The following is a 57,671-nucleotide window of genomic DNA, read 5'->3' as shown; positions in this document are numbered from 1 at the left end:
GTAGCGCTGCCGGCGCGAACGCGGACGGTACGGCCGCCCCGGCCGTCCTGCACGTCGACGACGAGGAAGGGCTCGTCGACCTCGCGGCGACGTTCCTCGAGCGCGAGGGGCTCTCGGTCACGACCGCGACCGACGCCGAGACCGGACTGGCACTCCTGTCCGAGGACTCGTTCGACGCCGTCGTCAGCGACTACGACATGCCCGGCACCGACGGTCTGGAGTTCCTCGCGGCCGTTCGCGAGGACTACCCGGATCTTCCCTTCATCCTCTTCACGGGCAAGGGCAGCGAGGAGATCGCCAGTGAGGCGATCTCCCGGGGTGTCACGGACTACCTCCAGAAGGAGACCGGCACTGACCAGTACGCCGTGCTCGCCAACCGCATCGAGGAGTCGGTCCGCCGCTATCGGGCGGAGAGCGAGCTCGCGGAGGCTCGGCGCCGGTACGAGACGCTGCTGGCGAACCTCCCCGGGATGGCCTACCGGTGTACGATCACCGAAGGCTGGCCGATGTCCTTCGTCAGCGAGGGCTGTCGCGACCTCACCGGCTACGATCCGGAGGCGCTCACCAGCGCAGAGGTCGACTGGGAGTCCCAGGTCATCGTCGCCGAAGACCGTGACGCCACGCGCCGCGCCGTCGAGACCGCGATCGAGAACGACGAACCCTTCGAAGTCACCTACCGAATCGTCCGCGCGGACGGCGAACGCCGGACGGTCTGGGAGCAGGGCCGAGCGATCGACGCCGTGGACGTTGCCGACGCCGACGACGCCGTGCTCGAGGGGTTCATCACCGACGTCACGGAACGCGAACGCAACGAACAGGCGCTTCGAACGGTCTCGGCCACCCAGCGAGCGGTCCTCCAGCGGGTCACCGACGGCGTCGTCCTGATCGACCCCGACGAGGGAACGATCATCGATACCAACGCCGCCGCGGCCGAGCTCACCGGCTACGACGAGTGCGACATGCAGTCGGTCGATCCCGCGACCCTGCTCGCTCCAGCCGACCGGGGCGTCGAGTCACTTCTCGAGGCCGACACCGTCGACCGCCAGCTTACACTGGCCGGTCCCGACGGTGCCCACGTCGATCTGGCCGTCAGCGGCTGCTCGCTGACCTTCGCGGGCCACCGGCGGCTCGTTCTCGTGCTCTCGCCGCCGGTGTGAGCGAGGAGCACGGCGAGTTAGAACCGTCGGGCGGGAAGGCTTCCGGGCGCGGTCGCGGTCCAGCTACTGCTCACGGGCCAGTTTGCACGACTCCGTCGTCGACTCTCACAGGCGGATCCTGGCTCTCTCGGACCACACCTTTAACGTCCAGACCGGCGCAATCGGTGGGTAGATGAACGCGCCGATCCCGGCGCTGGCCGAGCGGGCGGACCGCGCCGCCGCCCGGCTCGCCGACGCCGAGCACGTGCTGCTGGTCTCACACGCGGACGCGGACGGACTCACCAGCGCGGCGATCGGTGCGGCGGCGCTCGACCGGGCGGCGATCCCTCACGACGTCGTCTTCGAGGATCAGCTCGACGACGACGCGCTCGAACGGCTCGCGGCGGACGTCGCGGACGTCCTCCTGCTGACCGACTTCGGGAGCGGACAGCTCGACGGGATCTACGCCCACTGCGATCCCGAAGCGACGGTCGTCGCGGACCACCACCAGCCGCTGGCGCCCGACGCCGTGCCCGCGGACGCTCGCCAGGTGACGCCGCCGAACGACGAAGCGAACGCCGACTCCGGTCGTAGCTACGCCGACGCGCCCTACCACGTGAATCCGCTGCTGGTCGGACTCGATGGCGCCCGCGAGTGCTCCGGTGCGGGAGCGATCTACGCGATCGCGCGGGCGCTGGCCGAACAGCGTCCCGCCGAGGAGCTCGCCCCCGAGCAGGCTATCCAGCCCGGAAGCGACCCGGATCCACGGAACCGCGATCTCGCCGCGCTCGCCATCGTCGGTGCCGTCGGCGACCGCCAGCAAGAGGCGGGCGAACTCGTCGGCGCCAACGTCGCCATCGCGGCGGAGGGCGAGGCCGTCGGCGTCCTCGAAATCGAGACGGATCTCGCGGTCTACGGAACGCAGACGAAGCCGCTTCCACAGCTGCTCGCTCACGCGGAAGAGATCCGCGTCCCTGGCGTCGCGACGGACCAGCACGCCGCCGCACGATTCCTCGACGAACTCGATCTCGATCTCCGCGAGGACGGCGAGTGGCGCAGGTGGGCGGAGCTCGGTGGCGCCGAACGCCAAACGGTCACCAGTGCGCTCTGTCGGCGTGCGATCCAGCGCGGCGTCCCCGCCGATCGGATCGACGAGATGGTCGGGACGACGTACACCCTCGCTGGCGAGGCGACCGCGACGCAGCTCCGGGACGCCAGCGAGTTCGCGACGCTCCTCAACGCGACCGCTCGCTACGAGCAATCGGCCGTCGGTCTCGCCGTCTGCCTCGGCGATCGCGACGGCGCGCTCGCCGACGCGACGGACCTCCTCGCCGAGCACCGGCGAAACCTCTCGCGGGGCGTCCGCTGGGTGGAGGACCAGGGCGTCACGGTCGAATCGCACTGTCAGTGGTTCGACGCCGGAACCGATATCCCGGCGACCATCGTCGGCATCGTGGCTGGAATGGCCGTCGGTGCCGATGGCGTGGATCCGTCGATTCCGATCGTAGCCTTCGCGGACGACGACGGCGAGGTGAAGGTCTCCGCACGGGCGACCGGCGGCCTGGTCCGCCGGGGCGTCGACCTCTCGGTGGCGATGGCGGAGGCCGCAGACGCGGTCGGGGGCAGTGGTGGCGGCCACACCGTCGCAGCGGGAGCGACGATTCCGAAGGGGGAGGCGGCGACGTTCGTGGAGACCGTCGACGCGGTGCTCGGCGAGCAGCTGGAGGGCTGAGCAGGAATACGCCACTGGCTGTCGCAGCTGGTTTGTTCTACCCGTTCTGCCGGTTCCTCGAAGGGTATCCGGGCCAAAACCACTTTCCATGCCGATCGAGTATTTATTGCCGTAATGCCGAGCGTGAAAGCGCTCCTGGTCGGCGTCGATGTGGACGTTAGTGTCGATCTGGAGGGGGTGGGGGTCGTCGTCGATCACGTCGGGTCGACCGACGAGGTCCCCGAACGGCTGGCGGGCGCTTCCAACGCTCAATTTTCCGCTACCGACGCTGCCGACGTCGATGCAGCCGACACTGGCGCTGTCGACACCGACGACCGCCAGGACCCGGTTCACTGCGTCGTGGGGCACGTCGATGGCCCTGGGGATCCAGCCTTCGAACTCCCCGGGGTCGTCCACGAATTCGACGGATCCCTCCCGGTGGTGCTCTTCGGCGACGAGCCGCTTTCGGCCGTCGCGGCGGACGTCCTCGCTGCAGACGCCGAGACGTACGTCGAGGTTGGTGGTGCTGGTGGCAGTGGAGCCGATGACGGCGACTACTCCGCACTTGCAACTGCAATCGAGGACGCCGCCACGACCTACCGACAGCGGCTCGATCGGACGCGAACCCACACTGATCTACCCGATGCCGGTTTCGTCGTTCGCGAGGGTGTGATCGCCGCAGCGAGTCAGGACCTGGAGGCGGTCTTCGGCGTCGAGGAGGCAGTGGATCGTTCACCGGCCGAACTCGTCGCACCGGACGATCGGGAGGCGATCGGCGCAGCACTCGCGTCGGCCGACGCCACAACCCAGGAGCTTCGTATCGCACCGGCGATCGACGGCCGGCGAACCGTCGAACTACGGCTGCGTCGCTCGCCCGCCGACGGCGCCGTCGTTGGTCGGGCTCGGGACGTGACCGACGAGGCCAACGAGCGGTCGAGGCTCTCCGAGGCCGCCGAACAGCTCGATTCCTTGCTCCAGCACGTCCCGATGTCGATTTACTTCAAGGACCATCTCGGGCGCCACGAGCGCGTCAGCGACTTCATCACTCACAACGACCCCCGGAACTACATCATGAACGACGAGGGGAAGGTCCATCCCCACCCCGACGACGTCGTCGGAAAGACTGACTTCGACCTCTACTCCCCCGGTTTCGCGGAGAAGACTTACGCGGACGACATGGAGGTCGTCGAGGAGGAAGAACACGTCGTGTCGAGAATCGAGTCGGGGACCACCAGTCTGGGGGAAGACCACTTCACCTCGACGACGAAAGTTCCTCGTTACGACGAGAACGACGAGGTCATCGGGCTGGTCGGGGTAACGGTGGACGTCACCGAGCGAGTTACTCACAGGAAGGAACTCGAGCGCCAGAACGAGCGGCTCAACGAGTTCGCGGAGGTGCTGACACACGACCTCCGGAACCCACTCAACATCGCCAACGGCTACCTCGATCTGCTGGAAGAGGGGTACGATGAGCAGGCGATCGACGAGACGAGCGACGCGCTCGAACGGATGGAGTCCCTGATCGAGGAGATCAGAGCGTTCGTCCTCGAGGGCCGGCTCGTCGAAGAGCCCGAGGCCGTCGACCTCCGCGCCGCTGCCCAGGAGGCCTGGTCGACCGTCGAGACTGCCGAGGCGACGCTTGAAATCGACGGCGATCTGGAGCTCAGAGCCGACGCGTCCCGGCTGCGTCGACTCCTCGAGAATCTATTTCGGAACGCGCTCGAGCATGGCACCCCTGCGGACCCGACCGACGCAGGAGACCCGCTAGCGATCCGCGTCGTTGCCGGTCACAACGAGTTCGTCGTCGAGGACGATGGCGTCGGGATCCCCGAGGATCTCGTCGAGGACGTGTTCGAACGAGGCTACACCTCCGACGAGGACGGCACAGGCTTCGGACTCGCCATCGTCAAAAATATCGCGGAGGCACACGGATGGACCGTCGTTGCGGAGGCGAGCCAGCGGGGCGGGGCTCGATTCGTATTCTCTGACGTCGTACGTGCTCAGCGCGATCTCGGGCGGACGATCGCCTGAGCGTCGGTCGAAGGGTAGCGTGCAGCGGTTTTCTGGTTCGTCGCGTTTTCCACTCGCTCGCGCCGTCTATTTTCTCCAGCTCATTTGCCGCTCTCGATATTCGGCGGTTCGTGGCCCAGAACGGGACGATCGCTTCGCCGTCTGGTGATTCTTTGGCCGTTCTATGCTGGCTCTAGAGGGAACACGTGACGCTCATTGGACGACATAAACTCTCATTCGCGATATAAAATTCTGGCCTGTTCCCGCGGCTCGTCCCGTCGTTCAGTGACGCGACGACGCCGAGAGTGGGCGATAACGGGCTTCTAGGGGCGATTTCGGACGCCGCTGCCAGATCACCAGCAAAAGCAACTTCCCAACTGATGCGGAATCGTACGTGGGCTACCATGTCGTCGACCAGGCGGAGCTTCCCCGCCGAACCAGATCGTCCCTCGGAGATGCGCTACGTCGGCGAGGCAGCAGGTCTCGACCACCTCGGCCTGCGGACCTATCGGGTCGAACCTGGCGAGGATCCAGCTCTCGGGGCTACACTACCACGACGAACAGGAGGAGGTGTTCTACGTACTCACGGGCACGCTCGTCGTCGAGATACGAGCGGACTACGAGGTCCCACCGTGCCAGTTCTTCGTCGCGGAGCCGGGCAGTCCTCACCGGGCTCATGTTCCTGCCGACGCCGACCGTGCAGTGACCACGCTCGGGATGGTGCACCGCCACAGAGCAACGGGCATTCGGACGAACGGTCGGAGTAACGTCGATCGCTGGAGTCCGATCGGTGGATGTCCCTTGGACGTCGTCGTCGTCCTTCGTCTCTGGTCTTCGTAAGCCGCTGCTAACAATTTCGTCGCCAACACTCTTCGGCGGTATGCGTAGCCGGGATCGCTCAGCCCCGTACGTCGTGGTCGCTGGATGATCACCGTCCCGATCGGACTCGGAATCGGTCTTCTCGTCCTGGCGGTCGTCGACCTGTTCTGGACGACGCTCTGGGTGGACGGTGGCGTCGGTCCCGCGCTGGTGCGTCAGCCGAGTGGTATCCGGCGGGGGTGCCGACGGACCAGTGCGCCAGGTGGAGGATCCCGATGAGGCCAGATGGAGGCTTCCAATGAGCAACGTCACCTACGCGTTCGACGGTTGGGCACCGGTGATCCGTACGATCGTCGTCGGGGTGGCGATCTACGTCACGCTCGTCGTCTCGCTGCGGATCTCGGGGAGTCGAACGCTGGCGAAGATGAACGCGTTCGACTTCATCGTCACCATCGCGATCGGCTCCGTCTTCGGGAGCGCGCTCCTGACGACGGCGGTTTCGATCGTCCAGGCGGCAGCTGCGCTCGTCCTGTTGTTGACGATGCAGCTCCTCGTCGGACTGGGCCAGGAGCGGTGGTCCTGGTTCGAGTGGGCCGTCACGAACCCGCCGACGATGCTCTACTACCGCGGCGAGTACCACGAGAAACAGATGCGACGCCACCGCATGACGGAGGCCGATCTCAGGGCCGCGGTTCGGATGGAACAGTCCGGCTCCTTCGAGGACGTGGACGCGATCGTGCTGGAGACGGGTGGGGACGTATCGGTGATCACGACGCTCGGCGACGAGTCCGCGATGGGTGATCTACCGCCGGACGAACCGGATGAGGGCTTCGACCCGGCAGGCTAGCGGAGCGATGAGTTCGCTCCCGCCCCACGCTGTCGGCGGCTACCCGTCCGCAGCCGTCCGAACTGGAGCCGCCTCGTCCGCTGCCGTCTCGTCTGCAGTAGCCTCGTCCGCTGCCGCCTATTCGTAACCGCGCTACCCCAGCCGCCCGTCCGCATCCGCCTCGTTCGTCGACGTTGGCCCGCTTCGTTGCCTGCATCGGCGTTCGTGCGATCCCAACCGGTCCGAATCGATCCCCGAAGAGCAACCCTTAGGCCCCGGGCCGCCGACGACTCGGCCATGACAGACGCCCAGGCCCTCGCCGATCGCGTCACTGAGGGCGAGCTCCGGCTCCACGAACTCGAGGAGCATGCCGACGCCGACACCGCCGCGGCGGCCCGCCGGCTGGTGATCGAGGCCGAGACCGGCGCCGAACTCGACGTCGTCGGCGAGTACGCCTTCCCTGCTGCCGAGGCCGAGTCGAACGTCGAGAACATGCTCGGCGCCGCACAGCTGCCGATGGGCGTCGTCGGCCCACTCGCCGTGAACGGCGGCACCGCCGAAACAGGGGGATCGGACGACCACTACCTCCCGCTCGCGACGACGGAGGGCGCGTTGATCGCGTCGGTCAACCGCGGCGCCACCGTGATCACCGAATCGGGCGGCGCGGACGCCCGCGTCGTCGAGACCGGGATGACGCGCGCGCCCGTCTTCCGCGTCGCGGGGATCACCGAGGCCGAGCAGGTCGTCGAGTGGGTCGGCGAGCACGAGGACGCCCTCCGCGAGGCTGCCGAATCGACGACCAGCCACGGCGAACTGCTCACCGTGGATCCTTACGTCGTCGGTGACTCCGTCTTCTTGCGATTTTCCTACGACACGAAGGACGCGATGGGAATGAACATGGCCACGATCGCGACGCGGGAGGCTGCCGCCCTGGTTGAGGAGGAGACGCCGGCCGATCTCGTCGCGCTCTCGGGGAACCTCTGTTCGGACAAGAAGCCGGCGGCGATCAACGCGATCGAGGGTCGCGGCCGGACGGTCGTCGCGGACGTGACGGTCTCCGCGGACGTCGTCGAGGAGCGCCTCGGCACGACGCCGGCCGCGATCGAGGAGGCGAACACGCGAAAGAACCTGATCGGCTCCGCGAAAGCCGGTGCGCTCGGGTTCAACGCTCACGCGGCGAACGTCGTCGCCGCGGCCTTCCTCGCGACGGGCCAGGACGCCGCCCAGGTCGTCGAGGGCTCGAACGCGATCACGACGATCGAGGACCGCGGCGAGGAACTGTACGCGAGCGTTTCGATCGCGAGCCTCGAGGTCGGCACCGTCGGCGGCGGCACGACGCTCCCGACGCAGTCCGAAGCGCTCGACGTGCTCGGCTTCGGTGGCGGCGGCGACCCGCCGGGGAGCAATGCCGACGCGCTCGCGGAGGTCATCGCTGCCGGCGCGCTGGCCGGCGAGCTATCTTTGCTCGCGGCGCTGGCGTCGCGGCATCTCTCCTCGGCGCACGAAGAGCTCGGTCGGTAGGAACGTACCTACGGCTCCGATCGACCGACGCGCAGCCGACCGGATCGCATTGGCTGGTCCGATCAGACCGCGAGCGGCCGCTCGATCCCGACGTACCACTCACAGTCCGGGCAGTTGAGGAGTCCCTGAACGTTGATCGGGCGGCCGCCGCAGTCCGGACAGCGATCCTTCGATCCCTGATTGGCGGTGGGTTCTTCGACCGTGCGGTTCGTGGATGCACGCCATCCGCCGTCGCTGGCAGTGCTGCTCTCGGGTGTTTCTGCGACGGCGGTCGGACGGAGCGGTCCCGGAAGCGAGCCGGTTCGGAGCGCTGCGATGACTTCCGGGACGGTGTGGGTCGTCTCGTCGTCGGTGTGGGGAAACACGCCGACGAGCTGGTCGCCGTCGTAACAGGCGAGGCAGATCGACGGCGTGACGAGACGCTCGACGGTTCGATCCGAGGCGAGGGAGGTCGTCTCCCGCGTCTGGAACGCCGGCGCGAGGCTGACGCCGGCGGCGTCGGCCCAGCGCTCGAAGCGCTCGTACTGTTCGAGGACTTCCGGGTGTGGCGTGTCCTCGACGAGCGCGACGTCGCCAGGCCAGCTCCGCAGGAGGAGACTGTCGATACGGTTCTCGTGCTCGGCGGTACGGAGGGTCGCTACCTTCGCGTCGATCGGGTCGAGGATCAGTGCTGGACGGACGTGACAGGCGATCGTGAGATCTGGAGGGGTAGGCTCGGAAGGCATTGGGTCACCCGGCAATCGAGTCCGGGGCTGAGCGTTCGCGAGACCGGATCATAAACTCCCACGCCGTCGGTCGGTATCTGGAAAGCACTCGGAGAAGGCGGTCCGATGAATCGAGTGGCGACGTCAGTTCCGCGCGTCCTCGACGGCCTCGACCAGCGCCGCTGCGTTCTCGGTGATCTGCTCGTAGTTCCCCGCCTCGACGGCGTCGTGATCGAGGATCGATCCGCCCGCGCCGACGGCCATCGCACCTGCCTCGACGTACTCGCCCGCGTTGTCCGGGCCGACGCCGCCGGTGGGGATGATATTCAGGTGGCCGAGCGGGCCCTTGATCGCTGCAACGTGTCCGGGGCCACCGGTCTTCGCGGGGAAGACCTTCACGACGTCCGCGCCGGCCTCGTAGGCCCGTTGGGCCTCCGTCGGCGTGAACACGCCCGGTGCGACCGGCACGCCGTAGCGGTTGCACGTCTCGACGACCCCCTCGTCGAAGGTCGGACAGACGGCGAACTCCGCACCGGCGTCGATCGCGGCGTTCGCCGTTTCCGAGTCCAGCACCGTGCCGACGCCGACGAGCGCTTCGTCGCCGACGGTCTCGGTGAGCGTTTCGATCATGTCCATCGCGTCGCCGGAGTCGGCGGTGACCTCGAGGGCGGTGACGCCGCCCGCGACGACTGCTTCGGCGACGTCCTCGACGGTTTCGGGCTCGACGCCGCGCAGGACTGCGACGACGCCGGCCTCCTCGATACGCTGGAGCGTGTCGTTGACCATGCGCGCCACTGCGGTCGCGGGTGGCTTAAACGCGGCCATCGGGAGTCGTCCTGTTGGGGTTCGCGCAGACGATTCTCAGAAGATGTTCATGTCGGGCGACCCCTCGCCATCGTCCTCGCCGGTGAAGATCTCACCGAGCGCCGCGGCGAAGGAGTCCAGTCCTCGCGTCTGGTACCAGACGCGCCCGGGCCCGGAGAAGTCGAGCACGATCCCCTCGCCGCTGAGGAGCGTGGACTTGAGGCCGCCGACTCGGCGGGCGTCGAAGTCGACCGAGCCCTCCCACGCGACGAGGTGCTCGTTGTCGATCGTGTACGTCTCGCCGGCCTCCAGTTCGACGGACTCGAGCGCGCCGAACGCTTCGATGAGCACCATTCCCGACCCCTTGAGCGCGAGCGGCGTCAGCCCTGCACCGCCGAGCATCGACTTGAGCCCGCCGAACTCCGAGTCGATGTCGATGCTTGGGTCCGAGGCGAGGAACGCGCCGTCGACCGCGTAGAGCGTCTCGCCGGTGAGGTCGAACTGCTCGACGTCGCCGGGGGCGGGCGGGGAGAGCGTAACCGTGCCGGAGGCGCCTTCCGCGGTGAACTCGTTGACGAAGGCGGACTCGCCGCCGAGCATCGACTTCGCCGAGGAGAGCAGCCCGTCCCGGGCCGTGCCCGTCTCGATCTCGACGCTGTCGGTGTGGCTGACCATCGCTCCGGGTTCGGCCATGATCGATTCGCCGGTCTCGAGGTCCGCGACGACGTGCGTGTAGGAGGGTCGGTGGGTGAGTTCGATATTCATGGGGCGTCACTGGAAGGTGGTGCCGACTCCTACTTAATTGTGTGGCAGCTGCTGAAGAATACTTCCGGAGAATACCTGTCGGAGTAGACGGGCCGCCGGCCGCTTCGCGAGGACGATCAGACCGTCGCGTCCACTCGCGTTCCCTCTTTGAACACGGCCTCGACGTCTCGGACGGCCGAGACGTCCTCCAGCGGGTCGCTCCCGAGCGCGAGCACGTCGGCTCGCTTGCCCGGTTCGAGCGTCCCGACCTCGTCGTCGAAAACCGTCTCGGCGGCGATCCGCGTCGCGGACTGGAGGACGTCGTGCTCGTCCATTCCGACCTCGTCGGCGAGCAGTTCGAGTTCGAGGGCGTTCTCGCCGTGGGGGATTAGCTCGGGGCCGATAAAGTCCGTCCCCGTCGCGATGGGGATGCCGGCCTCGTAGGCGCGCTCGACGGCCTCGAAGTGGGCCTCACTGGCCTCCCGGGACTTCTCGAGACCGTAGTCGGGGACGCCGTAGTCGGCGCCCCGTTCGATCAGTCGGTGCATGATCGAGAGCGTCGGGACGAAGATCCCACCGGTCTCCTCGAACAGTTCGATGCACTCCTCGTCGAGGTAGAACCCGTGTTCGATAGTGTCGACGCCGTTCCGGAGCGCGGTCTTGATCCCTGGCGCGCCCTGGGCGTGGGAGGCGACCGGAATCCCGACGCGATGGGCCTCCTCGACGAACGCTTGCACTTCGGCGTCGGTGAACTGGCTCTGGTCCGGAGCGTCCTTCTCGCTCAGCACGCCGCCGGTCGTCATGATCTTGAGGACGTCGACGCCGTCGCGGATGCGCTTGCGGGCCTCCTTCCGGCACTCGTCGGCACCGTCAGCGAGCGTCCCGATGCCGCGGTCGCTGTCGGCGACCCACTCGTAGGGGAGGAAGTGGCTGTCGCCGTGGCCGCCGGTCTGGCTGATCGCCTGTGCGCTGGTGTAGATCCGTGGGCCGGGGATCGCGCCCTCCTCGACGGCGTCCCTGAGCCCGAGGCCCGTCGCCGAGCCGAGGTCCCGGACCGACGTGAAGCCGGCCGCGAGGAGGTCCCGGAGGTCAGCCGTCGCCCGGGCCGCGCCGAGCTCGGACGGCTCCGTCGCCCACTGCATCGGGTTCATCGATCGCGCCCCGGTGAGGTGGAGGTGGGCGTCGATCAGTCCCGGCGTAACCGCGGGGTAGTGTTCGTGGCCGGCATCGCCCCTGCCGGCGGTACCCGGAGCATCTACGTCTTCCTGCGTTCCGACGGCGTCGATGGTCCCCGTTGCTTCGTCGAGCACGATTCGTCCGTCGTCGATCGGCGGCTCGTCGCGACCGGTGACGAGCAGGTCAGCGTCGATGACTCGCATGAACGATCGTTTGCAACCGACTCGCATAGTCGTTTGCGCCGCGGAATCCGCCCGATCGAGAGACCCCCGTCGGATCGAGAGATACTCGCTGGATCGAGGGAGCCGTCACGCGCGCGGAGACCGCAACACAGTTACTTGCGCCCGAAAAAATCGCTCTCAGATGAGTAACGACATCGACTACACCGACTTGCACGACCCGAACGCGGAGTACACGATGCGGGAGCTCTCCGCGGAGACGATGGGCGTCGAGGCCAAGCGCGGCGGCGGACGCGACGTGGAGATCACCGACGTTCAGACGACGATGGTCGACGGGAACTTCCCGTGGACGCTCGTCCGGATCTACACCGATGCGGGCGTCGTCGGCACCGGTGAGGCCTACTGGGGCGCGGGCGTTCCCGAGGTCATCGAGCGAATGAAGCCGTTCGTCGTCGGCGAGAACCCCCTCGACGTCGACCGGCTCTACGAGCACCTCATCCAGAAGATGTCCGGCGAGGGCTCCGTCGAGGGCATCACCGTCACCGCCATCGCGGGCATCGAGGTCGCGCTGCACGACCTCGCCGGCAAGATCCTCGAGGTCCCCGCCTACCAGCTGCTCGGCGGCAAGTACCGCGACCGGATGCGCGTGTACTGCGACTGCCACACCGAGGAGGAGGCCGACCCCGACGCCTGCGCCGACGAGGCCGAGCGCGTCGTCGAGGAGCTGGGCTACGACGCCCTCAAGTTCGACCTCGACGTTCCCTCGGGACTCGAGAAGGACCGCGCCAACCGCCACCTCCGGCCCGGCGAGATCCGGCACAAGGCCGAGATCGTCGAGAAGGTCACCGAGCGCGTGAAGGATCGCGCCGACGTCGCCTTCGACTGCCACTGGACGTTCTCCGGTGGCTCCGCCAAGCGCCTCGCCGATGCTATCGAGGAGTACGACGTCTGGTGGCTCGAAGACCCCGTTCCCCCGGAGAACCTCGAGGTCCAGGAGAACGTGACGAAGTCCACGACGACGCCGATTTGCGTCGGCGAGAACCGCTACCGCGTCACCGAGGAGCGCCGCCTGATCGAGAACCAGGCCGTCGACATCGTCGCGCCCGACATGCCGAAGGTCGGCGGGATGCGCGAGACCCGGAAGGTCGCCGACGTCGCGAACCAGTACTACGTGCCCGTCGCGATGCACAACGTCTCTTCGCCCGTCGCGACGATGGCCAGCGCCCACGTCGGCGCGGCCATCCCGAACTCCCTCGCCGTCGAGTACCACTCCTACGAGCTGGGCTGGTGGGAGGATCTCGTCGAGGAGGACGTCATCGAGGGCGGCTACATCGAGATCCCCGAGGAGCCCGGTCTTGGCCTGACGCTCGACGAGGACGCCGTCGCCGAGCACATGGTCGAGGGCGAGACGCTCTTCGATCCTGCGTAAGCAGGATCGAGCTCGAAAGACGAGCGCAGCGAGTCTTTCGGTGTTCGACGAAGCGTAGCGAAGCGGAGCTTCGTCGTGCTCGCGAATCTTCGATTCGCGGTGTTCGACGAAGCCTGAGCAGCCGATCCGTAGCTCGATTCGATTTTCCACCGTTTTCGCGCCCCCAACCGATACCATTGGGTGGGAATGAAAGGGGCCGACCGCTCGTCGCAGGTAACGATGCAAGGACCGCAGGGAGCGAAGCGACCGAGGACCGCAGCGAGTTAGCTGCGACGAGCGGGAGGGGGCTTCCAAGGCGTCCGCTGTTGCGATACCACTGGCAAACTGCTTCTCCTTCCTCAGTTCGCAAACAGGAAACGCGTTCAGCGAGCCCTTACGGTGTTCCGGCACGTCGGACCAGCCAATGCACGACCGTTCGCCGCCGACTGTGGTCGCGATCTGCGGCAGTTTACGCGACGAGAGCAAGACCAGAATCGCGTTACGTGAAGTCCTCGACGCCGCGGAAAACGCTGGCGCCGACACGCAGCTAATCGACCTCCGGGAGTACGATCTCCCGGTGTTCGACCCCGACGATCGGGACGCCGGCGACGCCGGGCGACTCAAACGCGAGATCGACGCCGCCGACGCCGTCGTCTTCGGGACCCCGAACTACCACGGCTCCTACGCCGCACCGCTGAAGAACGCGCTCGACTACGTCAAGCGCGATCAGATCGCGGGGACAACGGTGGGCCTCCTCGAGGTCGCGGGCGGGGACTACCCGAAGTCCGCGCTGATGCATCTCCGGACGGTCGCGCGGACGCTCAACGCCTGGACGCTCCCGCTGGAGGTGGGGATCCCCGCCGCGTACGACACCGTGAGTGAGGACGGAATCGAGGACCCCGACATCGAGTCGCGCGTGCGAGAGCTCGGCGAGCGGATCGTCGAGTACGCCGGCGTCGAGCGGTACCCCGAACTCGCGGAGGAGTCCCGATCGGTCCTCGCCGAGGACGACTGAACCACGCCTATAGCCACGCCGGTTCGGTGGCGTCCGACGATTCGCGGTCACCCCACGCGAAGGCCGGCTCCCAGCCGAGCGTCGCCTTCGCGCGGTCGTTCGCGAGCGGACTCTCCGTGCCGTCGAGGTCGCAGTCGGTGGGCACCTCTCCGCAGGTCGCCGCAACGATCTCCGCGGTCGGCTGGCCGAGGTAGTTGTCGTCGGCGGCGACGTTGCAGATCGCGTGCCCGTCGTGGTCGGCGGCGAGGCCAGCCTCGATCGCTCGTGCGAGATCCCGGACGTCGACGTACGCGCCGAAGTCCCCGCCCCGCGGATCCTCCGAGAGATCGGCCGCGTCGTCGTGGGGCCGCTGGCGCGTCTTGCTCGCGGAGAACACCGTGGCGGGCCGAAGCGTCGTCACGTCCACGCCGTAGCGTCTCGACACGGTGGCTGCGATCGACTCACAGCACTCCTTCGAGCAGCCGTAGGGATCGGCGGGACGGAGCTCGTGGGTCTCCCGGATCGGGAGCGCGTCGGGGACCCACCGATCCGGAGCGAACAGCGCGCCGTAGACTGCCTGGGAGGACGTCCAGACGACGTCGGCGTCGGCACTGCCCGCGGCCTCGAGCACGTTGTACGTGCTCTGGACGTTGTTCTCGAAGATCGTCGTTCCCGGCGTCCGCTCCGGGTCGGCCGCCGCGGCGAGGTGGACGACGGCATCCGGATCGACCTCGGAGACGGTCTCCCACGTCGGCCCCTGCTCCGCGAGGTCGAACGCCCGGAACGTGGCGTTCGATCGCGTGTCTGCGGGTGCAGTACGGTCAACCCCTGTGACGTCGACGCCGGCGTCGGCGAGTCGGTCGACGACCCGCGCTCCGACCTGTCCCGTCGCACCGGTCACCAGCGCGGTCTCCACGTCGTGGGCAAACTCGGCTCCTCCCATGCTATCGACTGACACGCCTGGGCACAAAACGGTACTGCGGAACGGCGGCGTTTGGTGGGGTACTTCTCCGGCTCTCGGCGGTACGTTTCGGTACGTGACCCCGCCCGATCGACTCAACAGATCGGCTTCGGATCCATTCCCATCCCGGACAGTGCGTCGGCGTAGTCGTCGTACGCCAACTGGATGGTGTAACTCGCGACGCCCTCGGCGGCCTCCCAGTCCGATTCATCGGCGCAGAGGTCCTCGAGCAGCTCCAGGCCCGCCTCGAGGGACTCCTCGGTCTCGGCTCGAAGGTCACGAAACAGGTCCGCGCGCTCGCTGTCCCCCTCGTTGACGAAGAAGCTGATCACCTGGAGGTGCGTGCGGTCGCTGACGAGCCCGCGGCCGACGAGTCCGGCCGCGCGCGCGATCGGGTCTTCCTGTTGACGGAGGTGGGCGTGCAGCGGGCCGCCGTCCGGTGGCTCGAACTCTTCAGGAAGGTGTGCAGCGACGCGCTCGTAGTGCTCGGCCTCCTGTGCGGCGACGTCCGCGAACACCGCCTGGGCTCGCTTCGCATCCTCCGAATCGACTCCTTCGTGGTCCTTTGAACCGGCTCCTTCGTCGTCCTCCCGATCGGATCGCTCGTCGTCCGCTGCGTCTGCCCACTGCTCGAACGTGCGCTGTGCGGCGTGTTCGCTCGCGGCGGCCGCTTCGAGGACCGCTTCTTCCGTCAGGTCAGCCTCGGTCAGCGCGAGCAGGAGCTTCTCGGAGCCCAGCCGATCGAGCTCCGTGCCCTTCTCCTCGGTCACTCGCTCGCGGAACGACTCGCCGTCCATGTGGGATGGGTTGGTCGGGGAGTGCATTGAGCGTTCGGCCGCCCGACGACGGGGTCTCTCTCGCACAGAAGGAGCCGACAGCGGTCGATCGGGGGGTTCGGAACGCTTTTCCGGTCGGTCGCCGTCGGTCACCATCAAATGACTGCGGGAGGGTTCGCGTCGTGACGATGGAGGATCGCCTCGACGAGCTCGAGGAGCTCCGCGAGGAGGCGCTGCTCGGGGGCGGCGAAGAACGCATCGAGTCCCAGCACGAGAAGGGCAAGAAGACCGCACGCGAGCGCATCGAGTACTTCCTCGACGACGGCACGTTCAACGAGTTCGACCAGCTGCGGACCCACAACACCCACAACTTCGGGATGGAGGAACGCCAGCTCCTCACCGACGGCGTGGTGACGGGCTACGGCGAGGTCGACGGTCGCACCGTCTTCGTGTTCGCCCACGACTTCACCGTCTTCGGCGGTTCCCTCGGCGAAGTGTTCGCCGAGAAGATCACGAAGGTCATGGACAAGGCGATGGAGGTCGGCGCACCACTGATCGGGCTCAACGACTCCGCGGGCGCCCGTATTCAGGAGGGCGTCGACGCGCTGGCGGGCTTCGCGGAGATCTTCCGGCGCAACCAGGAGGCAAGCGGCGTGATCCCGCAGATCTCCGGGATCATGGGCCCCTGCGCCGGCGGGGCGGTCTACTCCCCATCGATGACGGACTTCATCTTCATGGTGAACGACACCAGCCACATGTACATCACCGGCCCCTCCGTCATCGAGACGGTGACCGGTGAGGAGGTGACGCACGAGGAGCTCGGCGGTGCCAGCACCCACAGCTCCAAGACCGGCGTCGCCCACTTCGCCGTCGACGACGAGGAGCAGGCCCTGGACGACATCCGCCGGCTCCTCTCTTATCTCCCACAGAACAACGTCGAGGACCCCCCGCGCGTCGAACCCTGGGACGAGCGCGACCGTCGGGATCCGGAGCTCCGGGAGATCGTCCCGCCGAGCCCGCAGAAGCCCTACGACATGACGAACGTTCTCGATTCCGTCCTGGACGAGGGCTCGCTGTTCGAGGTCGGCGAGCGCTTCGCCGCCGAGATCGTCACCGGCTTCGGCCGGCTCGACGGTCGCTCGGTCGGCGTGATCGCCAATCAGCCCCGCGTCAACGCCGGCACCCTCACCGTCGACTCCTCGATGAAGGCCTCGCGGTTCGTCCGCTTCTGCGACGCGTTCAACGTCCCGATCGTAACGTTCGTCGACGTGCCCGGCTACATGCCCGGCACCGATCAGGAGCATCGCGGGATCATCCGCCACGGCGCGAAGCTCCTCTACGCCTACTCCGAGGCGACGGTCCCGCTGCTCACCGTCATCACGCGGAAGGCCTACGGCGGCGCCTACTGCGTCATGGCGTCGAAACACCTCGGTGCGGACGTCAACTACGCCTGGCCGACCGCGGAGATCGCGGTGATGGGGCCCCAGGGCGCGGTGAACGTCCTCTACAGCGACGAGCTCGCGGCCGCCGACGATCCCGACGAGCTCCGTCAGGAGCTCGTCGACGAGTACCGCGAACAGTTCGCGAACCCCTACACTGCGGCGGACAAGGGCTACCTCGACGACGTCATCGATCCGATCGACACCCGCCCCAGGCTGATCGACGACCTCGAGGTGCTCGAGTCCAAGCGCGAATCGAACCCGGACAAGAAACACGGCAACATCCCGCTCTGAGATGGCCGAACCCACGCCAGTCGATCCCGAGGCGGCCTACGACGACGTCGAGCCCGACGTCGACGCAGCTCACGGCGACGTGCCGGGCCTGGGGCCCGACGACGTCGAGGTCGAGATCCCGCCGTCCGCCTCGGAGGAGGAAGCCGCGGCGATCGTCGCCGCCGTCGGCGCACACGTCCGGGATCGGGAAGCCGCTGCCGCGGCGGCCGCCGCGAACGCCGACCCGACCTGGGAGGGGGACCGTTTCGCCTTCGCTGGCCGCGTCGAGCAGCTCCAGGGTCGCTCCGTTCGGGTGCCAACCGAGGCACCGCGGGACGCCTGGACCGCCTCGGGCCGCACGGATCGATTCTAAACGGCACTCGGCGGGGATGACCGCGGTGGGCGCCTGACGTAGTGAACTGGATCACCCCGTTTCGGAGCGCATAATTTTCCCTTCCGTTCCCATCGGTCCCGCCACGTGACAGACCGGATCGTCGGGAGGAGGGGAACGCACGCGCAGCCTCTGCCGGACCAGCGCTCGGCTGGCACCGGCCGGACTGTTCTTGCCTTCGGAGCGCTCCTGACCGCGCTGGTCATCGGCGCCGTTCCCGCAATCGTGGTCCCCGGTGGCGTTCCCTCGATGCCGGCGCTCGCAGTTGCACTCGGTTCGTACGCCCTCCTTGCGGTGGCGACGCGCAACGTCGTCCCTGGAACCGTCGCCGCAATCGCGGTGCTCGCGACCGTGAACGCGGACGTTCCCGTCGTTCGGGGGCCGGAACGGACGGTCGACCTGGCGATCGTCATCGGTGACCTCGCAGTCGGGGCCGCCGCCGTACTTCTCGCGGCGTGGCTGTTCCGAACCGCCTCCGTCGGCTCGGTTCGGGATGCCCGGGAACTGGCGCGGCGGGCCTGGCGGACGCTGGGCTGGTCGTGGTGCTTTCTCGCTGGGTTCGCGATCTGGGCGCTGGTCGGCGCTGCGTTCGCCGCCCACGACTCGCGAACGGCCGCCGTCTTCGGGCTCATCCAGCTCCGGTACGTCGGCTACTTCGCGGTTGCAGCCGGAGTCGTCGCAGTCGGCTTCGCTGACGTCCGGTCGCTCGCCGGGGCGTTCGTGATCGCGATGATCGGGCACGCCGCGTTCGCGCTCGCGCAGTTCGCGAACCGCGGCTCGTTCGGCGTCTCGACGCTTGGGGAGACGCCCCGAAGCAACGAACTGACGATCGATCTGCTGGGCCACGCGATGCCGATGGGTCGATTTCTGGGCGGGCTGGTCGGGAACAACGCCGCGTTCGTCTCGCTCGCACTTCCCGCGATCGCGGTACTGGTGTGGATCGTCGCCGACCCGGACGCGGGCAGTCTCCGTCGCGGTCTGGCGCTGCTCGGAATCGTCCTCCTGGGAATCTTCTGCATCCCGCTCTCGCAGTACGACTCCGCCGTCCTCGGGTTCGCGGTGACAATCGGGCTCGCGTCGGTGCTCGCGAGTGTCCAGTACTGGCCCTCGGGCTCTCGTGATTGGGTCGAGCGCGAGCGCATCCGACTCCTCGGCGGAGCCGGCGTCGCGGCACTGGTGGCCGCGGTGGTGGTCGCAATCGTCGGTGCCGCCGCGGTGCTCGAGGCGCTTCCCTTCGTCTCCGGCGAGAATCTAGAGACGCGGATCGCCGACTATCGACGGGCGTACGACCTCGCGCTCGAGCATCCCCTGTTCGGCTACGGCGGCGGTAACGTCGAGCCGGTAGCAGCGGAGATCGGGTTCAGCAACGACGTCGCGATCCACTCGATCGTCTACTCGTACCTCGCGGAGACCGGTTTCGTCGGGCTCGCGCTCTGGCTCGCCGCCGTGTTCGCGATCGGCGTTCGAGCAGTCCGCCTCGCGTGGTCCGACCACGCCGACGCAGCCGTCGTCGCGGCGCTCTGCGTCGGTGCGCTCGGCTTCCTCGTGATCGCCATGCTCGACCAGATCTGGGACAATCACACGTCGATGGGCGTCTTCTGGCTGTTCGCCGGTGCGATCGCCGGGCGCTACCGGGCGTGGACGCGGTAGTGGGCTTTGCGCGCGCCAGAGTCTCGGCGAGCGGTAGGGATCTGAGCGCACGGAGGGGCCTCAGCGCACGGAGGGATCTCGGCGCGCGGCAGGCGTCTCGGTGCGCGGCCGACCGATGTCAGTCAGCTCGCTCACCGTCGGCGACCCATCGAGTCGGTCCACTTGGCTCCGTGCCGTCCAGCTTTCGACGGTAGGCCTGGAGCGTCCAGAGCGCGTCCTGGAGCCGACGGGTCACGGACTCGTGATCCACCGGCAGCGCCGACAGCAGGAGTAGGACGAGGATACGCTCGTCCGTGGCCCCATCGGCGACGAGGTCGCCGAGGACTGCCCTCGCGTCGGCGGCGCGCCCCTCGTTGGCGAGGAGTCGCTTGGCGTAGCGATAGCGCATCTGTCGCTCGCGTTCCTCGCGATAGGGACGGAGCTCCGGGAACCGCGCACAGAGGTCCTCGATTTCGCACCGTTCCATCCGGTAGGCACGGTCGACGTCGGAGCTGAGCGATCCCGTGATCTCCCGCTTGTAGGAGAGCGGCCGCGGCACGCGGGCCGGTGTGAACCTCGCGAACAGCCGGGTCCAGAGGTGCTGGTCTTCCCGGACCTCGAAACGCTCGTCGAAGCGCTCGTTCTCGAAACACGCGGCTCTGGCCACTACCGAGCGCGAGCCCACGCCGCCGCCGTTGCGGAACACCTCGACGTGGTGGCGGTCGCGGTCGTGGATCGGCGGCGAGTCGATGCGATAGGCGCTGTCGTCCCGGAGCAGGTACTCGTCGGAGTAGACGATGTCCGCGTCCGCTCCGAGCGCCGGGAGCTGCACGGCGAGCTTCTCGGGATGCCAGTAGTCGTCGGCGTCACAGAAGGCGATCACCGAGCCGTCCGCGAGGTCGAGGCCCCTGTTTCGCGCGGCGGCGACGCCGCGTGGCTCCTGGTGTTCGTACGTGACTGCGGGATGTCTACGGACGTTCTCTGGGAAGTCGTCCGGATCGCCGGAGTGGACGACGACGATCCCGATCCGATCGTGCTCCTGATCGAGCACGCTCTGGACCGCTTGTTCCAGGTGCTCGAGGTCCTCGTAGGCGGGGAGGATCACGGAGACCAGCGGCGCCATCAGACGACGACCCCCGTGACCCCCGCTTCGGTCGGCTGTCCGGATCGATGCTCCGTCCGTCGTGGTTCCGGCCAGTTCGCGCCCAGTTCGATCGCGAAGAGCATGTTACTCGGAGGGCACCTCCGTACTGGCGCGGGCGTCCTGAGAGACGTGCTCGTGGATCGGCATCGCGAGGAAGGTCAGGAGACAGAGCAGCTCCGAGCGCCGGTTCGACCCCTCGCAGTGGGCCACGTACTCCGAGCGGATCTCCGCCGGATCGAGCCAGTCGTAGCGATCGACGACGTCACGATTTTTCCGTACGCGGTCCTCGACGAGCGGCCGGGATCGCAGCAGTTCGTCGAGATCGGTCGTGAAGCCGACGCCGCTCGTCTCGGAGGGCGCGAGCCGCGTCCGGATCCGGCGTCGACCGCCCTGGAGCCGGTGACTGGCGTACTGCACCGGGAACGAGCGACGTGGTGCGACGCCGCGGGCCGCGTGGGGGATCTCCGCAAGCGCGGGCGAGCAGCTACGGATCACTGCGTTCTGCACGTCGGTCCTGAGCAATCGACCGGGCGGCTGGGCGAGGATCCAGTCGAGCAGTCGGTAGTCGAAGTGGGGGTTCGCGGTGGGCATGGTCTGACAGAGTGAGGCGTAGAAGAGGCACGAGTGGCGGTTGGTGACGGGATAGATCGAGGCGAACAGCAGGTCCGTGCAGTCGCCGTAGCGAACGCCGTGGTGCTCGATCTCGCCGTCGATCTCCCGGACGTTCGCAGCCAGGAGTTCGCGAGCGTCCGTCGCGCCGCGGCAGTAGTCCGGAAGCCGGTGTGAGTGTTTGTCGAGCGTGCCGTCGAGGTAGAACTCGAGATACTCCTCGACCGAGTCGGGCCGATCGAGCACCGGGAGCGGCAGCCGACCCAGTGGCGTCGGAACCCCGTGCGTCGGGAGCGTTCCGCCGCTGTAGACATCGCCGTAGAGCCCCGTCAACAGCAGGTCACAGGACGACCGAAGCTCCTCGGCGAACTCGTAGACGTGCGCCTGGTTGAACCACGATCCGAAATCACACAGTGCTGCGTTCCGGTCGATCGACGCTGCGAGGTACTCGCCATCCCGGTGGAGCATCCGGGCCTCGGCGTCCGCGGCCGCGAGCACTCGTTTCGCGACCCGCGTCTCCGTCGCCAACTCGTCGCTCGTGACGTGGAACCCGACCGGCGGCTCGTCGAGCGCAGCGACGATCGCGCGCGAGTCGTTGCCGCCGCTGACGAGGACGCCGGTGCGTGCGGCGCGCTGCTCGTCGCTGCCAGAATTCGTGCTGGACGTGACGCGGTCAGTGCGACCACCCGCTCGTGTCCGGGCGTCGATGGCGAGGCCGTCTGCCCGAGGACCTCCGCTTGCGGGCGATCCGGTTCCCCCGCAGGCTTCCCGGTCCCTGACGGCTGCCCGGAAGCGCTCGACGTAGTCACGCTGGGCCGCCCGGCGCTCGGTCGCGGTTGCTTCGTGCTCCGGACGCCAGTAGACGTCCGTCTCGACGGCGTTGCTCGCGCAGTCGACGGTCGTGATCGCGCCGGGATGGGCGAGCGTCGCGCCCTCGACCGGGGTCCGCAATCCGAAGGTGCGCCGGAACGCGAAGTACTCGTAGAGGATCTCCTGGTCGAACGCGACCGGGATGCCGGGATGGGCGGCGAGGATCTGCAGCGAGCTACAGAACGCGACGTCGCCGTCGACGGTGCGTGCCCAGTAGACTGGATGGGTGCCGAGCCGGTCGGTGACGATCCGGATCCGTTCGCCGTCGGCGTCAGTATCGCTTCGCTCTGGATGATACGCGACGATTGCGTACTCGCCGTTCAGGTTCGCGACCGTCTCGAAGCCGTGGCGATCGTAGACGCGTCGGCAGTACTCCACGGGCGTCGACTCGGGATGCGTCTCGCTCCGGGGTCGGTAGTCGGGCCCGTGGCCGTAGACCTGTCCCCAGCACCACAGCAGCGTTCCATCGGCGGCCTCGAGTGGCTGGGTCGCCGTTCGGTGGCTGACCAGCGCGACGGACGCACGATCTCGGACCGCTCGCCGTTCGGTCTCGTCGCCGAAGCGATGGAGCTGCGCGGCGAGGTCGACGGCGCGCCGGCCGCCCTCGCCGACGCCGCCACAGACGCCAGTCATGTACTACCCGATCGCCGACCACCGGGATTGTTCTGCTCCGCGTACCGTGGCGGCGCCTACTATTATCCGTCGCTGCCCGCAGTCCGAGTCAGCGTGAGTCTCGCGGCAAAGCTGTCCACGGACGTCATCGTCACGACGCTGGTCAAAGCCTCGCTCAAGGTCCGGGGGATCGTCGTCATCCCGCTGTTGACGATCTCCCTCGGAACGGCCGAGTATGGCGCTTACGCCCAGGTCTTCGCCGTCGCCACGCTGCTGAGTCAGGTGACGCTGCTGGGGCTGGACACGGGCATCGTCCAGTTCTTCCAGCAGTACGGCGAGGACCGATCGGTCACCTACTGGACGCTCGCGAGCGCACTCTTGCTGACCGGGACTGTGAGTATGCTCGCCGTAGTGGCCGCCGCGCCGCTGCTCACGAGGTTCGCGCTGGGTGACTCGTCGTTCACGTCGGTGTTCCTCGTCGGCTCCGCGCTCGTGCCGCTGACGGTCTGGCTCCGGTTTGGGCAGGGCTACCTCCGGGCGACCCGCCGCATCAAGTACTACTCGCTTACCGACGTGGCGGTGGTCTACGGCCACATCGCCGCGGTCGCTGGAGCAGTTCTGCTGACGGATCTAGGGATAGCGGGCGTGCTTGGGGTCGTCGTCGCCACCCGTGCGATCGCCGTCGGCGGCATCCACGTCGGGATCGTTCACGAAATCGGGTTCGGGCGGCCCTCGATCGAACGGTTCCGTCACTTCCTCGGCTACTCGCTCCCGACGATGGGCACCGACGTCGCCCGCTCGACGCTCACGCAGGCCGATCGCCTGCTCGTCGGGGCGTTCCTCGGTGCGACGGGGGTCGGCGTCTACGCCGTCGCGTATCAGGTCGCACAGGGGATGCTGCTCTACGTCCGGCCGCTGTCGATCACCCTCTTCCCCGAGTTCTCTCGGCTCTGGGCGGACGATCCGCCCCGAATTCGTGACCTGACCGTCACCGGGCTCCGATACTTTCTCGCGCTGGCAGTCCCCACGATCGGGGGCCTGTGGCTGATCGGGGAACCACTCCTGAACCTGCTCACCACGGCTGACGTGGCGGCGAGCGCGGCACCGCTCCTGGTACTGCTCTCGATCGGTATCCTGCTCCAGGGCATCTCCGAAGTCTACACGGAGCTGTTCTACGCGGCCGATCAGACCAGCGTCCCGCTCCGCATCCAGGGCGTCGCTGCGATCGCGAACGTCGCGCTCAACGCGGCGTTGTTGCCGACGATCGGCGTCCAGGGAGCGGCGATCGCGACCATCCTCACGTTCGCGTTCGCGGCGGGGACGACTGCGGTCGCCTTCCAGCACTGGCTCCCGGTCGTGCCGCCGATCAGGGCTGTCGTAGCGCCGATCGTCGCGACGGCGATCATGACGGCCGTGTTCTGGATCGTGGCGCCGTGGTGGCCGCTGACGCTCGTGCTCGCACCGGCCGTCTATGCGATCGCCTTCGTCGCTGCCGGCGGCGTCGAGCGCGGCGAGATCACAGGATTGCTCCACCAGGTCGGCGGGTAGCGTACGACGTGGTTACTCGGAGTAACCGACAGGGACGACGTTCCGATCCGCCAAAGTCGACCGCCAGGTCGGTCCAACAGTTCAGCTATCGCGGCAGCGAGGGATTCCGATCACTCGACCGCCTCGCTGGAGTTTCCTCGCTGTGCCCCGGTGCGCATTGGGCGGGTAAGCCGACTCGAACAATATGGTGAGACGCCCTCGGTTCGAGTGAATGTCCGGTGCGTACCTGGATCGCCAGCTCGAACGACGCCTCGGGCTCGTCGCCGTCGGGCTCCTGATGGCGGTCTACCCGTTCCACGTTTACGTAACTCGCATCGTCGTCATAAACCTGAGCTACGGCGACCTGCTGATCGGCCTGACCGGCGTGGCCTGGCTGTTCGGCGTCGTGGGGATCCGGCGGCTCCCCAGATTCACCTATCCGGCGTTCGCGTTCGTGGCGATTGCGGTCTTCTCAATTGTGCTGGCACTGGCCACCAGCCCGTCCTATCTGGTGCCCGAGCACTCGGCGATGGTCCTGCTGAAGCTGCTGGGCGCGATCGCCTGGTTCGTGGGGGTCTTCGAGCTCTGTGCGCGGGACACGATCAGGCGGACGCAGGCGCTGGCGCTCGTTTCGGTGCTGGTCGGCGCGGTGTTCGCCGTGCAGTCGGCTCGGCAGGGGCTGTTCATGAACGAACTCCGCCCCACCGGCCCCTTCGAGAACCCCAACATCTACGCGAACTACCTCGTCCTCAACGGCTTCCTCGCTGCGTATCTCGTCGGGACGCTCAGCTCGGACCGACCCTACCTCGGCGGCGTCCTCTCGCTCACGATTCCGCTGTTCGCCGCGAGCCTGGTCGTCACTGCCTCGCGGGGCTCGTTGATCGGCGCAGCGGTAGGGTGTCTCGTCGTTCCGATCCTCTCTCCCGGGTGGAATCTGCGGCCGTACACCAGGCAGGTCTTCGTCCTCCCTGCAGCGCTGTCGGCGGCCGCGGCGTATCTGGTGATACGGTCCGATCGCTGGATACGGGATCGGATCCTCTCCTCCGTCGAATCCTCGGGCAAGAACCTCGATACGCGCGTCCGCCGGTGGGAACACGGCCTGGACGCCTTCCGCGAGCATCCGCTGTTCGGCATCGGCTACGGCCAGTCCCAGAACTACGTTCGCGAAGCCGGGTTCGGCGGCTCCTATCCGCGACTCCACAACACGCACCTCACGATCCTCTCGGAGACGGGCGTGCTCGGCGCGCTCGCCTTCTACCTCCTCTTTGGTACTGTCGTCGTCCAGAGCGTGCGCCTCGCCCGGGAGCACGATCCGGCGTATGCCTTCCTCGGAAGCTTCGTGATCGCGGTCATGGCGACCGGGCTGGTCACCGGTGTCCAGACGTTCCGATCACTCTGGATCGTCGTCGGCGTCGTCGCCGCGCTGTCTTACCACCACTACGGAGAAGCCGTCGACGTTCGCGACGTCGGTGCGGACGTGGAGTCGGCGGTGGACGCCGTCGCCGGATCTGTTCGGCGATTCCGAGCGTCTTGATGGACGTTCACGAGTCACATCGGCGCTTGCGTGCCGTCTAGATGTAGCCGAGATCCTCGAGACGCTGCTGCGTGGCGGCACCGACGTCTTCGTCCGTCCCCGATTTCTCACCAACGTCCCGCCGTGGTCTCGCCATCTCGCCGTGCTCGTCGTGGAGTCGATCTCGGAGTTGCACTATACGCTCTCGCAGTGACGAACCATCTTGTCGGGGGACCAGCTCCGCCGTCGACGCCAACCCGCCTTCCGCGACGAGCGTCTCGTCCGTCACGTCGCTCTCGATCGCGGCTTCGGGTCGTGGGACGCTGTAGAGACGCTCGCTGCCGTCGGTCCCCTCGACGAACTTCCACTCGGGAGTCCTGATACACCGGAGCCCCCTGTCGAAGCGCTCGAGATCGACGGTGACGTCGCCGACGCGCTCGGCCAGCGTTTCGACGTCTGGCTGTGGATGGACGTACTCGCCCACGACGTACTCGCGTCCGCGCGGGTCGAGCAGCGAGCGTTGCGAGATCGAGTCGGCTGCGAGCCGATCGCCCCCGGTGCGGTCGCCACGGGTGCGACCGTCCCCGCTGGAACCAGTGCCGCCGCTGGGCCCGGCTCCGCTGGAACCGGTGCCGCCGCGATCGCCGTCGTTGGGACTGGCGCCGCTCCGGTCCCCTCCCCTGCGATCACCACTTTTGCGACCGACGCCGGCGAGATCGAGGATCGTCGGATAGAGGTCGCGGAGTTCGCGGAGTCCATCACCCGTCGCCGGGAACGACACGCCGTCCGGGCTGTGACACACCAGCGGGACGTGCGTGAGCGTGTCGTGGAGCGAGTACTGGTGGTCCATCAGTCCGTGATCGCCGAGGTTCTCGCCGTGGTCGCCGACGACGAAGACGACGGTGTCCTCGAGCAGCCCGCGGTCGGCGAGCCCGTCGTAGAGCTCACCGATCCGGCGATCGAGGTAGTTGAGTTCACTGCGGTAGAGCGCGTGCAGGAGTTCGAAGTCCCGTTCGTCCATCGACTCGGTACCGGCGAGGTACGCCCACGCGTCCTGGTTGACGGCGCTGGCTTCCTCGTAGTCGGCGTCCGCCGGCAGGAACGTCGATCGGTGCCCTCGCGGCGGGCGATACTCGAGGTGGGGTTCGAGGTAGTTCACGAACGCGAAGAAGGGCCGATCCGGGTCTCGGGCGCGGTCGAGCCACCGCCCGATGCGGCGGTTCGTGAGCCACGCGCCGTCGTCGTAGCGGTGTCGGAAGAGCTTCGCGTGGAGGACGTTCGCGAGCGTCGGCGGCAGCTCGCGCACGGAGAGCTCCCCGCGAAGCCCTCGCAGCTGTTCGAGGGCACCGTCGCGCTGCTTGGCGACGCGGACGAGGTCGACGTCGCTCTCGAACAGCTCCCAGCCCGACCGAAACGTCTCGAATCCGCGATCGAAACCGACGTCGCTACTCACCCAGCTGTTGTTGGAGAACGCCGCGGTCTGGTAGCCCCGCTCGCGGAGCGCTTCGGCGATGGGCGGCACGTCCGGATCGAACACCTTCGATCCCGCGTGGGTGCCGTGATCGGAGGTGTACTGCCCGGTGAACATCGAGGCGTGGGAGGGCAGCGTCCACGGCGCGGAGGTGAAGACGTTCGAGAAGACCTCGCCGGCCTCGGCGATGCGGTGGAGGTTCGGCGTCACGTCCGGTCGCCCGAGCACGTCACGGGCCCGCGCGGTGTCCATCACGAGCAGGACGACGTTGGGGCGGTCGGCACTGGTGTCGTCGCCAGCACCATCGCCGTCCGGTCCGTCACCGGCGGTACGGCCGTGCGTCTCGTTCACGACGCGGCCACCTCCTGGAGGAACGCCTCGTACCGATCGACGTACGCGTCGACGGAGTACGTCTCTTCGACGAGCGCTCGCCCCCGCGTCGCCATCGCCCGCGCAGCCCCCGGGTTCTCGAGGATCGAGCGGAGTGCGCCGACGATCGCCTCGGGATCCGCCGGCTCGATCAGGAGCCCCGTCTCGCCGTCGCGGACGACCTCTCTCGTCCCGCCGACGTCCGTGGCGACGACCGGCAGCTCCATCGAGAGCGCCTCTCGGACGGCCCCTGGAACCCCTTCGTTGTGCGAGGGAAGGACGAACGCGTCGAGTCGGTCGTAAAATGGTGGCATGTCCTCGACCCAGCCGAGCAGCTCGATTGCGTCCGCGTTGCCACTCTCCGTGATCCGCTCTCGGAGTGCTTCGGCGTACTCGCGGTCGGCCTCGTGTGGCGGCTCGCCCGCTATCAGGAATCGGAGATCCTGCCGCTGGGCACGGAGCGCAATCGCCGCCTCGACGAACTCCTCGACGCCCTTCCGTGGCGTGAGCGACGCCGCCGTTCCGATGGTGGCAGGCTGCTCCGCGAGCGGTGGCGTGCTCCGGTCCAGCGTGAACCGCTCGACGTCGATCCCTTTCGGGAAGATCCGGAACGAGTCGGCGAACTGGGCGTACTGCTCCTCGGTGAACAGCCGGCGCGCCTGCCGTTCGGACTCGATGAACACTCGGTCGGCGAGGCGCAGTCCGATCCCGTTGAGGCGCCGGTAGAGCCCTTCGGAGGGCTGTCCGAGGCCGATGTTCCAGACGATCGGCGTCGGACTCGCGAGCGCGAACGGCGCGATCGTCAGCAGGCTCCGGAGATTCATACACCAGACGACGTCGGCATCACGGAGCGCGTGTCTGGCCTCGACGTTGAACTGCCCGATCCTGGCCACGGTCCCGACCGACCGGAGCGTCGACTGCTCCAGGATCTGGCCGTCGTAGCGATCGAGCGAGCCACGGAACGGTACCACCTCGACGGCCACCTCGCCGCGGAGTCGCTGGCAGAGCTGGTCATCGGAGTGTGCGAGGAGGACAGGCCGAACCGCGTGCTCGTCCAGGCGCGTGAGCAGGCGATAGACCATCTCGGAACCGCCGCCGTGGGAGGGTGGCGATCCGTCGAAGAACACCGCCGTGATCGCATCGCTCTCTACCGATTCGGCTGCCGACTGCTCGCCCCGATCTGCCGCTCGCTCTCGCTGGGTCGTGCGGTCGGTCTGGCCGTCGGCTGCCGTGATCTTGCCGTCGGACGCGTCGGTCGATTCGCGGGCCGGTTCAGGGGCGGGGCCGGGGGTCTGGTCGGTGTGTCTTGCGTTCATGAGCGTGGAGGGGCGTCGTCGAGGAGTGATTCGAGCGCGCGGGTCGTCCGGCGGACGGTCGATCGCCAGTCGTGGTCCTCACGCGCTGTCGTCGCGTCGCGAGTGTCTGCCGGTGCCATCTGCGCGGAGCGCTGGGTTTGGAATCCGCCGTCGCTCGCCGTGCTGTCGCTGACCGCACCATCGCTGGCCGTGCCGTCGTCGACCGCGCCGTCGCTGGCCACGTCGCCGATCGCGAGCGCGGAACCGTCCCGGTGATCGCCTTTCCTGGCGCCCGCTTCCAGCGTTTCGACGACGCACTCGGCAAGTGCGTCGACGTCGCCGACGGGAACCGTCCGAACGCCGGGATCGTCGAGCGAGGCAACGTGATCGAGATCCGTCGTCACGACGGGAATCCCCGACGCGCGGGCCTCCAGCACCGTCCGTGGCATCCCCTCTGCACGGCTGGGGAGGACGAGCAGATCTGCCGCCCGGTAGACGTCAGGCATCTCGTCGTAGTCGACGTGGCCGAGGAACTGGCTCGCGCTGGTGCTGTCGGATCCGACGCGTTCGCCTTCCGCCGTCGCAGGTCCGTTTCGCTGACTCCTGGCGCGCCGTTCGAGTTCCTCGCGAAGCGGGCCGTCCCCACAGAGCGCGAGCGTCGCGTCTGGGATCGATTTCCGGACCTGCACCATCGAAGCGAGTGCGTCCTGGGGGCGTTTGCCGTCGACGAGCCGACCGACGAAGAGGACGATCTGCCCGTCCGCGTCGAGCAGGTCGCTCTCGGGACCGTCCGGTCGGAACCGCTGCGTGTCGACGCCGTTTGGGACCACGGCGACGGTCGTAGTGACGCCGAGATCGCGAAGGCGTTGCTCGTCGACTTCGGTGTAGCAGAAGACGAGATCCGCCTGTTCGAAGGTCCACCGGCCGATCGTCCGGAGGTACGCCTCGAACATCGCCTTCGGAGCCGTCTGGGAGTACAGGCCGTGGTTGGTGATTGCGAGTGGCGTATCGCCGACGTACCTGTTCAGCGCCGCGAGGTTCGTCGACGCATAGAGGTGTGAGTGGGCGTGGATCACGTCGAACCCGTCGGCTGCGTGGAGATACCGCGCCAGTCCCACGGACAGTGCGTTTCCGAGGAGTCTCGCGATCGCGTCGAATCTGACCACCGTATAGCCGGCGCGCTCCTCGACGTGTGGCTGGTCGGGCTGCTCTCGCACCGTCATCACTGTGACGTCGTGCCCCATCGCCGCCTGGTCCCGGCTCATGGCGTGGACGTGGTACGCACCACCGCCGGTCACGCCCGGGTAGAGGGTCTGGGCAACGCGGAGGATCCTCACGTCGGTCTCACCCCGGTCTCCACTGCGGAGGCAAATCCCCCGATTCTGCGGCCTTCGCTCATCGGGGTTCACCCGAGCGCAGTAGTTCCAGCCCGTCCGCGGCTACCTGGCGGAGCTGTTCGAGGACGATCCGGACGTCGAGCGCGAGCGACTGGCGCTCGACGTACTCGAGGTCGTGGGCCAGCTTCTCCGCGGGCTGGAACCCGGTGATCTCGTTGATCTGAGCGAGCCCGGTTAGCCCGGGTTTCACGAACCACCGGCGTTCCCACTCGACGCCGTCCGCCGCGATCTCCGCCTCCAGCTCCGGGCGCTCCGGCCGTGGCCCGACGACGGTCATGTCCCCGTTCAGCACGGAGAGGAGCTGCGGGATCTCGTCGAGGTGCGTGGCACGGAGCACCGCTCCGACACGGGTGACGCGAGCGTCGACGTCGCCGGCATCCTCGTCGCTGAGCGTTGGCCCCGTGTCCCGTTCGGCGCCGTCGGTCATACTCCGGAACTTCCAGAGCGTGAACACCCGACCGAGCCTCGTCGTCCGCGACTGACCGTAGAGCACGGGCCCGGGCGAGTCGAGCTTGATCGCCACGCCGATCACCAGCATCAGCGGGGCCAGCGCTACGAGCCCGAGCGTTGCGAAGCAGACGTCGAACCCTCGCTTCGCAACGCGGCTGTGTGGGGGCAATGGGTCGACGTTCGCGTCGAGGATCTGCTGGTGGGTGCTGGGCTGTATGGCCGACGTAGCGGCACTCGCATCGGTCTGGCCCTCATCGCGGCCGTTTCCGCCGTCGCTCCGATCGCCACCGTTCGCTTCGACGCCGCCGCTGTCGGGCCTCGCGTCGCGGCTACCACTCTCGGTCCCCTCGTCGATGAGCGTCGACGGCGCGTGGAATGGATGGACTTTCGCGTCGACCCCCTGTTCCCGGCAGACGCGGAGCGCTCCGAAGAACTCCTGGCGATCCGATGTCGAGAATCCGAGCACGACAGCGTCCACGTCCCGCGATACGAGCAGTGTCTGGAGCTCCGACAGGCCGGAGATTCGTTCGGTGGTGGGATCGTCGGCCGGGATTCGATCGTGGGGTTCTGTCGAGGGATCCAACTCCGTCGCGTCCTCTCCGCCATCTCGCTCTCGGGTACTTCGCCCGAATTCTCCGCGTTGCGCTCCAGCGCGGTCCTGCCTCTGCCGTCGGCTATCCGCATTCTGCGCTGCCGTTGTCTCCTGCCCGGCACTGCTGTCCTGCTCGTCACGCGAGACGCCCCCGTCGGTTCGCAGCCGTTCGACGTCGAGCGAGTCGGGTGCTGCGCTGGCCAGCGAGAGCCGCGGCGGGGAGACGTGACCCAGAGGGCGCGTTTCGAGGGCAGCGACGGAGTCGCCGAGCTTGCCCGCGTCGTCGCCCGCGAGGACGACGCGCTGCGAGCGGGCGATGCGCCGGAGCTGGTTCAGGAGGATCGGGACAGTGATCGCGGTCGTCACGCCGACGACGGCGAGGAGCACCGGTGCGGGGACGAGCCCAACGCCGAGACCCCCCGCGAATCCGAGCGCTCCGATCGCGAGGCCGACGCGGATCGACACCGCACGTAGCCGGTCGAGCGAGCGCCGGGGGCGCGGTGCGTACTCGGGCCAGAGAGCAACCGCGACGACCAGGACGGTAACCGCGACGCCTGGGAGTCCCGGCGTGGTTGCGACGCCCGATTGCGCGAGTGCGCTTCCCGCGACGACCGTCGCCACGGCAACCACTGCTGCCGTCGCACCGCCAGCGGCCGCTCTGCGGACCGAGCCCCGTCTCATACGCTCTAATCGACTGCACGATGGGCCTTTGCTATGGACTCCCCATCCGTCGCAACCGACGACCAAACGGCACGTTACCACGGATTTCGGCCGAATCGTAAAACGACCGTCAGGTCCGGTGAGATCGCTGGTATCGAGGCGTACGGTCGGCGTGTCGAGCGTCCGTGAACGGTAAGTTATCGAAGGTTGATAAAAATCCGGCCGTGAGCGAACCACCGCCGTTCCGCGTCAGTAGATCGGCGACGGCGAAGGCTGGCGCTGTGCTGAAACGAGGGGCGAGAATCTCGGAGTCCAAACAGTGAGCTAGAACGGCGCCTCGGGCCCCTCGTTCGGGGACTGGCTGGCGTCGTCGACCTCGCCTGCCGCGTCGGACGTCAGCTCGCCGTCCCAGTCGCGGTAGCCGCCCTGCAGGCTCGCCACGGCATCTGCGTCGACGTCCTCGTAGCTGCCGAGCAGCCGGGCTGCCTGGATCGAGCTCTGGCCGATCGCGCAAATGGTGACGATTTCCTCGGCGTCCCACTCCCGCTCGTCGACGCGCTGGGGGAGCTCCGGCAACGGGACGTTGATCGCGTCGGGAACGTGGCCCTGTTCGTAGTCGCTGGGTGAGCGGATGTCCACGACGGTGACCTCCTCGTCGGCCTCCAGCTTCGATTGCACCTCGTCGGGAGCGACCTCTCTGACCATCAGTTGCACTCGCGTAGCTCCCCGAACAAGAAACGGGTTTCGGAGATCGTCGACGGTTCGAAACCAGTACTCGTCGCCGGATCGCGGACGGTACCCAGAACGCCGAGCGCATCGCAGTCCGTAAGTGCGGCCGACTCGGAGTAGCGCCAATGACGCAGGGCGCCTGGGCGAGCCTCTTCTCCGGCGGTAAGGACTCCTCGTTCGCACTCTACCGCGCGCTGGAGCAGGGCCTCCCCGTCGAGCGGCTCGTGACGGTCCACCCCGGCGAGGACTCCTACATGTACCACGTGCCAGCGACCGAGCTGGCCGGGCTGGCGGCCGAGAGCGTTGGCATCGAGCTGGTGGAGATCGATCCCGGCGAGCTCGCCGCTGCCGAGGCGACGGACTCGGGTGAGCAGGGAGACGCGGAACTCGAACCGCTGGAGGCCGCCCTGCAGGAGCTCGACGCCACGCTGCAGACCGCGGGCGACGGCGGGCTCGCCGGGATCACCGCCGGTGCGATCGAGAGCGAGTTCCAGACCAGTCGGATCGAGGCGATGGCCGAGCGCCTGGACGTCGAGCTGTTCGCACCGCTCTGGCAGCGCGATCCCGAGGAACTGGCAGATGAGATGCTCGATGCAGGGTTCGAGATCGATATTATTCAGGTCGCGGCCGCTGGGCTCGGCGAGGAGTGGCTCGGCCGTACGCTGGATCGGGAGACGCTCGGGGAACTTCGGGAGCTCGGCGAGGAGTACGGCGTGCATCTCCTGGGTGAAGGCGGTGAGTTCGAGACGCTGGTGGTCGACGGGCCCCACATGGACCGGCGGATCGAGCTCGAGGCTACGACGGTTTGGGAGGGAACCCGCGGGCATCTCGCGATCGAGGACGCCTGGCTGGAGTGAGGGAATCAGTACGAGAGACTGCTAGCGTACGAGACTGCACCGCAACGAACAACCAGGAAGCCCCCTCCCGCTCGTCGGTGTACGCTCGCTGCGCGCTTCGCTCCCTTCGGTCGCTGCAGTGCTTACTTCGCCTACACCGACGAGCGGTCGGCCCCTTCCAGTCCCACCCTACGTGAGTTCAGACGGGTCTGAGTCCGGCGGATGGTGGAGGCTCACGAAACCCCTGTGGAAGGCGGGGTCGCGGTCAGGCCGCTCGCTCCAGCGTCCAGACCTGGACGGTATCACCGTCTTCGAGCGGTTTCTCCTCGAAGCCGCCGTCGACGGACCACGATTCGAACGGCGAGTTTCGGGCCAGGAGCTCGACCTGCTGGAACGGCAGGTGGCTGATCCGGTGGCTGGTCTCGTGGACGATCGCGCCGTCGGGAGCGCGGAGCTCGTTCTCGACTTCGACGATCTGTCGGGGTTCGTCGACGAACTGCGTGCGGGTCCGGAGTTCGTGGTCGACGCCGTCGACGGTGAGCGGCTCGGTCTGCCACTCGCCGTAGGTCGCCTCGATCAGGTCGAAGCTCGGGACGAACACGTCGAAGACGAATCGGCCGCCGGGGGCGAGCGCGTCGTGGACCGCCGCGAACGTCGCCTGCTGATCGTCGACCGTGTACGCGTGCTGGAGCGCGTTGAACGGACAGTAGATCAGGTCGTACGTGCGGTCGGGGTCGAGGCTCCGCATGTCGCCCTCCCAGACGGAGTGATCGAGGTCGCGCTCGCGGGCGCGCTCGCGCAATGTCGAGAGCATCGCCGGCGAAGCGTCCACGCCGTCGGCGTCGACGCCGGCCGCGAGGACGTCGAGGTAAATTCGGCCAGTGCCGACCGCGAGCTCGAGGACCGCGCCGTCGGCGGCCGTCGCCCGATCGACGTAGAACGAGCGGTCGGTGTCGGTGTGCTCGGCGGCCATCGCGTCGTAGTAGACCGTGAGCCCTTCGTCGTAGCCGTGGTCGCTCATGTCACGGGCTTGGCGACGGTGGGTATCAACTGCTGGGGCGGCGTGCCAACCGCTGACGAGGTGGTTGGTTCTGCCGAGAACAGCATCGATCGCGTCGATCAGGCCGAGGGCGCCGGCACGATCTCGGTCGTGTGGCAGTGCGGGCAGCGGTACTCCCAGACCCGCGTCGTCTGGTCGTCGAGGTGGAACAGTTCGCCGCAGCCCGGACACCTATCTTTCATAATCGATCATAACAATTTCTGCCGGATAAGCGTGCCGGTGGGGTGGGTAGTCGGTCCAGGCCACGTGGCTCGCGCCGTTCGAGAAACTACGGCTGTCTCCAGGCCGAGCGCCTCACCCGCCGTTCGCGATTCGGGTATGCGCGCCGATCTGCGCGCCGGCGAGGTTGAGGTTGTCAAGGACGGTCTCCTCGTCGATGATCGAGGAGCGGATCTCACAGGACTGGAGCGTGGCGTCGGGGAAGACGATCGCACGCTCGAGTTCGGTGTCGACGATCTCGGCGCCGCGCATCACGTGGACGTTCTCGCCGAGGTCGGACTCCCGAACCTCCGCCTCCGGATGGATGAGCTGGCCGCCGTCGAGATACCAGGAGACGGCGTCGAGGTAGGACTCGGGCGTCCCGATGTCGAACCACGCCTCGTCGAAGGCGAAGGCGCTCACTGGCTCGCGATCGACGAGCCACTGGACGAACCAGCCGGGCTCGTCGGGGTTGTTGTCACCGGCGAGGTAGGTCTCGAGGAGTCCCAGCGTGTCCGCCGGGAAGCCGTAGCAGGCGATCGAGACGAGCGTGCTCGCGGGCTGTTCGGGCTTCTCCTCGAAGTCCACGACTCGGTCGCCCTCGACGTCGATGACGCCGTAGGAGGTCGCGCGGTCGCGAGAGCCGACGTCGTAGGCAGCGATCGTCGGTGTGCCTGCAGCCTCGAAGTGGTCGAGAAACTCCGAGATGGAGAAGCTAATCAGGTTGTCGCCGGCGATCACGAGCGTGTCGTCGGTCAGCCCCTCCCGGTCGACGAGCTGGGCGAGCGCGCCGATGACGCCGAACTTCTCGGACTCCTCCTCGGTATCCTCGACGGAGAGCTGGGGCTTCTCGTATGGTGCGCCCGCGAGGTGGCTCTCGAACTCCTCGGCGAAACGTTCGTTGGTGGAGACGTAGACGTCGTCGATTCGCTCGTCGGCTTCGAGCTCCTCGAAGATACGATCGACGACGGTAGTGTCGCCGATCGGGAGAAACATCTTCGGCCGATGGCGGGTGATCGGCCAGAGTCTGGTGGCGTACCCGCCGGCGAGGACGATCGCGTCCATGGCCCTCTCTCCAACGAGCACGGCTATGTGTTTTTTGACTCATGGTTGCGACTGGCAGGGTCGAGGCTGTTCGTGGTGGAGTGCTCGAGGACCGAGTGGTACCGATGGGGTCCGACGCGGACGGTCGGTGGCGAGCGGTTGGTAACGAATCAACTGCCGTCGGTCGGTTCGTGTCGGCAGCGAAACCCGGCCGCCGATCGCTCGACCCCGGTGACATCATAGAGCCGAATCCGGCGTTCCTGTTTCGTCCGGACGGGGACGTCGTAGTGCTCGGCATCGTACCCGAGGTCGTCGCCCTCGGCACGTCGCTCCTCGACGAACTGCCGGTGGGCCGCGAGGCGATCGTCTGCGACGTCTCGCGAGCGAGCAGGGACCGCATCGACGCTCTGCTCGAACGCGCGAATGAGATCCGGGTCGCGCTCGATGCCGACGGAGTTCCGTCCGGCGACCATCGCCGCCGTCGTCGTGGTGCCGGTCCCCCAGAACGGATCGAGCACCGTGTCGCCGTAGACCGAGTACATGGAAACGAGCCGGTAGGGTATCTCGAAGGGGTAGGCCGCCGAACGCTCCCGGAGCTCGTCGTCGGCGAGCGTCTGTCGCTCGCCGCGAACGTCCGTCCAGACGTCGGAGAACCACTCGTTTCGCTCCTCCCAGAAGTAGGCGGCCTCGTAGCGTCGGTCCGCGCCCGGCGGGAGCGAGCGCCGCTCGCCGTTGCGAAAGACGAGGACGTACTCGTGCTCGAGGGTCGCGTAGGCGTTGGGCGGAACCATCCCCGAGCCCATGAACTTCGCCGCGCTGTTGGCGGGTTTGCGCCAGAGGATTTCCGGGAGCGGGTCGAAGCCGAGGTCGGCGAAGGCGTCCACGACCCGCGCGTGATTCTGATAGACGCGAAACCGTTCCAGCGTCCGCGTCGCGTCGCCGACGTTGACGCAGGCGATCCCGCCCGGGACGAGGACGCGCTGGAGTTCCGTCCAGGCTTCGCGCAGGATCTCGTGCATCGCGTCGAAGGCTCGCTGGCCGTCGCCGTCGTCCAGCGCCTCGCCGATCGCTGGATCGAGATCGGCAAAGAGCTCGTCCCACTGCTCGATCATCGGGTACGGCGGCGAGGTGACGACGAGTTCTATTGAGTCGTCGGGCAGCGGTATGTCGCGGGCGTCGCCGACGAGCGGGCGGTGTTCGGTGGCAAAGCCAGGATCTTCGCCGTCAGCGAAGCCGTCTGCGTCGTCGGCAACGACGTCCGTGCTCCCGGGGACGGCGTCCGCGTCGTCCGGCCCGGAACCTCCCGCCACGGATCTAGTACTTCGGATCCGCGCCAGTGGTCGCGTAGACCCGGTCCATGATCTCGTCGCGCTCGGTCTGCCAGTCGTCGAACGCGGCGGGGGAGCTCGGGTAGTCCTCGTAGTGAGCGAGCAGCTCGTCGGCGACACTCTTGGTCTTGTACAGCCCGTAGATGTCCCGCCAGTACCCGAAGCTGTCGATGGCCATCCTGGCCTTGAGCCGCCAGGAGAGGCTGGTGGAGCCTTCATAGAGGGACTCCGCGATCTTCTCGCCGGGCATCGCCGCGAGCAGGCCCATCATCTCGTCGATGTCGACCGCCGTCGAGAGGATGTTGTACACGTCGAGCGCCGCGTAGCGCGCGCCGAAGTGGTCCATCACGCGCTCGTTGTACTCCCAGAGGGCGTCCTCGCTCGGGCCGCCGTTGGAGAGCGCGTCGACGGCCGCCTCGGCGGCGTACTTGCCGGCGTAGGCCGCGCCGGCGATGCCGCCGCCGGTCGTCGGATTGACGTGTCCGGCGGCGTCGCCGACGGCCATGTACCCCGGTGCGACCGCGGAGTCGTAGGGACGCCGCGTCGGCAGCGCCGCGCCGAGCTTGTCCTCGACCTCCGCGCCCTCGAACTCGGGGCGGTCTTTCAGGTCTCGCTTGAGGTCGTCGACGAGCTGCATCGGTTCCTCGGTCATCTGGAACCCGAGCCCGGCGTTGATCTCGGTGTCAGTCCGCGGGAAGTACCAGAGGTAGCCAGCGGCGCGCTCGGTGGGTTTGAACACGAGCGCGTCCTCCCACTCGACGGGCTCCTCGACGTGGACGATCTCGCGGTACGCCGAGCAGAACTGACTGTAGGTGACGTTGGTGTCGAACGTCGTCCCATCGAACTCGGTCTCGTCCTGAAGGAGGCTGAGCGCGCCCGCGGCGTCGATGACGACGCCGGCATCGTACTCGACGGGTTCGCCTTTCCGGGTGACCTTCAGGCCGGTGACCTGGCCGGAGCCGTCGGGACTCCCGGCGCCGTCGGCGTTCGCGTCGCCGCTCCCGGCACCGCTCTCGTCCTCTTGCAGGACGGTCTGGACGACGGTGTCGTAGTGAACGTCCACGCCCGCGTCCTCGGCAGCGTCGATGATCCGCCGGCCGTACTCCCAGCGGTCGATGACGGCGAGTTCGCCGGGGACCGGAATTTCGAGGACGGTGTCCTCGGAGGGGATCTCGAAGCGACCGTGGTCGACGCCGGTGTTGGTGAAGGCCGGCTCGATGCGCTCTTTCGGGATCGCTTCCGGAAACGCGTCCGCGCCCTTCAGCGCGTCGCCGCAGGCGATGTGGCCCGCCTCTTCCTCGGATTTGCGCTCGACGATCACGACGTCGAGCCCGGCCTTGACCGCGGTCGTCGCTGCGTAACAGCCGGCGGTGCCCGCGCCGGCGACGACCACGTCGTACTCTGGCATGTACGGCGATGCGATACCGAGCGAGAAAACTCTTTATACGGCGGAGAGTGGGAGACCGGCGGACCGAACTGGAAGAAATTGCAATTGGTAATTATTAATCCCGATAGCTTATGGCGTCTGCTCTGCAAGCGCGGGCTACATGGAGATCGATCGGGACGAAATCGTCGCGGGTCTGGAAGACGCTGGACTCTCCGAGTACGAGGCGGAAGCGTACCTGACGCTGCTGGAACGGGGCACCTCGAAGGCCGTCGACGTTGCGCGTCAGTCCTCCATCCCGGTCCCCCGGATCTACGACGTCGTCAACGAACTCGAACGGCGCGGCTACGTCGATACGCTCGATCGCGACACGCTCCACGTGCACGCACACGAGCCGGTCACTGTGATCGAGGACCTCCACGATCGAAGCGAGCGCCTGTCGAACGTCGCGAGCGAGATCGAGGATCGGTGGGAACAGACCCCTGTTTCCGAGCACGACGTGACGGTCACGAAACGATCGGAGACCGTGATCGACCACGCGTCGGAGCTGATCCGGGAGGCCGACGCCTCCGTCGATCTCGCGTTCGAAGCGCCGCTCGCGTCGCTGTCCCCATCGGACGTCGTCGTTCGCGTCTCGCTGTGCCGCGAGGCTGGCGTCGACGACGTACTGGGGGATCGCAGCGTCCGCGAGACGATCACGGAGGTTCGCGAACGAGCCTTCCCCTCGCCCCTCGTCGTCGTGGTCGACGGCGAAACCACGTGTTACGCCCCGACAGGAACCGTTCCCGACCCGTTCGGAGTGATCCTGAAGGGCGATCACCTGACCTTCGTGTTCCGCTGGTACTTCCAGACGTGTCTCTGGGGCGTCTGGGAGGATCGTGCCGCCGATACGGACGGTCGCTCCGAGTTCGCCAGCCTCGAGGAACTGATCTGCGAGGTGTACGAGCCCTGGACCGACGGCGAACGAATCGAGGTCGCAATTGACGGCGTCGACACGGACACTGGCGAGTGGGTCTCCGTCGCTGGCCGGATTACGGACGTGCGATACACGGGGCGAGACGGGGACGACGAGGTACCATCGCTGACGGATCTCGCCGGTGAGGCGTCGATCGTCGTCGCGAACGGCGAGCACGAGTACACCGTCGGGAGCTGGGGTGCGCGCGTCGAGGACGTCGAAGCCCGTCGCATCGAACTCTTCGACGACGCCGCTGCAGGGTAACGGCACGACGACCCCAGGGTACCTTCTCGCTCCGGCAACGGCACAGTCGGTCGACTGACCGCTTCTTGTCAACGTTCTGTTTTTACAGAACGAAAACGACCGCCCCCGTCACCGGGGGGCTCGCCGTCCCGGGATACAGCAGAAAAATACTGCCATTGCCGATAGGAATGTCGGATGTCATGACGCATACTGGATACGATGTAGTAACATTATTGGTATTATTGGGGGCTACTCTGAAATGCTGTATATATGCATTAGAGGGCTTCTATTGCGTTTTTTGATTTACAAAGTATCTCTATAGTCCATATCCAATATACTTTTATGGCTTGCATATGAGGGGTGTGTACGCACCGCACGGTGCGTGAATGCAACGCAATGACGAACGAATCCACAGCCCCTCAGGGGAACGAAGACGCAGCACCGTCCGACCGACTGGGAGAGGGGGACGTGGATCTATCCCGACGGAACGTCTTGCGAGCGGGGGCAGCGGGCCTCGCGGGCGCAACCCTCGCCACGAGCGGCTTCACGGGTTCCGTGGCAGCCAGCGACATCTCGACGCCCAGGCTCCAGCGCGACGGGAACCTGATCGTCGATCCCGACGGCAACACCGTGACGCTGCGCGGCGTGAACATCGCCGATCCGAAACGGCTCGACGTCACCGCGCCGGCACGCGGCATGAACGCCGTGCAGGTGATCGACTTCCTGACCGACCACTCCAACGACTGGTACCCACGCGCGATCCGCGTGCCGGTCCAGCCGGTGGACATCGGCGAGTACGAGCCCGGTTCCGGGCCGCCGGTACCGGCGTTTAGCCAGGGCGAGCTGGAGACGTATCTCACCGATCACCTCGACGCCGTCGTCCAGCGCTGTGCGGAGCGCGGCGTCTACTGCATCATCGACTACCATCGGCATCGCGACGTGTCGTGGGCCGAGAGCCAGGACGGCCCGGTCAACACCGCGCTCCAGGACGAAATCGACTCGTTCTGGGACACTGTCGCGCCGCGGTACGCCGACCAGACGCACGTGCTCTACGAGGTGTACAACGAGCCGACCGAGCCCGGCATGTGGGGCGATCCCACGACGACCGAGTGGGTCGCCGACGTCTGGCGACTCTGGCTCGACATGGCCCAGCCCTGGGTCGACACGATCCGGAGCCACGCGGACAACATGATCCTCATGGGTTCGCCCAGCTGGACGCAGAGTCCCGAAGGCGCGCTCGTCGAGGAGTTCGACGGCGAGGACATCGCATACACGTACCACATCTACCCCGGCCACAACTCCAGCCGGGCGAACGACTGGGAGGACGCCTCCCGCAACGGCGAGGGCGTCGCTGGCGTCTACGAACAGGCGCCGCTGGTCGTCACCGAGTTCGGTTGGGAGGAGAACGCCGGACAGTACATCGGTGGAACGACCTCTGGCTTTGGGACGCCGTTTATCGACTGGCTCGAGTCCCACGACGCCATCTCCTGGACCGCCTGGATCGGCGATCCCGTCTGGCGGCCCGTGATGTTCGACCGGCCGTTCACGGACAGCGACGACACCGACTCGATCGGCAACCCCTACGACGGGGGCGTCACCCAGGAGTGCTCGAACCTCCCCTGTGACTGGTCGCTGCTGACGGGGAACGCCCACATGGGCGACACCGTCAAGAACACCCTCTACGACCTCCGGAACGACAACGTCCCGGGCTCGGGCGGCGGCGACACGACGCCGCCGACGATGCCCTCGAACCTCACAGTCACGGACACCACCAGCACGTCGATCACGGTGGACTGGGACGCCGCGAGCGACGGCGGCGGGTCCGGGATCGATCACTACGAAATCGGCGTCGACGGGAGCGCCGATCACGAGGTCGCCGCGGGGACCACGTCGACGACAGTCTCGGGACTGGCAGCCGACACCGAGTACTCGATCGGCGTCGCTGCCGTGGACGCCGCCGGCAACGTCTCGACGACGGCGATGGTCTCGGCGACGACGGGCGAGTCCGCCGATCAGACGGCGCCCACCGCACCGTCGAACCTCTCGGTCACTGACGCGACGAGTTCGTCGATCGACGTCGACTGGGACGCCGCGAGCGACAGCGGCGGCTCCGGACTCGACCACTACACCGTCTCCGTCGACGGGACGCAGGAGCAGACGGTCCCCGCTGGCACGACGAGCGCGACGATCGCGGAGCTCTCCCCGGACACGAGCTACGCGATCGGCGTCTCGGCCGTCGACGGCGCGGGCAACGAGTCCCCGGACGCGACCGTCTCAGCGACGACCGACGCGGACTCGTCCCCGCCGTCGGACGCCCTGGTGATCAACGACTACGACGGTTCGCCCACGTGGTCGAGCAATCGGAACGACCTCGGCCAGTGGTGTGGCGCCGGCTCGTTCCAAAACGGCGACGGCGAGGTCGTCGGCGGCGCACTCGAGCTCGACTACGACAACGGCGGCTGGTTCCAGGAGCAGATCAATCAGGACGTCTCGAGCTACTCGACCTTGGTCCTCGCCGTCAGCGGTGCGAACGGCGGCGAGGGATCGGAGGTCCTCTTCGACATGGGCGGCGTCCGAACGCTGCTCTCGAACGTCACCACTGACAGCGTGGGCACGAGCACGTCTGAGATCTCGATCGACCTCGCATCCGCGGGCGTCGATCGGACCGCCTCGTCGCTGTCGCTCAGGCTGAACTTCTGGCAGGGCGGTTCCAGCACGCTCTCGATCGAGGAGGTGCGTCTCGAGTAGGGTCGGGGACGGTCGGACCGATCGGGTGTGGACGCCGAGTGTGCATCCATCGTCCGATTCTTCGTTGGATTCCTAGATATATTTCTAGTGAAAATATAATAATACTTACAGTCAGTAGCTGCTATACTTCGGTATGGTTCATAGACGAACCATCATCAAACGGAGTATCGAACTCGGAGCACTCGCATCGCTTGGCACTACCGTCGCGGCCCAGCAAAGCGGCGTGCTCGTCCACGGCTTCGACGGCACGAACTGGCCGGGGGCGAACGATCTGGAGAACTGGGCAGGTGCGGGCTCGTTCGCGAACGGCGGTGGGAACGGCGAGGTGTCGAACGGAGCGCTCCGTCTCGAGTACGAGAACGCCGGCTGGTTCGCGAGCAACGTCCGGACGGACGTGTCGAGCACTCCGACGCTGAACCTCCGGATTCGGGGCGACAGCGGCGGTGAGGAGGACGACATCCTGCTCGACGTCGGCGGCGTGCGAGGACTGCTCGGCGACCTCGCCGACGGCGGGATCGGGACGAGCTACTCCACCCTCTCTGTCGACCTTCAGGCGGCTGGAGCTGACCTCGCGAATCCCCAGTCCGTCCGGCTGAACTTCTGGCAGGGTGCCAGCGGTGCCGTCGACGTCGACAGTATCGCCTTCGGCGACGTGAGCGACGGTTCGAACGGTGACGGTGGCGGCGACGACGGCGGCGGTGGAAACGACGACAACGACAGCGACAACGACGACGGTGGCGACGCCGGCTGGGACGTCCCCTTCCCCGATCGGCCGCCGGAGCCCGACACGCTCCCGGACACGATCACTGCCGACACGACGGTCGCAGAGCTCTGTCAGCACTTCGACGATCCGTACTACGTCCCCAGGGATTTCCTGGACTACATGCCGGGACAGAGTACGTCCGACGCCGCGAAGGCCGAGCAGTTCGACTACGATGCGACCGCCGTCGAGAACCACGTCCAGGACGGCTCGCTGACGCTCGGCCAGCTAGGCACCCAGGCGCTGCCCTGGGTCAAGCAGCTCGCCGCGAACGACTTCCCGGCCCACGGGACGGTAAAACTGCTCCCTCGGCTCGCCCTACTCCCCGACGAGACCGAGGATCCCGGGACCCACGACACGCCGACGAGCGTCTGGTCGGAGACGGCCGGCCCCGTGACGGCGACCAACGATCCCGACCAGCTGATCCAGGATCGCTGGCCAACGGACGCTCGGACCTACCGGCAAATGGGCGTGCGAGTCCGCGACCGGATCCACGACCAGCCCCAGTACGACGAGAGCCGGGAGTGGGGCAGCTCCGCGCCACTCCCCGACTCGGTCTACGGCGATTCCAGCAATCCAGTACTCGACGCGGCAGCGAACAAGGTCCATCCGGTCACCGGTGATTCGCTGGGCGGGAGCGGCTTCACCGCCAACGCCCCGATGGAGGCGTCGGTCGAGATGCACGTCGTCGCCGACGGCTACTGGAACCAGTACATCGAACTGAAGAACGTGAGCGAGGTGCCGTACTTCCAGGACGGCGCCGTCATCTGGTGGCTCGGTCCGACGGGCGAGGCCAGCAACCTCGCGGACGGCCACTGGAACAATCCCCACCGCCCGAGCAGTTCGCTCGGCCACCCACAGCGCGACGTCATCGAGGTCGATCATCCGGGCTACCATGGGCTCTCGGCGTACGCGGTCCGGCTCGCGAACCACGACGAGCCCTACCACATGCGGACGATCTACCCGAACCAGGCGGTCGCGATGGAGATCGGGACGCCCGCGAGCGTGACGAGCCAGTACTGGTCGACTGCGGCCGAACGGCAGGCGCTCGTCGACACGATGCTCGACTCGCTGCACGTCGAGCTGGAGACCGACCTCGATCGAAACGACCCGATCCTCGACGCGGTCGATCTCACCTACCGGGTCCCGAACTGAGACGGGCAGCCGTCGAGCAATCGGGACTCGTCGCCTGGTGGCAGCGTTCGGTAGCAACCGACACGATGGCGCCGGGGAGTCCAGCCAAGCACAGAAACGACTTTGGTGGCCCGGCCGAACGGTTCGGACAATGACCGATTACACCGTCGAGTTCGTCGGGACCGGCGAGACCATCACGGTCGCCGACACGGAGACGATCCTCAGCCGGTGCATCGAGGAGGGGATCGCCCAGGAGTACTCCTGCCGTGTGGGGATGTGTCTGGCCTGCTCTGCGGAGATCCTCGAGGGAGAGGTGACCCAGCCGGCTGCGCGAGCGCTCACCGACGAGGAGGCCGAGCGGTTCGCGCTGACCTGCATGGCGCGGCCGCAGTCGGACCTGCGCCTCGATCGGGGCGTCTATCCGCCGAGCATCGAGGACGACGCCGAGGCGAGCGGCACCGCTGCGGCAGCGTCCGACGACTGATCCGTCCGGACGACTTCTAAGACTGGTCTCTGCCTGGCTACCGTGCTCCGGCGTTTCACGCCGCGCAGTTGTTCGGCCCGAGTTCGACCTCGTCGGGGTCCTCGAGCTCTTCACGTCCGAGGTTCGCCGCGACGATCCGGTCGGCGTTTGCCGGCGGTGGCGGCGGATCCTCGGTGATGGCGCCGACGAACTGCTCGGTCGACAGATCGAACGCATCGATTCGATCGACGAGGTCGGCGAGCGGCGCCACGTAGGTGCCGTCCTGCCGGGGCGCTGTCTCCTGTTTGACGTGCCCCGGTGCGACGAGCGTTCGGTCCGGGAGCGTTGCGCGGAGATCCCGTATCGTCTCGTGGAGGGTCGCTGCCGCGTCCGCTTGATCGACGTCGGCCTCGAGGTCCGGGCGCGCGACGCCGTCGACGAACAGGCTGTCGCCGGTGAGCAACGTGCCGGGCCGGTCGCCGCCGTCCGAGTTCGCGCTATCGCCCGCTGCGTGTTCGACGAGCAGGGCGGTCATCTCGCCGGTGTGTCCCGGCGCGTGAACGGCGCGGATCGTCGTCGCCCCGCCGAGTTCGAGGACGTCGCCGTCGGCGAGTGCCACGTAATCGAGGTCGCTGTCGAACCCACGATCCCAGGCACCCGCCGCGATGGCCGGCCGGGCGTCCGTCGCCGCCGCGACTGTCTCGACGCCGCTGACGTGATCGGCGTGGACGTGCGTATCGATCGCGTACCGGAGCTCCGCGTCGGTCTCGGCGGCGTGATCGGGATACCGGTCCGCGAACGCTCGCAGCGGATCGACCACGGCCGCTTCGCCGTCGTCGACGACGAGGTAGCCGAGACAGCCGGTCGCGGGCCGGTGGTACTGGAGGATCTGTGCGCCGTCGGGCGTCTCGAGCGTCCGGGCGAGGAGGACGTCGGCCCAGGCTTCCATGCCACCGGCGAGGTTCATCGCGTCGAGGCCGGCGTCACGCAGCAACTCGGCTGCGTGATCGCTGGACTGCCCGATCGCGCAGACGGTGACGATTGGCTCTGGAACGTCGGCGACGAGGTCCGCGGCGCCGCCGCGGACCTGCGCCTGGAGGAACTTCGCGTGGGGAATCTGGGTGACCGTTGCGCCCGGGCCGTCGACGTGCCACTCCTCGAACTCGGCGCGGTTTCGCACGTCGACGATCCCGACCCGATCGCCGCGGGCGAGGCGGTCGGCGAGGTCGACCGGTTCGATGGACTCGGCCATGGCCGCAGCTACGGGGGCCGCGTGGTTAAGTGGCGGTGGCGCGGGCGGGTCGACCCGCGGACGGTGCGGCGATGCGGCCGACGATGCCGGCAGCGAACGCGGCCGATGCGGCGCTTTCGCGGTCGCGAAACCGGCTTCCCGCGCCCGTACCACCGGACTTTTCGCCGAAGCGGTCGAACCCCGTGGTATGACCGGTCTCCGAACCGCCCTGACCGCTCTCCCAGAGGCCGTGTTCGCCGATCTCCTCGAGAGCGAGGACGCGTATCGCCTGCTCCTCGATCTCCCTGGCGTCTCCGAGGAGACGCTCGACGTCACGGCCTCGGAGGGTCGTCTCCGGATCGAAGCACACCGCGACAAGCCGGACACGGCGGGCTATCGCTTCGTCGAGGAGCAACGCGACGCCTTCCTCGACGTCGAACTACCGCTGCCGCCGAACGTTAGCGCCGAGGACGCGGTGGCGTCGATCGAGCGCGGCGTGCTCGAACTGACGATCCCCAAGCGACCGGACGCCGACGTCACCGAGATCGAGGTCGGGGACGCGTAGATCCGTGGCCGTCCTCCGACCGTACTGGCGCTTCCTCCGCGTCCTCCGGCAGTTTCTCCCGCTTCTGGTGGCGTGGGCGCGGGACCGCCGCCGGTTCTTCCTCTTCGGCGGCCGACGCCGCGTCAGCTCGGAGGAACGAACCCGCAGAGCCGAGGAGCTACTCGACTCCCTGCTCACGCTCGGGCCGACGTTCATCAAGCTCGGACAGCTGCTCTCGACGCGACCGGACGTGCTTCCCCCGGAGTACGTCTCCGTGCTCTCCCGGCTCCAGGACGACGTCCCTCCCGCCGAGTGGGAAGGCGCGAAGACTGTCATCGAGGAGGAACTCGGCCCGGTCGAGGACCGCTTCGAGGACTTCGACACCGAGGCGATCAGCGGCGCCAGCCTCGGACAGGTCTATCGCGCCCACGTCGACGGGCGGGAGGTCGCGGTCAAGGTTCGCCGCCCAGGGGTCGAGTCTCTCGTTGCGGCCGATCTCCGCGTCGTGCGCTGGAGTCTGCCGCTCCTCCTGGTCCTCGTCGGCGAATCGCGCGCGTTCTCGTTGCGAAACCTCGCCGACGAGTTCGACAAGACGATCCGCGAGGAGATGGACTACGACCGCGAGCGTCGGATGCTCGAGGAGATCCGCGCGAACTTCGCCGACGAAGACGCGATCGCGATCCCCGAGCCCGTCGACTCCCACTGCAGCGAGCGCGTGTTGACGATGGAGTATCTCGGCGGAACGAAGGTCGACGAGATCGACGAACTCGACCGTCGTGGCGTCGATCGGACCGCCGTCGCGGAGACGCTCCAGCGGGCCTACCTCGAGATGATCGTCGACGACGGCGTCTTTCACGCGGACCCGCATCCGGGAAATCTCGCCGTCCAGGACGACGGGACGATCGTCTTCTACGACTTCGGCATGTCCGGTCGCGTCGACGAGTTCGTCCAGGGGAAGATCGTCGAGTTCTACGTCGCGGTCGCCGAGCAGGACATCGACGGCATCCTCGACGCGCTGATCGAGATCGGCACGCTCTCGCCGGAGGCCGATCGGGCGGTGATGGCCGAGGTCATGGAGCTGGCGATCCAGGACGCACGCGGCGAGGACATCGAGCAGTATCGCATCCAGCAGATCGTCGGGCAGATCGAGGACTCGATCTACGAGTTCCCCTTCCGGCTCCCGAAGGATCTCGCATTGGTCCTGCGGGTCGCGACCGTCGTCGAGGGCGTCTGCGTCACGCTGGATCCCGATTTCGACTTCATCGCCACGGCGACGGAGTATCTCACAGAGGAGGGGTACCGCGAGGAGACCGTCCGCAGAGCCGTCGAGGACGCCGGTGAGCAGCTCCGCGAGTCCGGCGCTGCGGCGGCGCGAATCCCGCCGAAACTCGAACGGGCGCTCGATCGCGTCGAGCGGGAGAATCTCCAGGTGCGCGCCGACATTCAGGACTCCAACGAGCTCTTCGACCTCTTCGCGAAACGGCTGATCGTCGGGATGCTCGCCGCGGCGGGGCTGGTCGCGACGACGATCCTCTACGTGGCCGCGTCGATCGAGGCAACCGCCGTGGTGGGTGCTCTATCCTTCCTCCTGTTGCTCGTGCTCTATCGCTCCTTCCGGCGGCGCCGGGGAATGCGCGCCCAGCCCCAGTTCACGCGGCAGAACCTCCGGGACCGGCGGAACGAGAGCGAGTGAGTTTGCCGCTGTATCGATCGCACGTGGGGCCCGGAGCGCCCCGAATCCGGCGCTCTCGGGGATGGAAGCGGGGATTCCAAACCGTTTATCACAATCGGGTGGCAACGCCGCTGCATGGCAAGAGAGCAGAAGGAAGTGCGGGATCTGCAGGAGGGCAACTACGTCATGATCGACGACGCCGCCTGCAAGATCAACTCCTACAGCACCGCGAAGCCGGGCAAACACGGGAGCGCCAAGGCCCGTATCGAAGGCGTCGGCGTCTTCGACGGACAGAAGCGATCGCTCTCCCAGCCCGTCGACGCGAAGGTGTGGGTCCCCATCATCGAGCGCAAGCAGGGGCAGGTCGTCAGCGTCGAGAGCGAGGATGTCGCCCAGGTCATGGACCTCGAGAGCTACGAGACGATCACGATCCGGGTCCCCGGCGACGACGAGCTCTCGCCGGACCAGCAGATCGAGTACCTCGAGATGGACGAGCAGCGTAAGATCGTCCAGACGTAGCAGATGTTTCCTGGCGCGACGGCCGATCGCGAGGATGCGGAGTTCGCGGTCGTCGGCGCGCCCCTCGACGCTTCCACCTCTTTCCAGCCGGGCACCCGTTTCGGCCCGGATCGCGTTCGCACGTTCGCTCGCCCGTTCGAGGACTACGATCACCACACTGACTGCCACTTCTCGGAGCTCGCCGTGTACGACCACGGCGACGTTCGGGCGTGGCCCGACGCCAACGAGTACCTCGAGTATCTCGAGGGCGTCCTCGCGGATTTCGACGACGATGGGACGATCCCGCTCACCGTCGGCGGCGAGCACGCCGTCACCATCGCCGGCGTGCGCGCCGTCGAGCCCGACGTCGTCGTGAGCCTGGACGCCCACCTCGATCTCCGCGAAGCCTACGACGGCGACGAGCTGAGCCACGCCTGCGCGATGCGACGAGCGCTCGAGACGGCCGAGGACGTCGTCGTGCTCGGCGCGCGTTCCGGCAGCGAAGCCGAGTGGGAGCGGGCGGCCGAGGCCGACGTCACCGTCGTCGAACCGGACGCCGTCGCGGACTGGTCGCCCGCCGAACAGCTCGCTGTCGATCGGTCGGTCTACCTGACCGTGGACGTCGACGTCCTCGATCCAGCCTTCGCGCCCGGCACCGGTACGCCGGAGCCGTTCGGGCTCGACTCCGCGACCGTCCACGACGTCGTCCGGTCGGTCGCACCACTGGCCGACGGGTTCGACGTCGTCGAGGTGAACGACCGCGACGACGGGCAGGCGGCGTCGGTCGCCGCGAAGCTCCTCCGGGCGTTCGTCTTCGCACACGCCGCGGGCGCCGACTGAGTCGACGTCACTCCACCTCCGGCGAGCCCTACTCGACCATAACGCCCATTCCCCAGTCGTACGAAACGACGGCCATGGAACGTACCGAGTTCGTCTCGCGACTCGACGACCGGCTCCGGACGGAGGACTACGCCGACGTCGACGCGAGCCCAAACGGGCTCCAGGTGGGCAGCGAGGGCGGCGAGGTCGAGCGAGTGGCCTTCGCCGTCGACGCTGCGGTCGCCACGATCGAGGCCGCGATCGAGTTCGACGCGGACCTGCTCGTGACCCACCACGGGATCGTCTGGGGGTCCCTGGAGCGCGTCACCGGAACGGCCCACGATCGGATCGCGCCCCTCCTCGCGAACGACGTGGGACTGTACGTGTCCCACCTCCCACTCGACGGGCATCCTGAGCTCGGGAACGCGGCGCAGCTCGCGGACGTGCTGGGGCTCGAGAACCGCGCGCCCTTCGGCGAGCTCGGCCCCGAGTTCGTCGGCCAGCAGGGCGTCCTCCCCGATGCGACGCCGCTCGACGACCTCGCAAGCGCGCTCTCTGAGACGCTACCGACGGGCGATGGCACCGTTCGGGTGCTTGATCACGGCCCGGAGACGGTCTCGGACGTCGGAATCGTCACCGGCAGTGGCGCTGACTGGCTGGATGACGCTACGGCAGCGGATCTGGACCTCCTCCTCACCGGCGAGGGGAAACAGCAGGTCTACCACGAGGCCCGTGAGGCCGGCGTCAACGTCGTGCTCGCCGGGCACTACGCGACCGAGACCGGCGGCGTGCGAGCGCTGGAATCGATCGCCGAAGAGTGGGATCTCGAGACGACGTTCGTCGAGCATCCGACCGGGCTCTGAGGAGCGCCCGTCGACATGGAACCGTCGGCGAGGTTTGATCGACGAGCAGGTAGCACGTGGGCGCTTCGAACAGTCGCGACGCGGTGTGCTACGGCACCCGCCTCGGCCGCGTCGCGCAGTCTGTCAGATCACGCGGCCCATTCGCCGCGTCGTCGGACGTCAACCTGTGGACGGTCGTCCTCGATCACCGGTACTCCGCTCGGAGTCGCCCCACGTCGAGGTAGACGTAATGTAACAGCGTCCCCGTCAGTCCCCATCTGTGGATACGCCGACCGGAGGTCTCCACCAGCACGTCGGGGTGGTAGGCAGTGGCGTACTCTCTGCCGAGGTGCCGACTGAACGCGGTGTCCTCGTTCGGCACGTCGGGGAAGCCGCCGGCGGCCTCGTAGACGTCGGCGTCGACGAAGAAGTTGAAGCCAGGGAGGATCGGCCGTCGGAGGTGCGGGAAGACCTGGTTGATCGTCGCCTGCATTAGCTTCGGCCGGAGGCCGTCCATCCGGCAGCGCGAGGTCGCGGCGTCGAGGTCGTTCGCGCGGACGAAGGACAGCATCTCCTCGAGGAAGTCGGGTTCCAGCACGGTGTCTGCGTCAACGAACGCGAGCCAGTCACCGCCGGCGTGCTCTGCGCCGAGTGCGCGACCGCCGCCGATGCTCTTGCCCGGCCCCTCGACGAGAGCGATCTCGTCGCGAGAGCGCGCGATCGCCGGCGTCCGATCGTCGCTGTCGCCGTCGACGACGATCGTCTCGTACTCGTGATCGGTGTCGAGTCCGGCGACGCTGTCGAGGCATTCGGGAAGGAACTCCGCCTCGTCCTTCGCCGGGATCACGATACTGACCGTCGGCGCCGTCGTCATCGCTCCCGAGATTCGCACACGCTCGTGTTCAACGCTCCGGTCTCGGCGCCGATCGGGGGCGGGTCGCACCGAATCGCGCCGTTCAAACCGGTGGCGAGTGGACCCATCACCATGACCGACGAGTCCGAGCGCGAGGAGTTCCACCACGATCCAGTGGGCCACGCGGAGGCCCGCGCGGGGACGACTGTCGGCGAACTCGCCGCGGAGTACGGCGCCGCGGGTGGCGGCGCCGCGTCCCTGCACGAGGCCGTCGACATCTACGCCGACATGCTCGACGAGGACGTGACGAACTTCGTCGGGCTCGCCGGGGCGATGGTGCCGATGGGAATGCGCCGGATCGTCGCGGACCTGATTCGCGACGGCCACGTCGACGCGCTCGTGACGACGGGCGCGAACCTGACCCACGACGCGATCGAGGCCATCGGTGGCAAACACCACCACGGCCGTAGCGACCATCCCGAGATGACCGAACGCGAGCACGACGAGACGCTCCGCGAGGAGGGCGTCGACCGGATCTACAACGTCTACCTCCCACAGGAACACTTCGCGCTGTTCGAGTCCCACCTCCGCGAGCACGTGTTCCCGCCGCTGGCCGAGCAGGGGGAAGTGTCGATCCAGGAGCTGACTGCAGAGCTGGGTCGGGCCAATGCCGAGGTCAATGCGGGCGAGGTCGGCGACGGCGATGGCGTCGCGGAACGGGCGGGGATCGCCGCAGCCGCCTACGAGCACGACGTGCCGATCTACTGCCCCGCGGTCCAGGATTCCGTGCTCGGCATCCAGGCCTGGATCTACTCCCAGACCTCCGGGCTGACCCTCGACGCGCTCGGCGACATGACCGGGCTAAACGATCTCGCGCACGACGCCGAGTCGGCGGGCGCGCTCGTCGTCGGCGGCGGCGTGCCGAAGAACTTCGTCCTCCAGACGATGCTCGTCGCGCCCGACGCCTACGAGTACGCGGTGCAGCTGACGATGGATCCGCCGCATACGGGTGGACTGTCGGGGGCCACGCTCGACGAGGCTCGCTCCTGGGGGAAGCTCGAACCCGCGGCGCGGAACGTCTCGGTCTACGCCGACGCGACGATCACGCTGCCGCTGTTGGTTGCGGCTGCTCGCGAGAAGGCCGGGGAGTAGGTTGAGAATCGCTTTTTGGTGATTGCAGGGCGAAACAGCACCGCGAACCGTTTGGAAGCCCCCTCCCGCTCGTCGCAGCTAACTCGTTGCGCTCCTCGACTCGCTCCGCTCGCCTGCGGTGCTTACGTCGTTACCTGCGCCGACCGGTCGGCCCCTTCCAGTCCCACCCGGCGTCGGTGGTCGAATCTCGCGACACCCCGGCGGGGTGTGTAGTGGAGCGCCAAGCGGTGGCCGTCGAGCACGCTGTGCCGGTAGCCGTCGGGCGAGGCAGTACAGGTGGTCGGTCGCCGATCGCGGCAAAGAGCCACACCCCTTCCGCGCACTGAAGTAGCCCCCGACGGGAGCGGTGTGTATGGTCGATCGCGGGCGAGTCCTCGGCGTCTGGCGGCGCGTCCTCTCCCTGTCGTGGCCGATGATGGTCGAGCAGGTCACGCGGACGGGGATGCGGACGACGGACGTCCTCGTCACGGCGCTGTTCTCGCCGATCGCGGTCGCGGCGATCGGGCTCGCCGACCTCTTCGCGCGACTGCCGTTGCGGATCGGGCTGGGGCTGGGGACGGGCGCGATCGCGCTATCGAGTCAGGACACGGGGGCTGGCGCGGCGGCGACTCGCGACGAGGCGATCTCGCAGGCGCTGCTCGTCGGCGCGCTCGCGGGGATCCCGTTCATGCTCTTTGGCGTCCTGCTCGGTGAGCCCGCGATCGCGCTCATCGGGGAGTGGGGCGATCCCGACGAAGTCGCCGAAGTGGCGGAACTCGGTGGGACCTACCTCGCGATCATCTTCGCGACGGCGCCGGCCAGACACGTCTCCCTGATCGCCGCCCGCTCGCTCCAGGGGACCGGCGACACGCGGACGCCGATGTACGTCAACGTCGTCTCGAACCTGCTCAACGTCGTGCTATCGGTGGTTCTCGGTCTCGGACTGCTCGGCGCGCCGCGGCTGGAAATCGTCGGCGTCGGGCTCGCGACGGCGATCGGCAACGTGTTCACGGCGAGTGCGCTGCTGGCCGTGCTGGCGCTTGGCGTGCGCGACGCGGGGCTCCGGCGTCCCACGCAGTTCGTGGTCGTGAAACAGCTCCTCGTCGTCTCCGCACCGAAGATCGCGGAGGGGCTGCTCGCGACCGTCGTCGAGTTCCCGTTCAACGCCCTGCTGCTCTACTTCGGGACGCCCGTCAACGCTGGCTACCAGATCGGCCGGCGGGTCTACCAGCAGGTGACGAGCCCGCTCTCCCGCGGGCTCCACGTCGCGGCGAGCGTGGTGGTCGGGCAGTCCCTCGGCGCGGGCAACCCCGACGACGCGCGGTTCGAGGGCTGGGCGACGACGGCACTCGGGGTGCTGGTCGTCGGCGCGATCGGCATCGGGCTCGTCGTCGCAGCGCGACCGATCGTGACGCTGTTCACGGACGACGCCGCGACGGCCGGCCACGCGATCGCGTTCGTCCGGGCCTACGGGATCGCGGCGCCGTTCCTCGCTGGCATGGTGTTGCTCTCGGGCGCGCTCCAGGGAGCCAGCGAGACCCGAACCCCCTTCGTCGCCCGGACGACTGGCTTGCTCGTCGTCTATCTCGGCGTGTCGTTCGTCGGCGGACTCGCGCTCGGATTCGGGCCGCTCGCGATCTACGTCGCCGTCGCGAGCTGGCACGTCTGGGCGTTCGCGATCGTGTTCTGGGGGTTCGCCCGCGGGGACTGGGCGGAACGCGCCGCGGCGATGATGGCCGATCGCGGCACGGCGGTCGATTCACCGGTCGCGAGCGAGTCCGGATCGGGCACTGGCGAGTAGCGGCGGGCTCGCTGGGTTGCATCGGCTGGTATCCCACTTCGGCGAGGGACTTCAAAGGCTGCGACGATCTGCGGAGTCAGCGACGTACCCCTATCTCCAAGTGGCGTGCAACTGAATCCAGACTCGATGAGTCTCGACGACGCGGTTCGCGACAGCGCACGGTCCCTCGGCGCGCGTCCCGCACAGGTCCTCCCCTTCTACGTCGCCGGCCTCGCGGTCCCGGTGATCGTCCGGGTGGTGCCGTTCCTCGGCCTCCTGCTCGCCTACCTGTCCCTCCGGGGCAGCGGCCGACTCGAGGCCGTTCGGGAGGAACTGGAGCCGGCGGCGCCGATCAGTATCGACGACGTGGGCAGCGGAACGGCCGAGGGCCGTTCGATCGACGAGGACGCGCTCGGCGAGGCGATGCTCGATTTGCTGACGCCGACCGTGATCGCGATCCTCGCAGTGACCGCGCTGGTGTCGCTCGTCCTCTTCGCGGTGATGCAGTCCTCCGTCGCAGCGGCCAGGCTGCACGCGGTGTTCGCGGTGCTCACCGAGGACGACTCTGACTCCCCGACGTCTCCGACCCGTGCGGGCATCGACGGCGTCTTCGAGCACACGTGGACGTTCCTCGGCCTCTTCATTCTGGAGTTCCTGGCGCTGCTCCTGCTGTTCGGCATCCCGACGGCGCTGATCGCGATCGCCGTCGTCGCTGACTTCGTCTGGCTGGTCATCCCAGCGATTCCGCTGTTCTTCTTCGCGATTCCGGCGGCCCTGCTCGTTCGACTGCTGTTCGCGTTCGCCCGCCCGGCTGCGGTCGTCGATGGCGTCGGGGCGATCTCCGCGGTCAAGCGGGCCATCGGCCACGTGAAGGCGAACGTGCTGGAATCCGTTGGCTACGGGGCGCTCGCGCTCGGGCTGGTCATGGTCGCGAACTCGATCGGCACCGCGTTCAGCCAGTTCGGCGCGGTCACCGTTTCGACGCTCGTGCCGCTGGTGTTCGTCTTCCCGCTGCTCGATCTCGCGAAGACGTCGCTGTACGCCCAGAACGCTGGCGTCGCGCTCACCTCGCCGAACCAGCCCGATCGCGGTCGGATCGAGCGTCTCCGCGGCGGCATCGAGCGTGGCTGGTCGGCACTCGTCGCGTTCACGCGTGGTCACCTCGGATCGGTCGCGATCAGCACCGTCGTACTCGCCGCCGGCGTCGCCGTCGGGCTCTGGGCCGGTGCACAGGTGGACGACCTGTTCACCGCCTCGATCGAGGCGCGAATCGACCGCATGAACCCGCTCGCTGCGTTCTTCCACTACGCGGGGAACAACTGGTCGGTCGCCGCCGGCCAGTCGCTTGCCGGGATCGCCGTCGGCCTCCCGACGATCGTCTCGCTGGCGTTCAACGGCGCGAACGTCGGCTTCCTCTACCAGCTCGAGGCCGACCCGACGATACTGCTGGCGTTCATCGTCCCCCACGGGATCATCGAGATTCCGGCACTGCTGCTCTCGGGGGCGCTCGGGCTCCACCTCGGTCGCGTCGGCTGGGGCTACGCGTTCGGCGACGTCGATCGAGACCGGGTCGCCGACGCGATCGACCGGGCGTTCCAGGTACTCGTCGGGCTCGCCGTGTTGTTCGTCGCGGCAGCGGTGATCGAGGCGTTCGTCAGTCCGTACTACTGGCGAGTGCTCGGGATCTGAGGCCTTCGAGTCCGCTGTTCGGTTCGACGGTGGCCGCTCGATTTCGCATCTCCAGCCGCTCTACGGGCCACGCTCGGTCAGTTGCCGAACTGGTTCGGCCGCCGTTCCAACGAATCGGGAATCGCGACCCCGCTTTTCGGGGTGGCTCTCGGAAGCGCTGGTATGGGACGCCAGCGCACGGGGGACGACCGATTACTGCCAGAGCGTGACTCGACGAGCAGCGGCGCGTCGAGCGGGACGGACGGATCGGCCGACCCCCCGCGTCGATCTTCGGGCTCCGACGGTCGGACGGGCGCCGACGGCAGCACGAGTCACGGCCGCAGCGGCATCTGGGATGCTGACTCGCTTGGCCGGTCCGGCGACGCCGAGGGATCGGACGGGGCGCCCGATTCAGCAGGAGGCCCGGCCGATCGCGCCGGCGGGCTGGGGGACGGAACGTCGGGGGAGCAATCCGAGACGGAGCTGGCGGACGGCATCGTCGAGGTCGACGTGGATCAACTGACCGACCGGCAGCTGGAGGTTCTCGAGACCGCTCACGACATGGGATACTACCAGTATCCCCGCGGAGCGAACGCATCGGAGGTCGCCGAAGCGCTCGACATCTGCCCCTCGACGCTCGCCGAGCACCTCGCCGCTGCACAGTCCAAACTCCTCGCAGACGTGCTGGGCGACCCCGACGCCTGAAACGGTGCGCCGCTGGCGTTCGGGGCTCGGTTCGCGTCAGTCACTGCCAGTCCCCCGAATCGCTTAACAGCCGAGCGCGGGAACTCCGCCCATGCTCTCTCTTTCCGACGTCGAAGCTGCTCGCGAGCGCGTCGCCGAGACGGCTCGTGATACGCCGCTGAAACACTCCCACACCTTCTCCGCGATGACCGGTGCGGACGTCCACCTCAAACTCGAGAACTTCCAGCGCACTGGTGCGTTCAAGATCCGCGGTGCGACGAACCGGATCAAGACGCTCTCCCCGGCGGAACAGTCGGCTGGCGTGGTGACCGCCAGCGCAGGGAACCACGCCCAGGGAGTCGCGCTCGCGGCGTCGCGGCTCGGCGTCGACGCGAAGATCGTCATGCCCGAGCACGCGCCGATCTCGAAGCTCCAGGCCACCCGCTCCTACGGCGCCACCGTCGAGCTCCACGGAATGGACTACGCCGAGGCCGCCGAGCGCGCGCACGAGATCGAGGAGACGGAGGGCCGCACTTACGTCCACGCCTTCGACGACGAGCAGATCATGGCCGGGCAGGGGACGATCGGCCTCGAAGTGCTCGAACAGTGTCCCGAGGTCGACACCGTCGTCGTCGGCGTCGGCGGCGGCGGGCTCATCAGCGGGATTTCGACGGCGATCAAAGAACAGCGCCCGGACGTCCGCGTGATCGGCGTCCAGGCGGATGGCGCGGCGAGCCTCGCCCAGTCCCTCGACAAGGGCGAGATCTACGAGCGCGATTCGGTCGACACGATGGCCGATGGCATCGCGACGCGCCGGGTCGGCGAGAAGACGTTCGAAGTCATCGAAGCACGCGTCGACGAGGTCGTCACCGTTTCCGACCCCGAGATCGCGATGGCAGTGCTCTACCTGCTCGAGCGCTCGAAGACGCTCGTCGAGGGTGCCGGTGCCGCGCCGCTGGCAGCGATCCTCCAGGACCGTTTCCGGTTCGTGGACGACGAGACGATCGTCCCCGTACTCAGTGGCGGGAACCTCGATCTCAACACCCTGACGACGGTG

48 protein-coding genes (2 of these 48 only partly in view) are annotated in these 57,671 nt (G+C 67.7%); 28 read left to right on the top strand and 20 right to left on the bottom strand.

What is annotated here, in order from left to right; translation table 11 throughout:
* From ACZ5KP_RS03560 to hmgA, 6 genes are all read left to right on the top strand, one after another.
* Positions 1-1,157: the 3' portion of a response regulator gene (locus ACZ5KP_RS03560; RefSeq protein ID WP_460919968.1), read on the top strand. Its footprint begins 4 nt before the window's first position; only the last 1,157 of its 1,161 coding nucleotides appear in the window; its start codon lies off the left edge, out of view; the stop codon is at positions 1,155-1,157.
* A 172-nt stretch (positions 1,158-1,329) separates the two neighbouring features.
* Positions 1,330-2,868 (top strand): DHHA1 domain-containing protein, encoded by a 1,539-nt coding sequence (locus ACZ5KP_RS03555; protein WP_460919966.1) that lies wholly within the window; start codon positions 1,330-1,332, stop codon positions 2,866-2,868.
* Between the two features lie 114 nt (positions 2,869-2,982).
* Positions 2,983-4,878 carry a sensor histidine kinase gene (locus ACZ5KP_RS03550; RefSeq protein ID WP_460919964.1) on the top strand — a complete coding sequence of 632 codons (1,896 nt, stop codon included), beginning with the start codon at positions 2,983-2,985 and terminating at the stop codon, positions 4,876-4,878.
* Between the two features lie 549 nt (positions 4,879-5,427).
* Positions 5,428-5,697 carry a hypothetical protein gene (locus tag ACZ5KP_RS03545; protein WP_460919962.1) on the top strand — a complete coding sequence of 90 codons (270 nt, stop codon included), beginning with the start codon at positions 5,428-5,430 and terminating at the stop codon, positions 5,695-5,697.
* A gap of 277 nt (positions 5,698-5,974) precedes the next feature.
* Positions 5,975-6,523, top strand: a complete 549-nt coding sequence (locus ACZ5KP_RS03540) for a DUF421 domain-containing protein (protein ID WP_460919960.1) — start codon at positions 5,975-5,977, stop codon at positions 6,521-6,523.
* 276 nt (positions 6,524-6,799) lie between these two features.
* Positions 6,800-8,023 (top strand): hydroxymethylglutaryl-CoA reductase (NADPH), encoded by a 1,224-nt coding sequence (gene hmgA, locus ACZ5KP_RS03535; protein ID WP_460919958.1) that lies wholly within the window; start codon positions 6,800-6,802, stop codon positions 8,021-8,023.
* Between the two features lie 62 nt (positions 8,024-8,085).
* Here the strand turns inward: hmgA and ACZ5KP_RS03530 are convergent, their stop codons facing one another.
* From ACZ5KP_RS03530 to ACZ5KP_RS03515, 4 genes are all read right to left on the bottom strand, one after another.
* Positions 8,086-8,748: an HTH domain-containing protein gene (locus ACZ5KP_RS03530; protein WP_460919956.1), complete on the bottom strand. Its 663-nt coding sequence runs from the start codon at positions 8,746-8,748 to the stop codon at positions 8,086-8,088.
* A gap of 123 nt (positions 8,749-8,871) precedes the next feature.
* Positions 8,872-9,513, bottom strand: a complete 642-nt coding sequence (locus ACZ5KP_RS03525; RefSeq protein WP_460919954.1) for a bifunctional 4-hydroxy-2-oxoglutarate aldolase/2-dehydro-3-deoxy-phosphogluconate aldolase — start codon at positions 9,511-9,513, stop codon at positions 8,872-8,874.
* 75 nt (positions 9,514-9,588) lie between these two features.
* Positions 9,589-10,296 (bottom strand): TIGR00266 family protein, encoded by a 708-nt coding sequence (locus tag ACZ5KP_RS03520; RefSeq protein WP_460919952.1) that lies wholly within the window; start codon positions 10,294-10,296, stop codon positions 9,589-9,591.
* Between the two features lie 116 nt (positions 10,297-10,412).
* A complete protein-coding gene (locus tag ACZ5KP_RS03515) occupies positions 10,413-11,654 on the bottom strand; it encodes a metal-dependent hydrolase family protein (RefSeq protein ID WP_460919950.1) in 1,242 nt (413 codons plus the stop codon).
* A gap of 160 nt (positions 11,655-11,814) precedes the next feature.
* On the opposite strand from ACZ5KP_RS03515, the gene ACZ5KP_RS03510 reads away from it, so the two are divergent.
* Positions 11,815-13,059, top strand: coding sequence for a mandelate racemase/muconate lactonizing enzyme family protein (locus ACZ5KP_RS03510; RefSeq protein WP_460919948.1), 1,245 nt, complete (start codon positions 11,815-11,817; stop codon positions 13,057-13,059).
* Between the two features lie 403 nt (positions 13,060-13,462).
* Positions 13,463-14,053, top strand: a complete 591-nt coding sequence (locus ACZ5KP_RS03505) for an NADPH-dependent FMN reductase (RefSeq protein WP_460919946.1) — start codon at positions 13,463-13,465, stop codon at positions 14,051-14,053.
* Positions 14,054-14,060: 7 nt separating this feature from the next.
* Here ACZ5KP_RS03505 and ACZ5KP_RS03500 read toward each other — a convergent pair whose 3' ends face one another.
* The gene (locus tag ACZ5KP_RS03500) at positions 14,061-14,975 is read right to left on the bottom strand and encodes an NAD-dependent epimerase/dehydratase family protein (protein WP_460919944.1); all 915 of its coding nucleotides are present in this window, start codon (positions 14,973-14,975) and stop codon (positions 14,061-14,063) included.
* A 113-nt stretch (positions 14,976-15,088) separates the two neighbouring features.
* The gene (locus ACZ5KP_RS03495) at positions 15,089-15,790 is read right to left on the bottom strand and encodes a rubrerythrin family protein (RefSeq protein WP_460919942.1); all 702 of its coding nucleotides are present in this window, start codon (positions 15,788-15,790) and stop codon (positions 15,089-15,091) included.
* Between the two features lie 167 nt (positions 15,791-15,957).
* On the opposite strand from ACZ5KP_RS03495, the gene ACZ5KP_RS03490 reads away from it, so the two are divergent.
* The 3 genes from ACZ5KP_RS03490 (at position 15,958) to ACZ5KP_RS03480 (ending at position 19,522) form a co-directional block, all read left to right on the top strand.
* A complete protein-coding gene (locus ACZ5KP_RS03490; RefSeq protein ID WP_460921113.1) occupies positions 15,958-17,502 on the top strand; it encodes an acyl-CoA carboxylase subunit beta in 1,545 nt (514 codons plus the stop codon).
* Position 17,503: 1 nt separating this feature from the next.
* Entirely contained in the window at positions 17,504-17,854 is a 351-nt protein-coding gene (locus tag ACZ5KP_RS03485; RefSeq protein WP_460919940.1) for a hypothetical protein, read from the top strand.
* A 105-nt stretch (positions 17,855-17,959) separates the two neighbouring features.
* Positions 17,960-19,522 carry an O-antigen ligase family protein gene (locus ACZ5KP_RS03480; RefSeq protein ID WP_460919938.1) on the top strand — a complete coding sequence of 521 codons (1,563 nt, stop codon included), beginning with the start codon at positions 17,960-17,962 and terminating at the stop codon, positions 19,520-19,522.
* 118 nt (positions 19,523-19,640) lie between these two features.
* Here the strand turns inward: ACZ5KP_RS03480 and ACZ5KP_RS03475 are convergent, their stop codons facing one another.
* Positions 19,641-20,624 carry a glycosyltransferase family 2 protein gene (locus ACZ5KP_RS03475; RefSeq protein ID WP_460919936.1) on the bottom strand — a complete coding sequence of 328 codons (984 nt, stop codon included), beginning with the start codon at positions 20,622-20,624 and terminating at the stop codon, positions 19,641-19,643.
* 105 nt (positions 20,625-20,729) lie between these two features.
* Positions 20,730-22,757, bottom strand: a complete 2,028-nt coding sequence (locus tag ACZ5KP_RS03470; RefSeq protein WP_460919934.1) for an asparagine synthetase B family protein — start codon at positions 22,755-22,757, stop codon at positions 20,730-20,732.
* A 93-nt stretch (positions 22,758-22,850) separates the two neighbouring features.
* On the opposite strand from ACZ5KP_RS03470, the gene ACZ5KP_RS03465 reads away from it, so the two are divergent.
* Positions 22,851-24,284 (top strand): flippase, encoded by a 1,434-nt coding sequence (locus tag ACZ5KP_RS03465; RefSeq protein ID WP_460919932.1) that lies wholly within the window; start codon positions 22,851-22,853, stop codon positions 24,282-24,284.
* Positions 24,285-24,495: 211 nt separating this feature from the next.
* On the top strand, positions 24,496-25,797 hold the full coding sequence (locus ACZ5KP_RS03460; RefSeq protein ID WP_460919930.1) for an O-antigen ligase family protein: 1,302 nt from the start codon (positions 24,496-24,498) through the stop codon (positions 25,795-25,797).
* Positions 25,798-25,834: 37 nt separating this feature from the next.
* Here ACZ5KP_RS03460 and ACZ5KP_RS03455 read toward each other — a convergent pair whose 3' ends face one another.
* The 5 genes from ACZ5KP_RS03455 to ACZ5KP_RS03435 form a co-directional block, all read right to left on the bottom strand.
* A complete protein-coding gene (locus ACZ5KP_RS03455) occupies positions 25,835-27,598 on the bottom strand; it encodes a sulfatase (protein WP_460919928.1) in 1,764 nt (587 codons plus the stop codon).
* Positions 27,595-28,932, bottom strand: a complete 1,338-nt coding sequence (locus ACZ5KP_RS03450; protein ID WP_460919926.1) for a glycosyltransferase family 4 protein — start codon at positions 28,930-28,932, stop codon at positions 27,595-27,597. Before ACZ5KP_RS03450 ends, ACZ5KP_RS03455 begins: the two co-directional genes overlap by 4 nt.
* Positions 28,929-30,248, bottom strand: coding sequence for a glycosyltransferase family 4 protein (locus ACZ5KP_RS03445; protein WP_460919924.1), 1,320 nt, complete (start codon positions 30,246-30,248; stop codon positions 28,929-28,931). Before ACZ5KP_RS03445 ends, ACZ5KP_RS03450 begins: the two co-directional genes overlap by 4 nt.
* A 58-nt stretch (positions 30,249-30,306) precedes the next feature.
* Positions 30,307-32,031 (bottom strand): sugar transferase, encoded by a 1,725-nt coding sequence (locus tag ACZ5KP_RS03440; RefSeq protein ID WP_460919922.1) that lies wholly within the window; start codon positions 32,029-32,031, stop codon positions 30,307-30,309.
* Positions 32,032-32,334: 303 nt separating this feature from the next.
* Positions 32,335-32,715, bottom strand: coding sequence for a rhodanese-like domain-containing protein (locus ACZ5KP_RS03435; protein ID WP_460919920.1), 381 nt, complete (start codon positions 32,713-32,715; stop codon positions 32,335-32,337).
* A 149-nt stretch (positions 32,716-32,864) separates the two neighbouring features.
* On the opposite strand from ACZ5KP_RS03435, the gene ACZ5KP_RS03430 reads away from it, so the two are divergent.
* Entirely contained in the window at positions 32,865-33,596 is a 732-nt protein-coding gene (locus ACZ5KP_RS03430) for a diphthine--ammonia ligase (protein WP_460919918.1), read from the top strand.
* Positions 33,597-33,840: 244 nt separating this feature from the next.
* Here ACZ5KP_RS03430 and ACZ5KP_RS03425 read toward each other — a convergent pair whose 3' ends face one another.
* The 5 genes from ACZ5KP_RS03425 to ACZ5KP_RS03405 all read right to left on the bottom strand — a co-directional run bounded on the left by ACZ5KP_RS03425 (position 33,841) and on the right by ACZ5KP_RS03405 (position 38,613).
* Complete coding sequence (locus ACZ5KP_RS03425; RefSeq protein ID WP_460919916.1) at positions 33,841-34,596, bottom strand: class I SAM-dependent methyltransferase; 756 nt, start codon at positions 34,594-34,596, stop codon at positions 33,841-33,843.
* Between the two features lie 98 nt (positions 34,597-34,694).
* The gene (locus ACZ5KP_RS03420; protein WP_460919914.1) at positions 34,695-34,817 is read right to left on the bottom strand and encodes a hypothetical protein; all 123 of its coding nucleotides are present in this window, start codon (positions 34,815-34,817) and stop codon (positions 34,695-34,697) included.
* 112 nt (positions 34,818-34,929) lie between these two features.
* A complete protein-coding gene (locus tag ACZ5KP_RS03415; RefSeq protein WP_460919912.1) occupies positions 34,930-35,898 on the bottom strand; it encodes a sugar phosphate nucleotidyltransferase in 969 nt (322 codons plus the stop codon).
* 149 nt (positions 35,899-36,047) lie between these two features.
* Entirely contained in the window at positions 36,048-37,043 is a 996-nt protein-coding gene (locus ACZ5KP_RS03410) for a DNA-methyltransferase (RefSeq protein ID WP_460921112.1), read from the bottom strand.
* 148 nt (positions 37,044-37,191) lie between these two features.
* On the bottom strand, positions 37,192-38,613 hold the full coding sequence (locus tag ACZ5KP_RS03405) for a geranylgeranyl reductase family protein (RefSeq protein WP_460919910.1): 1,422 nt from the start codon (positions 38,611-38,613) through the stop codon (positions 37,192-37,194).
* Between the two features lie 139 nt (positions 38,614-38,752).
* On the opposite strand from ACZ5KP_RS03405, the gene ACZ5KP_RS03400 reads away from it, so the two are divergent.
* The 4 genes from ACZ5KP_RS03400 (at position 38,753) to ACZ5KP_RS03385 (ending at position 44,913) form a co-directional block, all read left to right on the top strand.
* Positions 38,753-39,808: a TrmB family transcriptional regulator gene (locus ACZ5KP_RS03400; RefSeq protein WP_460919908.1), complete on the top strand. Its 1,056-nt coding sequence runs from the start codon at positions 38,753-38,755 to the stop codon at positions 39,806-39,808.
* A 375-nt stretch (positions 39,809-40,183) separates the two neighbouring features.
* Complete coding sequence (locus tag ACZ5KP_RS03395) at positions 40,184-42,535, top strand: cellulase family glycosylhydrolase (RefSeq protein ID WP_460919906.1); 2,352 nt, start codon at positions 40,184-40,186, stop codon at positions 42,533-42,535.
* Between the two features lie 133 nt (positions 42,536-42,668).
* On the top strand, positions 42,669-44,450 hold the full coding sequence (locus ACZ5KP_RS03390; protein ID WP_460919905.1) for a hypothetical protein: 1,782 nt from the start codon (positions 42,669-42,671) through the stop codon (positions 44,448-44,450).
* A gap of 130 nt (positions 44,451-44,580) precedes the next feature.
* The gene (locus ACZ5KP_RS03385) at positions 44,581-44,913 is read left to right on the top strand and encodes a 2Fe-2S iron-sulfur cluster-binding protein (protein WP_460919903.1); all 333 of its coding nucleotides are present in this window, start codon (positions 44,581-44,583) and stop codon (positions 44,911-44,913) included.
* A 55-nt stretch (positions 44,914-44,968) separates the two neighbouring features.
* Here ACZ5KP_RS03385 and ACZ5KP_RS03380 read toward each other — a convergent pair whose 3' ends face one another.
* Positions 44,969-46,144, bottom strand: coding sequence for an MBL fold metallo-hydrolase (locus tag ACZ5KP_RS03380; RefSeq protein WP_460919901.1), 1,176 nt, complete (start codon positions 46,142-46,144; stop codon positions 44,969-44,971).
* 187 nt (positions 46,145-46,331) lie between these two features.
* Here ACZ5KP_RS03380 and ACZ5KP_RS03375 point away from each other — a divergent pair, with 187 nt between their 5' ends.
* The 5 genes from ACZ5KP_RS03375 (at position 46,332) to ACZ5KP_RS03355 (ending at position 50,519) form a co-directional block, all read left to right on the top strand.
* Positions 46,332-46,688, top strand: coding sequence for an Hsp20/alpha crystallin family protein (locus tag ACZ5KP_RS03375; RefSeq protein WP_460919899.1), 357 nt, complete (start codon positions 46,332-46,334; stop codon positions 46,686-46,688).
* A gap of 4 nt (positions 46,689-46,692) precedes the next feature.
* Positions 46,693-48,360 (top strand): ABC1 kinase family protein, encoded by a 1,668-nt coding sequence (locus ACZ5KP_RS03370; protein WP_460919897.1) that lies wholly within the window; start codon positions 46,693-46,695, stop codon positions 48,358-48,360.
* Positions 48,361-48,474: 114 nt separating this feature from the next.
* Complete coding sequence (locus ACZ5KP_RS03365) at positions 48,475-48,858, top strand: translation initiation factor IF-5A (RefSeq protein WP_460919895.1); 384 nt, start codon at positions 48,475-48,477, stop codon at positions 48,856-48,858.
* A gap of 3 nt (positions 48,859-48,861) precedes the next feature.
* A complete protein-coding gene (gene speB / locus ACZ5KP_RS03360) occupies positions 48,862-49,677 on the top strand; it encodes an agmatinase (RefSeq protein WP_460919893.1) in 816 nt (271 codons plus the stop codon).
* A 74-nt stretch (positions 49,678-49,751) separates the two neighbouring features.
* On the top strand, positions 49,752-50,519 hold the full coding sequence (locus ACZ5KP_RS03355) for a Nif3-like dinuclear metal center hexameric protein (RefSeq protein WP_460919891.1): 768 nt from the start codon (positions 49,752-49,754) through the stop codon (positions 50,517-50,519).
* A gap of 184 nt (positions 50,520-50,703) precedes the next feature.
* On the opposite strand, the gene ACZ5KP_RS03350 is transcribed toward ACZ5KP_RS03355, so the two are convergent.
* On the bottom strand, positions 50,704-51,372 hold the full coding sequence (locus ACZ5KP_RS03350) for a glycosyltransferase family 2 protein (RefSeq protein WP_460919889.1): 669 nt from the start codon (positions 51,370-51,372) through the stop codon (positions 50,704-50,706).
* Positions 51,373-51,483: 111 nt separating this feature from the next.
* Here ACZ5KP_RS03350 and ACZ5KP_RS03345 point away from each other — a divergent pair, with 111 nt between their 5' ends.
* The 5 genes from ACZ5KP_RS03345 to ilvA form a co-directional block, all read left to right on the top strand.
* Entirely contained in the window at positions 51,484-52,503 is a 1,020-nt protein-coding gene (locus tag ACZ5KP_RS03345; RefSeq protein WP_460919887.1) for a deoxyhypusine synthase, read from the top strand.
* 352 nt (positions 52,504-52,855) lie between these two features.
* Positions 52,856-54,283, top strand: a complete 1,428-nt coding sequence (locus ACZ5KP_RS03340; protein WP_460919885.1) for an MATE family efflux transporter — start codon at positions 52,856-52,858, stop codon at positions 54,281-54,283.
* Between the two features lie 126 nt (positions 54,284-54,409).
* Positions 54,410-55,951 carry a stage II sporulation protein M gene (locus ACZ5KP_RS03335; protein WP_460919883.1) on the top strand — a complete coding sequence of 514 codons (1,542 nt, stop codon included), beginning with the start codon at positions 54,410-54,412 and terminating at the stop codon, positions 55,949-55,951.
* Between the two features lie 162 nt (positions 55,952-56,113).
* A complete protein-coding gene (locus ACZ5KP_RS03330) occupies positions 56,114-56,635 on the top strand; it encodes a helix-turn-helix domain-containing protein (protein ID WP_460919881.1) in 522 nt (173 codons plus the stop codon).
* 91 nt (positions 56,636-56,726) lie between these two features.
* A protein-coding gene (ilvA, locus tag ACZ5KP_RS03325) for a threonine ammonia-lyase (RefSeq protein ID WP_460919879.1) crosses the window boundary here: on the top strand, positions 56,727-57,671 show its 5' portion. It continues 267 nt past the right edge of the window; the window shows 945 of its 1,212 coding nt (coding positions 1-945); the start codon lies at positions 56,727-56,729; its stop codon lies beyond the right edge, outside the window.

The sequence above is a fragment of the Salinarchaeum chitinilyticum genome (assembly GCF_055390775.1).
This window is presented reverse-complemented; position numbering and strand designations above follow the sequence as displayed.

Bases quoted from the DNA above. Each gene is read 5' to 3' on its own strand.
- ACZ5KP_RS03555 (WP_460919966.1), top strand. From the start codon at position 1,330: ATGAACGCGCCGATCCCGGCGCTGGCCGAGCGGGCGGACCGCGCCGCC.
- ACZ5KP_RS03525 (WP_460919954.1), bottom strand. From the start codon at position 9,513: ATGGTCAACGACACGCTCCAGCGTATCGAGGAGGCCGGCGTCGTCGCA.
- ACZ5KP_RS03395 (WP_460919906.1), top strand. From the start codon at position 40,184: ATGACGAACGAATCCACAGCCCCTCAGGGGAACGAAGACGCAGCACCG.
- ACZ5KP_RS03355 (WP_460919891.1), top strand. From the start codon at position 49,752: ATGGAACGTACCGAGTTCGTCTCGCGACTCGACGACCGGCTCCGGACG.
- ACZ5KP_RS03490 (WP_460921113.1), top strand. From the start codon at position 15,958: ATGGAGGATCGCCTCGACGAGCTCGAGGAGCTCCGCGAGGAGGCGCTG.
- ACZ5KP_RS03380 (WP_460919901.1), bottom strand. From the start codon at position 46,144: ATGGCCGAGTCCATCGAACCGGTCGACCTCGCCGACCGCCTCGCCCGC.
- ACZ5KP_RS03515 (WP_460919950.1), bottom strand. From the start codon at position 11,654: ATGCGAGTCATCGACGCTGACCTGCTCGTCACCGGTCGCGACGAGCCG.
- ACZ5KP_RS03530 (WP_460919956.1), bottom strand. From the start codon at position 8,748: ATGCCTTCCGAGCCTACCCCTCCAGATCTCACGATCGCCTGTCACGTC.
- ACZ5KP_RS03450 (WP_460919926.1), bottom strand. From the start codon at position 28,932: ATGAACGCAAGACACACCGACCAGACCCCCGGCCCCGCCCCTGAACCG.
- ACZ5KP_RS03340 (WP_460919885.1), top strand. From the start codon at position 52,856: ATGGTCGATCGCGGGCGAGTCCTCGGCGTCTGGCGGCGCGTCCTCTCC.
- speB (WP_460919893.1), top strand. From the start codon at position 48,862: ATGTTTCCTGGCGCGACGGCCGATCGCGAGGATGCGGAGTTCGCGGTC.
- ACZ5KP_RS03400 (WP_460919908.1), top strand. From the start codon at position 38,753: ATGGAGATCGATCGGGACGAAATCGTCGCGGGTCTGGAAGACGCTGGA.
- ACZ5KP_RS03550 (WP_460919964.1), top strand. From the start codon at position 2,983: ATGCCGAGCGTGAAAGCGCTCCTGGTCGGCGTCGATGTGGACGTTAGT.
- ACZ5KP_RS03510 (WP_460919948.1), top strand. From the start codon at position 11,815: ATGAGTAACGACATCGACTACACCGACTTGCACGACCCGAACGCGGAG.
- ACZ5KP_RS03500 (WP_460919944.1), bottom strand. From the start codon at position 14,975: ATGGGAGGAGCCGAGTTTGCCCACGACGTGGAGACCGCGCTGGTGACC.
- ACZ5KP_RS03390 (WP_460919905.1), top strand. From the start codon at position 42,669: ATGGTTCATAGACGAACCATCATCAAACGGAGTATCGAACTCGGAGCA.
- ACZ5KP_RS03330 (WP_460919881.1), top strand. From the start codon at position 56,114: ATGGGACGCCAGCGCACGGGGGACGACCGATTACTGCCAGAGCGTGAC.
- ACZ5KP_RS03385 (WP_460919903.1), top strand. From the start codon at position 44,581: ATGACCGATTACACCGTCGAGTTCGTCGGGACCGGCGAGACCATCACG.
- ACZ5KP_RS03440 (WP_460919922.1), bottom strand. From the start codon at position 32,031: ATGAGACGGGGCTCGGTCCGCAGAGCGGCCGCTGGCGGTGCGACGGCA.
- ACZ5KP_RS03485 (WP_460919940.1), top strand. From the start codon at position 17,504: ATGGCCGAACCCACGCCAGTCGATCCCGAGGCGGCCTACGACGACGTC.
- ACZ5KP_RS03350 (WP_460919889.1), bottom strand. From the start codon at position 51,372: ATGACGACGGCGCCGACGGTCAGTATCGTGATCCCGGCGAAGGACGAG.
- ACZ5KP_RS03430 (WP_460919918.1), top strand. From the start codon at position 32,865: ATGACGCAGGGCGCCTGGGCGAGCCTCTTCTCCGGCGGTAAGGACTCC.
- ACZ5KP_RS03470 (WP_460919934.1), bottom strand. From the start codon at position 22,757: ATGACTGGCGTCTGTGGCGGCGTCGGCGAGGGCGGCCGGCGCGCCGTC.
- ACZ5KP_RS03425 (WP_460919916.1), bottom strand. From the start codon at position 34,596: ATGAGCGACCACGGCTACGACGAAGGGCTCACGGTCTACTACGACGCG.
- ACZ5KP_RS03495 (WP_460919942.1), bottom strand. From the start codon at position 15,790: ATGGACGGCGAGTCGTTCCGCGAGCGAGTGACCGAGGAGAAGGGCACG.
- ACZ5KP_RS03540 (WP_460919960.1), top strand. From the start codon at position 5,975: ATGAGCAACGTCACCTACGCGTTCGACGGTTGGGCACCGGTGATCCGT.
- ACZ5KP_RS03335 (WP_460919883.1), top strand. From the start codon at position 54,410: ATGAGTCTCGACGACGCGGTTCGCGACAGCGCACGGTCCCTCGGCGCG.
- ACZ5KP_RS03415 (WP_460919912.1), bottom strand. From the start codon at position 35,898: ATGGACGCGATCGTCCTCGCCGGCGGGTACGCCACCAGACTCTGGCCG.
- ACZ5KP_RS03505 (WP_460919946.1), top strand. From the start codon at position 13,463: ATGCACGACCGTTCGCCGCCGACTGTGGTCGCGATCTGCGGCAGTTTA.
- ACZ5KP_RS03365 (WP_460919895.1), top strand. From the start codon at position 48,475: ATGGCAAGAGAGCAGAAGGAAGTGCGGGATCTGCAGGAGGGCAACTAC.
- ACZ5KP_RS03475 (WP_460919936.1), bottom strand. From the start codon at position 20,624: ATGGCGCCGCTGGTCTCCGTGATCCTCCCCGCCTACGAGGACCTCGAG.
- ACZ5KP_RS03435 (WP_460919920.1), bottom strand. From the start codon at position 32,715: ATGGTCAGAGAGGTCGCTCCCGACGAGGTGCAATCGAAGCTGGAGGCC.
- ACZ5KP_RS03460 (WP_460919930.1), top strand. From the start codon at position 24,496: ATGTCCGGTGCGTACCTGGATCGCCAGCTCGAACGACGCCTCGGGCTC.
- hmgA (WP_460919958.1), top strand. From the start codon at position 6,800: ATGACAGACGCCCAGGCCCTCGCCGATCGCGTCACTGAGGGCGAGCTC.
- ACZ5KP_RS03405 (WP_460919910.1), bottom strand. From the start codon at position 38,613: ATGCCAGAGTACGACGTGGTCGTCGCCGGCGCGGGCACCGCCGGCTGT.
- ACZ5KP_RS03345 (WP_460919887.1), top strand. From the start codon at position 51,484: ATGACCGACGAGTCCGAGCGCGAGGAGTTCCACCACGATCCAGTGGGC.
- ACZ5KP_RS03420 (WP_460919914.1), bottom strand. From the start codon at position 34,817: ATGAAAGATAGGTGTCCGGGCTGCGGCGAACTGTTCCACCTCGACGAC.
- ACZ5KP_RS03520 (WP_460919952.1), bottom strand. From the start codon at position 10,296: ATGAATATCGAACTCACCCACCGACCCTCCTACACGCACGTCGTCGCG.
- ACZ5KP_RS03375 (WP_460919899.1), top strand. From the start codon at position 46,332: ATGACCGGTCTCCGAACCGCCCTGACCGCTCTCCCAGAGGCCGTGTTC.